Source organism: Saccharopolyspora spinosa NRRL 18395, assembly GCF_000194155.1.
Taxonomy (GTDB): Bacteria; Actinomycetota; Actinomycetes; order Mycobacteriales; family Pseudonocardiaceae; genus Saccharopolyspora; species Saccharopolyspora spinosa.
In genome coordinates this window covers 3,079,375-3,137,045 of sequence record NZ_GL877878.1, presented here as the reverse complement: position 1 = coordinate 3,137,045, position 57,671 = coordinate 3,079,375, and the positions used below count along the sequence as shown (strand labels likewise).

Annotated in this window: 46 protein-coding genes, 9 pseudogenes and 1 riboswitch; of the genes and pseudogenes, 36 read left to right on the top strand and 19 right to left on the bottom strand. The window is 67.3% G+C overall.

Annotated features, from left to right (window positions below; all coding sequences use genetic code 11):
* Window positions 1-8: 8 nt before the first annotated feature.
* The 3 genes from SSPN_RS0115690 to SSPN_RS0115680 are packed head-to-tail and all read left to right on the top strand — an operon-like array spanning window position 9 to window position 2,132.
* Entirely contained in the window at window positions 9-824 is an 816-nt protein-coding gene (locus SSPN_RS0115690) for an electron transfer flavoprotein subunit beta/FixA family protein (protein WP_010696098.1), read from the top strand.
* A gap of 37 nt (window positions 825-861) precedes the next feature.
* A complete protein-coding gene (locus SSPN_RS0115685) occupies window positions 862-1,854 on the top strand; it encodes an electron transfer flavoprotein subunit alpha/FixB family protein (RefSeq protein ID WP_010696097.1) in 993 nt (330 codons plus the stop codon).
* Window positions 1,851-2,132, top strand: coding sequence for a hypothetical protein (locus tag SSPN_RS0115680; protein ID WP_010696096.1), 282 nt, complete (start codon window positions 1,851-1,853; stop codon window positions 2,130-2,132). The genes SSPN_RS0115685 and SSPN_RS0115680 overlap by 4 nt, the downstream gene beginning before the upstream one ends.
* 671 nt (window positions 2,133-2,803) lie before the next feature.
* On the opposite strand, the gene SSPN_RS54760 is transcribed toward SSPN_RS0115680, so the two are convergent.
* Both SSPN_RS54760 and SSPN_RS61600 read right to left on the bottom strand, forming a co-directional pair.
* On the bottom strand, window positions 2,804-3,844 hold the full coding sequence (locus SSPN_RS54760) for a BP39L family lectin (RefSeq protein WP_143539690.1): 1,041 nt from the start codon (window positions 3,842-3,844) through the stop codon (window positions 2,804-2,806).
* A gap of 503 nt (window positions 3,845-4,347) precedes the next feature.
* Window positions 4,348-4,482 (bottom strand): hypothetical protein, encoded by a 135-nt coding sequence (locus tag SSPN_RS61600; RefSeq protein ID WP_272941739.1) that lies wholly within the window; start codon window positions 4,480-4,482, stop codon window positions 4,348-4,350.
* Between the two features lie 213 nt (window positions 4,483-4,695).
* Here SSPN_RS61600 and SSPN_RS51085 point away from each other — a divergent pair.
* Window positions 4,696-4,848: pseudogene (locus SSPN_RS51085) on the top strand (beta-ACP synthase); the annotation flags it as partial.
* 420 nt (window positions 4,849-5,268) lie between these two features.
* Window positions 5,269-5,517: pseudogene (locus SSPN_RS51080) on the top strand (IS256 family transposase); the annotation flags it as partial.
* 6 nt (window positions 5,518-5,523) lie between these two features.
* Here SSPN_RS51080 and SSPN_RS54755 read toward each other — a convergent pair.
* The 7 genes from SSPN_RS54755 to SSPN_RS0115630 are packed head-to-tail and all read right to left on the bottom strand — an operon-like array spanning window position 5,524 to window position 10,241.
* Window positions 5,524-6,015: a hypothetical protein gene (locus SSPN_RS54755; RefSeq protein ID WP_143539689.1), complete on the bottom strand. Its 492-nt coding sequence runs from the start codon at window positions 6,013-6,015 to the stop codon at window positions 5,524-5,526.
* 16 nt (window positions 6,016-6,031) lie between these two features.
* The gene (locus SSPN_RS0115655; protein WP_010696091.1) at window positions 6,032-6,814 is read right to left on the bottom strand and encodes a BAR domain-containing protein; all 783 of its coding nucleotides are present in this window, start codon (window positions 6,812-6,814) and stop codon (window positions 6,032-6,034) included.
* 11 nt (window positions 6,815-6,825) lie between these two features.
* Window positions 6,826-7,152 (bottom strand): type VII secretion target, encoded by a 327-nt coding sequence (locus SSPN_RS0115650; RefSeq protein WP_029535374.1) that lies wholly within the window; start codon window positions 7,150-7,152, stop codon window positions 6,826-6,828.
* Between the two features lie 40 nt (window positions 7,153-7,192).
* Entirely contained in the window at window positions 7,193-7,942 is a 750-nt protein-coding gene (locus SSPN_RS0115645; RefSeq protein WP_010696089.1) for a hypothetical protein, read from the bottom strand.
* 30 nt (window positions 7,943-7,972) lie between these two features.
* Complete coding sequence (locus SSPN_RS51075) at window positions 7,973-9,220, bottom strand: PPE domain-containing protein (RefSeq protein WP_083821731.1); 1,248 nt, start codon at window positions 9,218-9,220, stop codon at window positions 7,973-7,975.
* An 11-nt stretch (window positions 9,221-9,231) separates the two neighbouring features.
* A complete protein-coding gene (locus SSPN_RS51070; protein WP_083821730.1) occupies window positions 9,232-9,819 on the bottom strand; it encodes a DUF3558 domain-containing protein in 588 nt (195 codons plus the stop codon).
* Entirely contained in the window at window positions 9,816-10,241 is a 426-nt protein-coding gene (locus SSPN_RS0115630) for a PE domain-containing protein (RefSeq protein WP_029535373.1), read from the bottom strand. Before SSPN_RS0115630 ends, SSPN_RS51070 begins: the two co-directional genes overlap by 4 nt.
* 196 nt (window positions 10,242-10,437) lie before the next feature.
* Between SSPN_RS0115630 and SSPN_RS53730 the strand changes: the two genes are divergently transcribed.
* Window positions 10,438-10,707, top strand: coding sequence for a hypothetical protein (locus tag SSPN_RS53730; RefSeq protein WP_010696085.1), 270 nt, complete (start codon window positions 10,438-10,440; stop codon window positions 10,705-10,707).
* 39 nt (window positions 10,708-10,746) lie between these two features.
* Here SSPN_RS53730 and SSPN_RS0115620 read toward each other — a convergent pair whose 3' ends face one another.
* The gene (locus SSPN_RS0115620) at window positions 10,747-11,574 is read right to left on the bottom strand and encodes an ESX secretion-associated protein EspG (protein ID WP_158309569.1); all 828 of its coding nucleotides are present in this window, start codon (window positions 11,572-11,574) and stop codon (window positions 10,747-10,749) included.
* A gap of 577 nt (window positions 11,575-12,151) precedes the next feature.
* On the opposite strand from SSPN_RS0115620, the pseudogene SSPN_RS62635 reads away from it, so the two are divergent.
* The 7 genes and pseudogenes from SSPN_RS62635 to SSPN_RS0115590 form a co-directional block, all read left to right on the top strand.
* A pseudogene (locus SSPN_RS62635) lies at window positions 12,152-12,232 on the top strand (hypothetical protein); the annotation flags it as partial.
* Between the two features lie 701 nt (window positions 12,233-12,933).
* Window positions 12,934-14,253 (top strand): annotated as a pseudogene (locus SSPN_RS48895) (condensation domain-containing protein); the annotation flags it as partial.
* A gap of 188 nt (window positions 14,254-14,441) precedes the next feature.
* Window positions 14,442-20,076 (top strand): annotated as a pseudogene (locus SSPN_RS59775) (amino acid adenylation domain-containing protein); the annotation flags it as partial.
* Window positions 20,062-24,270, top strand: coding sequence for a non-ribosomal peptide synthetase (locus tag SSPN_RS48890; RefSeq protein WP_474716994.1), 4,209 nt, complete (start codon window positions 20,062-20,064; stop codon window positions 24,268-24,270). The pseudogene SSPN_RS59775 and the gene SSPN_RS48890, both read left to right, overlap by 15 nt.
* Window positions 24,267-24,470, top strand: a complete 204-nt coding sequence (locus SSPN_RS0115600) for an MbtH family protein (RefSeq protein ID WP_010696079.1) — start codon at window positions 24,267-24,269, stop codon at window positions 24,468-24,470. The genes SSPN_RS48890 and SSPN_RS0115600 overlap by 4 nt, the downstream gene beginning before the upstream one ends.
* A 190-nt stretch (window positions 24,471-24,660) precedes the next feature.
* On the top strand, window positions 24,661-26,520 hold the full coding sequence (locus tag SSPN_RS0115595; protein ID WP_010696078.1) for a class I adenylate-forming enzyme family protein: 1,860 nt from the start codon (window positions 24,661-24,663) through the stop codon (window positions 26,518-26,520).
* A gap of 2 nt (window positions 26,521-26,522) precedes the next feature.
* Window positions 26,523-27,068 (top strand): cupin domain-containing protein, encoded by a 546-nt coding sequence (locus SSPN_RS0115590; RefSeq protein WP_010696077.1) that lies wholly within the window; start codon window positions 26,523-26,525, stop codon window positions 27,066-27,068.
* A 482-nt stretch (window positions 27,069-27,550) separates the two neighbouring features.
* Here SSPN_RS0115590 and SSPN_RS0115580 read toward each other — a convergent pair whose 3' ends face one another.
* Both SSPN_RS0115580 and SSPN_RS0115575 read right to left on the bottom strand, forming a co-directional pair.
* Window positions 27,551-27,754 carry a DUF397 domain-containing protein gene (locus SSPN_RS0115580; RefSeq protein WP_010696075.1) on the bottom strand — a complete coding sequence of 68 codons (204 nt, stop codon included), beginning with the start codon at window positions 27,752-27,754 and terminating at the stop codon, window positions 27,551-27,553.
* Window positions 27,754-28,599 (bottom strand): helix-turn-helix domain-containing protein, encoded by an 846-nt coding sequence (locus SSPN_RS0115575; RefSeq protein ID WP_044574094.1) that lies wholly within the window; start codon window positions 28,597-28,599, stop codon window positions 27,754-27,756. Before SSPN_RS0115575 ends, SSPN_RS0115580 begins: the two co-directional genes overlap by 1 nt.
* 348 nt (window positions 28,600-28,947) lie before the next feature.
* Between SSPN_RS0115575 and SSPN_RS56740 the strand changes: the two genes are divergently transcribed.
* A complete protein-coding gene (locus tag SSPN_RS56740; protein WP_010696068.1) occupies window positions 28,948-29,097 on the top strand; it encodes a hypothetical protein in 150 nt (49 codons plus the stop codon).
* 70 nt (window positions 29,098-29,167) lie between these two features.
* Here the strand turns inward: SSPN_RS56740 and SSPN_RS0115565 are convergent, their stop codons facing one another.
* Entirely contained in the window at window positions 29,168-29,362 is a 195-nt protein-coding gene (locus SSPN_RS0115565; RefSeq protein WP_010696073.1) for a DUF397 domain-containing protein, read from the bottom strand.
* Window positions 29,343-30,155, bottom strand: coding sequence for a helix-turn-helix domain-containing protein (locus SSPN_RS0115560; RefSeq protein WP_044572949.1), 813 nt, complete (start codon window positions 30,153-30,155; stop codon window positions 29,343-29,345). The genes SSPN_RS0115565 and SSPN_RS0115560 overlap by 20 nt, the downstream gene beginning before the upstream one ends.
* Here SSPN_RS0115560 and SSPN_RS43955 point away from each other — a divergent pair.
* The 9 genes from SSPN_RS43955 to amcA all read left to right on the top strand — a co-directional run bounded on the left by SSPN_RS43955 (window position 30,104) and on the right by amcA (window position 36,400).
* Window positions 30,104-30,706, top strand: a complete 603-nt coding sequence (locus SSPN_RS43955) for an MvdC/MvdD family ATP grasp protein (RefSeq protein WP_010696071.1) — start codon at window positions 30,104-30,106, stop codon at window positions 30,704-30,706. The genes SSPN_RS0115560 and SSPN_RS43955 overlap by 52 nt on opposite strands.
* Complete coding sequence (gene tgmC / locus SSPN_RS0115550; protein ID WP_010696070.1) at window positions 30,703-31,872, top strand: ATP-grasp peptide maturase system methyltransferase; 1,170 nt, start codon at window positions 30,703-30,705, stop codon at window positions 31,870-31,872. The genes SSPN_RS43955 and tgmC overlap by 4 nt, the downstream gene beginning before the upstream one ends.
* A 503-nt stretch (window positions 31,873-32,375) precedes the next feature.
* Window positions 32,376-32,525 (top strand): hypothetical protein, encoded by a 150-nt coding sequence (locus SSPN_RS56735; protein WP_010696068.1) that lies wholly within the window; start codon window positions 32,376-32,378, stop codon window positions 32,523-32,525.
* Between the two features lie 180 nt (window positions 32,526-32,705).
* On the top strand, window positions 32,706-33,893 hold the full coding sequence (locus tag SSPN_RS0115535) for a helix-turn-helix domain-containing protein (RefSeq protein WP_010696067.1): 1,188 nt from the start codon (window positions 32,706-32,708) through the stop codon (window positions 33,891-33,893).
* 83 nt (window positions 33,894-33,976) lie between these two features.
* Window positions 33,977-34,198, top strand: coding sequence for a hypothetical protein (locus SSPN_RS0115530; protein WP_010696066.1), 222 nt, complete (start codon window positions 33,977-33,979; stop codon window positions 34,196-34,198).
* Window positions 34,195-34,542: a hypothetical protein gene (locus tag SSPN_RS0115525; protein ID WP_010696065.1), complete on the top strand. Its 348-nt coding sequence runs from the start codon at window positions 34,195-34,197 to the stop codon at window positions 34,540-34,542. The genes SSPN_RS0115530 and SSPN_RS0115525 overlap by 4 nt, the downstream gene beginning before the upstream one ends.
* Before the next feature lie 513 nt (window positions 34,543-35,055).
* The gene (locus SSPN_RS58415; protein ID WP_237710556.1) at window positions 35,056-36,006 is read left to right on the top strand and encodes a radical SAM protein; all 951 of its coding nucleotides are present in this window, start codon (window positions 35,056-35,058) and stop codon (window positions 36,004-36,006) included.
* Entirely contained in the window at window positions 35,993-36,229 is a 237-nt protein-coding gene (locus tag SSPN_RS58410; RefSeq protein ID WP_202798825.1) for a hypothetical protein, read from the top strand. Before SSPN_RS58415 ends, SSPN_RS58410 begins: the two co-directional genes overlap by 14 nt.
* 21 nt (window positions 36,230-36,250) lie before the next feature.
* On the top strand, window positions 36,251-36,400 hold the full coding sequence (amcA, locus tag SSPN_RS62630) for a multiple cyclophane-containing RiPP AmcA (RefSeq protein WP_394378326.1): 150 nt from the start codon (window positions 36,251-36,253) through the stop codon (window positions 36,398-36,400).
* Here amcA and SSPN_RS0115510 read toward each other — a convergent pair.
* Window positions 36,397-37,062 (bottom strand): pentapeptide repeat-containing protein, encoded by a 666-nt coding sequence (locus SSPN_RS0115510; RefSeq protein ID WP_010696063.1) that lies wholly within the window; start codon window positions 37,060-37,062, stop codon window positions 36,397-36,399. The genes amcA and SSPN_RS0115510 overlap by 4 nt on opposite strands.
* Window positions 37,063-37,447: 385 nt before the next feature.
* Here SSPN_RS0115510 and SSPN_RS0115505 point away from each other — a divergent pair, with 385 nt between their 5' ends.
* The 5 genes and pseudogenes from SSPN_RS0115505 to SSPN_RS43940 form a co-directional block, all read left to right on the top strand.
* Window positions 37,448-37,729, top strand: coding sequence for a YhjD/YihY/BrkB family envelope integrity protein (locus SSPN_RS0115505; protein ID WP_170121602.1), 282 nt, complete (start codon window positions 37,448-37,450; stop codon window positions 37,727-37,729).
* An 80-nt stretch (window positions 37,730-37,809) separates the two neighbouring features.
* Complete coding sequence (locus SSPN_RS0115500) at window positions 37,810-39,498, top strand: IS1634 family transposase (RefSeq protein ID WP_010307527.1); 1,689 nt, start codon at window positions 37,810-37,812, stop codon at window positions 39,496-39,498.
* On the top strand, window positions 39,495-40,247 hold the full coding sequence (locus SSPN_RS43945) for a YhjD/YihY/BrkB family envelope integrity protein (protein WP_083821727.1): 753 nt from the start codon (window positions 39,495-39,497) through the stop codon (window positions 40,245-40,247). Before SSPN_RS0115500 ends, SSPN_RS43945 begins: the two co-directional genes overlap by 4 nt.
* A gap of 1,063 nt (window positions 40,248-41,310) precedes the next feature.
* A pseudogene (locus SSPN_RS0115490) lies at window positions 41,311-41,892 on the top strand (transposase); the annotation flags it as partial.
* Between the two features lie 75 nt (window positions 41,893-41,967).
* Window positions 41,968-42,810 (top strand): annotated as a pseudogene (locus SSPN_RS43940) (IS1634 family transposase); the annotation flags it as partial.
* A 66-nt stretch (window positions 42,811-42,876) separates the two neighbouring features.
* Here the strand turns inward: SSPN_RS43940 and SSPN_RS0115480 are convergent.
* On the bottom strand, window positions 42,877-43,716 hold the full coding sequence (locus SSPN_RS0115480; RefSeq protein ID WP_148271967.1) for an ATP-binding protein: 840 nt from the start codon (window positions 43,714-43,716) through the stop codon (window positions 42,877-42,879).
* A 97-nt stretch (window positions 43,717-43,813) separates the two neighbouring features.
* On the opposite strand from SSPN_RS0115480, the gene SSPN_RS59770 reads away from it, so the two are divergent.
* From SSPN_RS59770 to ilvD, 6 genes and pseudogenes are all read left to right on the top strand, one after another.
* Complete coding sequence (locus SSPN_RS59770; RefSeq protein WP_420187959.1) at window positions 43,814-44,635, top strand: IS1634 family transposase; 822 nt, start codon at window positions 43,814-43,816, stop codon at window positions 44,633-44,635.
* A gap of 318 nt (window positions 44,636-44,953) precedes the next feature.
* Window positions 44,954-45,397: pseudogene (locus SSPN_RS0115470) on the top strand (hypothetical protein); the annotation flags it as partial.
* A complete protein-coding gene (locus tag SSPN_RS54745) occupies window positions 45,390-45,788 on the top strand; it encodes a hypothetical protein (RefSeq protein ID WP_237710554.1) in 399 nt (132 codons plus the stop codon). The pseudogene SSPN_RS0115470 and the gene SSPN_RS54745, both read left to right, overlap by 8 nt.
* The gene (locus tag SSPN_RS61595; protein WP_010696054.1) at window positions 45,751-46,263 is read left to right on the top strand and encodes a hypothetical protein; all 513 of its coding nucleotides are present in this window, start codon (window positions 45,751-45,753) and stop codon (window positions 46,261-46,263) included. The genes SSPN_RS54745 and SSPN_RS61595 overlap by 38 nt, the downstream gene beginning before the upstream one ends.
* 560 nt (window positions 46,264-46,823) lie before the next feature.
* Window positions 46,824-48,203 (top strand): annotated as a pseudogene (locus tag SSPN_RS43930) (sodium:solute symporter family protein); the annotation flags it as partial.
* A gap of 622 nt (window positions 48,204-48,825) precedes the next feature.
* A complete protein-coding gene (gene ilvD, locus SSPN_RS0115450; RefSeq protein WP_010696052.1) occupies window positions 48,826-50,526 on the top strand; it encodes a dihydroxy-acid dehydratase in 1,701 nt (566 codons plus the stop codon).
* A gap of 219 nt (window positions 50,527-50,745) precedes the next feature.
* Here ilvD and SSPN_RS0115445 read toward each other — a convergent pair whose 3' ends face one another.
* Together SSPN_RS0115445 and SSPN_RS0115440 are read right to left on the bottom strand one after the other, a co-directional pair.
* A complete protein-coding gene (locus tag SSPN_RS0115445; RefSeq protein WP_010696051.1) occupies window positions 50,746-51,822 on the bottom strand; it encodes a ribonucleotide-diphosphate reductase subunit beta in 1,077 nt (358 codons plus the stop codon).
* 80 nt (window positions 51,823-51,902) lie between these two features.
* Entirely contained in the window at window positions 51,903-54,290 is a 2,388-nt protein-coding gene (locus SSPN_RS0115440; RefSeq protein ID WP_010696050.1) for a ribonucleoside-diphosphate reductase subunit alpha, read from the bottom strand.
* 112 nt (window positions 54,291-54,402) lie between these two features.
* Window positions 54,403-54,616, bottom strand: a riboswitch (cobalamin riboswitch).
* A gap of 214 nt (window positions 54,617-54,830) precedes the next feature.
* Between SSPN_RS0115440 and SSPN_RS59760 the strand changes: the two genes are divergently transcribed.
* On the top strand, window positions 54,831-55,142 hold the full coding sequence (locus SSPN_RS59760) for a hypothetical protein (protein WP_237710663.1): 312 nt from the start codon (window positions 54,831-54,833) through the stop codon (window positions 55,140-55,142).
* A 767-nt stretch (window positions 55,143-55,909) separates the two neighbouring features.
* Here the strand turns inward: SSPN_RS59760 and SSPN_RS0115430 are convergent.
* Window positions 55,910-56,851, bottom strand: coding sequence for an ABC transporter substrate-binding protein (locus tag SSPN_RS0115430; protein ID WP_010696048.1), 942 nt, complete (start codon window positions 56,849-56,851; stop codon window positions 55,910-55,912).
* A 132-nt stretch (window positions 56,852-56,983) separates the two neighbouring features.
* Here SSPN_RS0115430 and SSPN_RS0115425 point away from each other — a divergent pair, with 132 nt between their 5' ends.
* Window positions 56,984-57,631: an alpha-ketoglutarate-dependent dioxygenase AlkB family protein gene (locus SSPN_RS0115425; RefSeq protein WP_010696047.1), complete on the top strand. Its 648-nt coding sequence runs from the start codon at window positions 56,984-56,986 to the stop codon at window positions 57,629-57,631.
* Window positions 57,632-57,671 lie beyond the last annotated feature (40 nt).

The following is a 57,671-nucleotide window of genomic DNA, read 5'->3' as shown; positions in this document are numbered from 1 at the left end:
AAGACGAAATGAACATTGTCGTGTGTGTGAAATACGTGCCGGACGCCGCGGCCGACCAGAAGTTTGAGGACGACAACACCGTAGACCGTATTGGTGTCGACGGGCTGCTGTCGGAGCTCGACGAGTACGCCGTGGAGCAGGCGCTCCAGATCAAGGAGACCGGAGACGACCCTGATAGCACCGTTGTGACGGTGCTATCAATGGGTCCGGAGCAGGCGACCGTCGCGGTGCGCAAAGCGCTGCAGATGGGCGCCGACAAGGGCGTGCACGTCGTGGACGACGCGCTCGCCGGCTCGGACGCGCTGGCGACCTCTCTGGTGCTGGCCGAAGCGATCAAGAAGCTCGGTGCGGGCCCTGGCTGGGACCTGGTTGTCTGTGGGATGGAGTCGACGGACGGCGGCATGGGTGTTATCCCGGCGATGCTGTCGGAGCGGCTCGGTGTGCCGGGTGTGACGCTCGGCTCCGAGATCACAGTGTCGTCGAAGGAGGGCGGCGCGGTCGTGCGGATCCGTCGCAACGGCGACGCCTCGACCGACACCATCGAGGGCACGCTGCCGCTGGTGCTGAGCGTGACCGACCAGTCCTGCGAGGTCCGCTACCCGTCGTTCAAGGGGATCATGGCCGCCAAGAAGAAGCCGGTGGAGACGTGGTCGCTGGGCGACCTGGGGGTCGGCCCAGGCCAGGTCGGTTCAGGCGCTGCGTGGTCGGTGGTGGAGTCGGCCATTCCCCGTCCGGCGCGCACCGCAGGCGAGATCGTGACCGACGGAGACGGCTCTGGCGCGAAGGCGCTGGTCGACTTTCTCGCGTCGAAGAAGTTCATCTGACCCGCGGCTGACAGTGCCGACTGAGAGGTAATCAGACATGCCCGAGGTACTCGTACTCATTGAACGCGTCGAGGTCGATGGTGTGCGGGAGGTGACCAAGCCGTCGCTGGAACTGCTCACCATCGCCCGTCGGCTCGGTGATCCGTCGGCCGTTGTGATCGGCTCTCCTGACGCCGATGTCGCCGGGACGCTGAAAAAGTACGGCGCCGCGAAGATCTACTCGGTGTCCACTGGTGAGGGAGCCGAAGACGCGGGCGTTTCCGGCTACCTGGTGGCTCCCGAAGCAGAGGTGCTCGCCCAGCTAATCGAGAAGACCTCGCCCGCCGCCGTGCTGGTCGTCTCGACCGGGAGGGGCAAAGAGATCGCAGGCAGGCTCGCGGTCAAGACCGAATCCGGCCTGATCACCGACGCCGTGGACGTCACTGCTGCTGACGGGACACCGACCACGAAGCAGTCGGTGTTCGCCGGAAGTTTCGTCGTGCAGGCCAGGGTCACCAAGGGCACGCCGATCATTACCGTGAAGCCGAATTCGGTGACACCGGAGGAGGTCGACGGCGCCGGTTCTGATGTCGCCGAGGAGGCGTTCGCGGTGACGATCTCCGACGCCGCAAAGGGCGCAAAGGTGACCGGGGCGGAGCCGCGCAAGGCGTCGGGGCGTCCGGAACTGACCGAGGCCGCGATCGTGGTCTCCGGTGGTCGTGGCACGGGCGGCGACTTCGAGCCGATCCAGGCGTTCGCGGACTCGCTCGGTGCCGCGGTCGGCGCCTCGCGTGCGGCGGTGGACTCGGGCTGGTACCCGCATTCGTTCCAGGTGGGTCAGACCGGCAAGACGGTCTCGCCGCAGCTGTACGTCGCCAACGGCATCTCTGGGGCGATCCAGCACCGCGCCGGAATGCAGACGTCGAAGACGATCGTCGCGGTGAACACGGACGAGGAGGCGCCGATCTTCGAGCTCGTCGACTTCGGCGTCGTAGGCGACCTGCACACCGTGCTCCCGGCCGCCACAGATGCCATCAACCGAGGACGATGACATGCCGTCACCGCTGCTTCCGAATCCCGGTCGACGGCCAGGCGGTCTGGGCCCAGCGGCGTGACCTCAGCCTCTCGACTATGGCGGTCACCGACGAACTGCTCGCCCGCCACGGCGACCGAGTGACTGTCGTGGTCCACACCGAGCGTTTCGCGGCGACCGACAAGGGAAAACTGGTCAACAACGAGCACACGCTGCACTGCAAGCGCTCGGGTAAGACCGTGCACGTCCCAGCCGAGAAGTCGTTCCTGGCCGCGCTGCGCGACTCCGGCATTTAACATCGAGAGCAACTGTGCCACGGGACTCTGCGGCACGTGTGAGGTCGGTGTGCTCGAAGGCGTTCCCGAGCACACCGACGACATCCTCTCGGGCCCGGCACGACAACGCACCGACGTCATGTAGGTGTGCGTTTCGCGTGCTAGCAACGAGGATTTGGTTCTCGACGTCTAGTCCGGCCTGTCGCGTACGGCTATGCGCATCACGGAAGGCAGCAATAAGTACCGCCGAAGCAGCATTCGCCACGGACCTGGCCCAGCAAACCGCGGCCGACCGCTACGCGCCGATCGACCGTACCCGCATGCGCGCGCTCATCGGATACCCGGAGGGCCGCGCGCTGACCAAGAAGGCCGGCCAGTTGGGCGAGCTCGAGATCCGCTTCATCGCCCACTCCCCGTTCATGACCCACCTATGATCGCGAGGGCCGCACCGACTGTTCCCCTCGCGGCGACGCCCCCGGATTCGTCAAGATACTGGACCCCAACACGTGAGTCTGCGGAAGAGTCATGACGGGTCCGGGAAAGCGCCTTCGAGCCTCAGATCGTGAAGAAACGCCAGCGCCGATTGTCCGATGTGGACGAGTGCATGGCTGCTGGCAGGCCGACGCCCTTCCCCAGGCGGGTGGCACCGGCCGCCCGCTTCCTGGTCAGCTGGCGGCCGGTGCCATTCCAGATTAGATGCGTTTTGGCCCCTGCCAGGGTCCGTTGTTCGTCTCCCAGGCCACGTACAGATGGCCGTCCTTGCCCATCGCCATCGCGGTGAGTTGTTTCTCGTTTTGCCAAGCCAGTCCTATGCCGGATCCGGGTTCAAAAAGGGCGCCTCCCAAAGCTACTGGCCCCTGCCAGGGATCGTCGCCGACTTGCCATGCGTAATACATTTTCCCGTCGTTCCCGATAGCCACGGCTGTGAGCTGCTGGGGGCTCTGATTTTCCGCAGCGACTCCCGCGTTTGTGGGAAACTGTTTCTCGTGTCCGAAGGCTACGACTGGTTTCTGCCAGGTCTTGTTATCGGTTTCCCATGTGTAGTACATGCGCCCGTCTTGTCCTACCGCGAGGGCCGTCAATTTTTTGTCGTTCCGTTCTTTAACCGCTACGCCTGACCCCACGGCCAGGGTGTTGTTATCTCCGAACGCATATGGCCCGTCCCAGGACGAGGACCCTTTGGCGGGTTCCAATGCGAACCACATGCGTCCGTCTTCTCCTACGGCCAGAGCTGTCGCCTGGTTTGTCCAGCTCTGCCTGGCGATTCCGACTGGCGAACCTTCGCTGAAGACTGCGTCACCAAAGGGGACCGGGCCTTGCCAGCCGTCCTCGGTCTCCCAGGCCACACACATGCGTTTGTCATGGCCGATGGCCACTGCCGCCACTTGCCCGTCGCGCAGTTTGCCGAGGGCGACCGGTGCCCCATTAGGTGGCAGCACACCTGCGGTACCTTGTGGATCAGGCCCATGCCACGTACCGTTCTTTTCCACCCAGGCTACGTAAAGCTGACCGTTCTTGCCTCCAGCTGCGGCCGTAAGTTGATCGTCATTCTGTCTATCCATTGCTATGTCGGGAGGGGCGGAGAATACAGGATCTCCGAAGGGGTAATCCGGCTGCCAGTTGCCGTCGTCGACCTCCCAGGTCACATGGATGCGTTTGTCATCTTCGATAATAACTGCCGTGAGCTGATTGGGATCCTGTTTGGCCAATGCTACGCCGGGCTTACGTGTCATGACAATCCTCCCCTAACATTAGGAGTCGTTAACCGTGCAAGGATGCCGACGCCGGGTGCAAGTGCCCGGCTATCGTGTCGACCCGCTAAATGATTCACCAATCAAGGAACTACCGCTCCTGGGTCGGCTCTTGAATACGTGCACACCCCTCAGATCCGGTTGTCTGCTTTCGTGTTCGTGGTCGGATGACGCGCGAGGTAATGGATGGTTTAGGTTTTTCCGCGTTGTTTGGGGCGCCCCCAATCATGGGTTGGAGATCCCTATCGTACCGGTCGTCCCCTTTCTTCCCGCTGCGTGGCAACGGCGGCTCCATTGCTCTTGCGGCAGGCGGAAAATCCTATAACCCCTAAGGGTTAGACCCCGCGCTTCCGGGTACAAACCGACGGTCTCATGGACTGGCAGGCTCTCGTATTCGCCGACCATCTCATAGACCCTCCTTAACGAGCAACCTGGCGGGCTACGTCTCTCTATGCTCGGATGACTCAGGCGATAGGTAAATAGATCTAGTGGTTTAGAAGGTGTTCAGCGAGCAGCATTAGCCAACATCCACCCGCCGGTCGGTCCTCCCCGCTCCAGCACATCTCGTCGGTCTGGTGCACCGCGACTTCGCGGGCCAGCTCGGCCGTCGGATCAGTCATTCAGATCAACGCCGCTCGGTGAGGCGGTCGAGTGGGCTTCGCCGGTCAGCGCCTAGCTCATGGCGACCGCTGGGTTGGCGCGTTCTCGGTTCCGACGAGGATCTGGCCTGCTTGAGTTCAGATGACGCTGACTTCCCAAGCTCCGACCCGATGCTGCCGAACAAAAGTGGGCGCCCACTCGTACGGTAGGGGCATCGCCGACGTCACGCCAGCTCGACCCCGCAGAACGACGCCGCGGAGACGGCCACCTTCATGAGCGTCTTCGGCGACCGCGCGCGGGAGATCCCGTTGATTTCACAGAAGAACGTCGTCGGCCACGTGCTGGGCGCCTCGAACCTGCTGGAGGTCCCGGCCCGGTCGGGGTGATCGAACAGGGCCTGCTGCCACCGGCGGCCGGGACCACGGCCGAGACCCTGGGGTTGCCGGTGAAACTGGTACCGGACCGCCCACTCGCCTACCGGCCACGGTACGTACTCAAGACCAGCAGCGGTTTCGGTGGCCTGCACAGGGCGTGCGTGTTGAAGGTGCCGGCATGAGGGCCCCGGCCGAGGAGTTCGACGTCGTCGCCTCCACCAGGCTGCTGCCCGCTGAACCACAGTGGACCAAGGTGCCCGCGTGGTTGTGTTGGCGGATGGCTTGTCACTGCAGAGCGGCGGTGAACTGGGATGAGAGCCCGATCCAGTCGAGGCTCGTTTTGGTTTTGGGTGTGGGGAACACAGGTGTCATATTGTCCACATTGGACAATTTCTCCCGGGCGTACCGCCCCGGCCGTCGAGGTGGACGTCGTTCCACGGCTACCCCGCCCAGTACTGGGTACACCTGTGCACCACAAACCCATCGAATCGACCTTCGCTACCGTGCGGCACCGCAGCAAGGTCACCAAAGGGCCAGGCTCCCGCGCGGCCGGACTTGTTATGGCATTTAAAACTCATCGAGTCAGCCCAGACCCGCTGGCGCGCGGTCAACGCAGCCCAACTCGTCGCACTCGTCCGCGCGGATGCTCGCAATCACGCAACTGGCAAGCTCCTGAGTAGATATGCCTTATCGCGTTTTCGGGGCTCGCTTTGCGACCGCGAAGTAGGCAGTCCACGAGGCGAGTATCGACATGATTCCCGCCGGTATCGCAATGATCCAGATGGAGATCTTTGGTTCGCTCTCCATCAGTGGTGGAGCAATCAAACTTGCAATCATGCCAATGAGGCCAATGGTCGACAGTGTCACGGCTACTGTGCGCGCTCTGACCGCAGCCTTTCGGGCTCCGATCGCATCAATGTGATTATTTATGATCGTCTTGCGCGCCGACAGAACCACAGACGAAGAGAAACCAAGTCCGAGGCCGAAAACTACCCCGAGTCCGGCCAGTATGATTCCGGAACTGTCCTCGTTGGCTGCCAACAACATGCCGATACCCAGGAGTGCGAGTGAGATGAGAGGCGCTAGCAGGACATAGCCTATACCCGTTATCGCGTACAGGTTTCTCACCGCATCGCCCTGTTGATGCGGAAGTGGGTAGTAATTCGGTGCGTTTCTCACGGTTCTCCCGGTTTCGTCACTGGACTTGCCAGTCGGTGTCATCGCCGTCTGTCACGCTGGCGTCAGAAATATCGGTTGTCGAGCGCGGCCACTTTCCACCTGGGAAAGCGTCATTGTTGGCAAGCTGCTGGCGCATGCTCGCTTGCTGTGTCTTGATCGTGTTCAGGTAAGTGGCCAGGGCAGTGGCGAACGCGGCTACGGCGGCGATGACAACACCGGTTGCCGTCACAGCGGCTGCCACGCCCGGCAGAGCACCGACGGCGGTTGCGCACGCCAGGGCTGCTGCGATCATGGCTGAGACATAAGTTGCGAGTGCCGCTCCGAGTGCTACCCAGAACGCGATGATCGCTCCCGCTAACTCATTCAGCGAGGAGTCCAAGGCATCGGTTGCGGACTTGATCGCCTTGAGGGAATCCTGCTGGCTCGCGATGCTGTCTTTGTAGGCGGTGGCGGCGGTCCCGTCCCATTCATTGTCGGTTCGCAGTTGGTCGATCTTCAAGGAGGCAGATAGCTCACTCGTCTTCGCTCCGACCTGCTCGGTCCACGCCTTCGCGGCGTCCCACAACGCCCCGGGTGATCCCGGTTGGGTGAAGAAATCGGTGAGCTCCTTGAACAGTCGATCGATCAGCCGTGAAACTTCCTGGATGCCATCCTTGACTTTGCGCCAGACGAAGTCCGGCAGCCAGTCGGCGATGCTGTTGACATTGCTGACCATCTTCTCGAACTCGTCCTGAACGCGGTTCAGTAGTTCGTTTGACTTCCCGAATGCTGACTCGAACTGGGCCGCAGGTGCCGTCAAAGTCCCCCTCCTCAGTAAACGTTGTTCAACGCGTGTACGCCCGCCTCGTCCTCGCGCTGATAGGTGTCAGCGCACGCCCTGAGTGCGTCCGCAATGCTTGTGAAATTTTGCTCGGCTTCCGCCAGTAGTCCAGCGATCTTCTCCTGGATTTCGCGGTAGCCATCGGTGACTCCGATTTTGTCCGCGATGTAGGAGAATTGAGCGGAGTCGAGTTTCAGGTTCTCTGCGGCGCTTTTAGGATCTGAAACTGTCCCCGCGGCGTTGGCCCACACAGTCGCGTCAGAGCGAAGGGCTTCGAGCGCTACCTTGATTTCCGATTGAGACGGCGGTGAACTCATGTTCCAGCCTTCCGGTTCGATCCAGCATTCATGGAACCCGTCATTCTCGGATTAGCCCGAGCCTTCGCATGAGAAGGTTCGGATTGCTCGTGAGCTGGTGGAGGCGTCCGATGGAACGACCAAACGTCTCGGGGGACACCTGTGCGTCGCGAGACGCCGTCTGGGCTGCCTCGAGCGCGCTTAGCACCTCCGTGTTGATCTCAGCTGGCCGTGCTCCCGCGACCCAGTTGGCGTTGACCTCAACACCGGTTGGCTGGGCGTTTGCCATGCTCACGGTTACATTTCCCCCTGCGCTGTGCCCGGACACCGGCCGAGCAGCCGCTTTGCGCAACTGTTGCTCGTAGTCCGCCAGGTCGCGGTTGAAGTCCTCCAACAGCCCCAGGATCTCGGCAATCGTGTCTGCGGCGGCTTGGTGGGAAGAGGGCTCGGAAACTTCGGTGCCTGCTCCCTCCGTCGCTGACGGGTGCTGCTTGTGCGCGCTACTCGGCCCGCCGACCTGGGCACAGCTGGTCGCGCGTTGAACCAGTGCAGCGTTCCATGCCTGCAGCACCGCGTCATCGAAACTTCGAGGATCGATCGCACGACGCCACGAGCTGTCAACGTCGACCGCACGAACCAGCCCAGAGCCGTCCACGGTAATCCCGATCAAGCCCGTTTCATCGTGGCCCGTGTAGCAGGCATCGGAGTCGGCTTGCTGCCACTGCTGGCTAAGCTCGGCTACCGACGTCTGAAGGCCCGCGAACCCCGCCAGTTCGTGCGTGGCTTCGCCTTGTTCTTGGTAATCCGTCATTGGGTGTGTCCTCCCCAACGCCACTGCGGGCTAGTGCTCGTCTTGCTGCGGGGAGTTGGATCCGTCAATCACTCGCGGTGCGATGACCTGGCCGGTGTCAGGATCGACCTCGGGGTCGAACTCGAAGTGTTCGTCAGTGTCCTTGATGTACTTGCGCTCGTGTTCTTCGTCCTCGGCGTTTTGCCGGCGTTGCCGTTCCCCGGCAATGCCGCCGCCTGCGGCGCCACCACGCGTATTAGCAGAACCAGACACTCCTGCTCCGCCAGAGCCGCCAACGCCCGATGAACCCCCCGGCCCGAGAACTCCGCGACCGCCGGCGCCGGGACCGCGGCGACCGACCAAACTGCTGCCACCGCGGTTGTCGGCGCCAAAGCCCCCGACACCACGTCCCGTTCCAGTACCAGGTGATCCGCTTACCCCAGGGACGATTCCGATGCCGACACCAGGGCCACTCCCCACCGGCCCACCGCTAACGCCGCTACCTGCTGGAGGGGCGATGGGGGCCGGGTTGTTCGGGCTCACCCAGGCCGATCCTGATTCGGCAGGCGTACTGGTCTCATCCGACCGCGACCAACCGCCTTGGCTGCCTGGCGTGGTACCGCCGCTCCCGTCGTAGACGGGTGTCCGGGCGGAGTTTGACGCTGTGGAGCCGACACTCGAGTAGCCAGTGCTCGGGGCGACCGATTTCGGACGCCGCGTGTCGGCAACACCAACATCAGCCACGGACGCAGGCACGGGCGGATACGGCTGCAGGGACTGCACTGTGCTGTTGGACGAGGTCCGATATTCCGCGTAGTCCTCGCGCGCCTTCTGTTCGGCCTCGTTGTGCTTGTTCTCGTGGATTTGCTGGCCCGCGAGTTTCGCCCCGAGGTTGGTTGGTGCGAGGTCACTGAAGCCGAGATCAAGTGGCGGCACGTTGTGCGGTGCAGGCATTGAGTTCTTGGTGCGGCTGAAGTGCTCTCCCTGGCGCTCCACATCCTTGGCCAACGCCGCCGACAGCTCTTCCGACTGCTGCACCACATGCCGAAACGGCGAAGACTCCTGCGTCATCGCCTCGGACGCGCTTCCGCTCCACGACTGGTGACAGCGGCTGATTGCCCCTTGAACAAGCTCATCAACACGACGCAGTCGAGCGGTGAACGGACCAGCGAGGTTGCCCGCGGCGATCGACAACGACGACACTCCCATGCCGCCATTGAGCTCCCGGTGGATCTTCGGGTGATCGAACGCGGCCTGCGCTTGGCCTTCGATCTTCGTTGGTTGGCTGAACGGCCACACAGCGCTACCCCTCAGTTCTTGGCCGGAAGATTTGACAGCACCATGCTCGCCACCTGTTTCGCCACCGCACAGGTGTCCTGATGTTCCGGTCGATCGCTGTCACCTCGGTCCACGTTCAGCGAGAACACATCTTCTGACGTCGTAGACACGTAAATCCCGCAGCTATAAGTCAGAGGCTGGCTTGTCACCATCGGATAGCCGTCGATGACTTCATCCGGCGCTGTCTTGTGCACGGTTCGCAGCACACTCGTCAACCCCCGGTTCAGGGTTGTGGAAGGTGCCAGATTCACCCGGAGGCCGTCAGTTTTGGCACCCCAAGTGCAGGTGTCCTCGCCCCAGGCTGATGGACGATGAGTGGGCTTTCCACCAGTGCCAAGCTGGGCAAGCTGATCGGCTGTCAGGAGCTGGCAGGGGTCGCTCACCGCTTCGAGGTTCTTCGGGTTGGCGACCTGCGGCATGCCTGGATCGTTCGATGCCGCCTGTGAAATTGGCGCCGTGGTCTCGATCGGTGTGCCGTCGGTTTGCTGGGTGCAGCCAACAACTCCGAGGGCAACAACGGCGACGGCGGCGAAAGCGGGGGAGGTGCGCGCGTGGCTCATAGCTTCCCGATCTGGTTCTTGTCGTCGATGCGCTCGTACTCGCGCTGGGCAGCCTCGATCTTGTCGCGGAAATCCTTCACCCAGCGCCGCATTTCGTCGATCGTCTGAACGGCGGAGCCAGGCCCAGCGGTCAGGTGTTCGATGATCTTGTTGGTGGTGTCGACGCTCACCTCATCCTTGCCGGGCGGCGGGATGCTCCGGAATTGCTGAGCATCGTCAGATGCGAGCTGGAGTTCGTCGAGCGCCGCGTCGAGATCTGCCTTGACTGCATTGAGATCTTCCGGGGCGACTTCAAAGCTGCTTGCTGCCGCCTCGGCGCTGGAGACCATGATCAAAGGAATCTGGAACATCCCTGTCACAGGATTGAGGGCAACGGGCCGGGCGATACGTGCTTGCGTCGTCGGATCGTTCGGTGCGGTCATGACTCCCTCCATAAGGTTGGTGTTGTCCGGGGCTGGATGTCCCGGATGCCCAGGACGGCGGGTGTGGCTATGACTCCTTGCCGTTGGGTGGCTTCTTGGGCGTGGCCGCCTCGCCGTTCTGGACGCCCTGGCCGCTGATTGAAATCCGTGCGCGTGGTCGCTGTTTATCGAGCTGCAGGCGGGGTCGTCCACGGGGTTGAGCTGGGATGACGGGAGGACGGGCCCGGAGAAGGTCCGCAAGATCGTCTGGGCAGGGATCGATGTCGGCAAGCACACCCACCATGTGTTCGGAGTGCGGTCGTATCTGGCCGGACACCAGGCCCATACCCGCATCATTCCGTCCATTGTGGATAAGTCGTTGGCCCTGATCGCGCTCGCACGCCGCCTGGTTGACGTCATCCGGGCACTGCTGCGCGACGGCCGCACATTCCAGATCACACCGCCAAACCAGGCTCAAGCGGCTTGACACGATCATTGGCTCGCCGAAGTTCAGCGGCTCGTACCGTCATTGGGCACTCGCATCACTGCTGAGCTTCCCGGCGCGCTCGGAAAGTGTGCGGGCCACCAATCCTGGGTCGGCTGGGGCGGTCACCAGGAACTCACCGTGCAGGTATTGGAGGTACGAACCCTGGGTGGTCCCGGTGAGCAGCACGACGCTGTCAGGGGTTCGCAGCTTGCCGCGACTGTCTCGAACCGCAACCGAGAATTCCCCGTCGTGGACGCGTTCACCAGAGACCATGCGGGCGTAGTCGCGAGCATCGTCGCTGCGGACCTTGCGGACTCGTAGTTCACGGATCGTTGCGTTTACCTGCGCATCTTTCTGATGCGCCGCAGCCGATTTGCTTGCGCTCCTGGCGTCTTCGAGTCGAATGCTCACCGCCGAGCCACGCACGGGAGTGATCTCAGGCCACAGGCCCACCAGCGCGCTGTAGGCGGAGGTCGGCCACACGGGATCGATGCGGACCTCGCGCCCCTCAACCCGGGTCCGAACCGCCTGCTCACCAGAGATCGACACCAACCCACGGACATGCTGGCCATGCTGTGACGCGAACCGCGTATCGGCCTCAGCCGACGCGTAGGCCAGCAGCCTCATGGTGTCGGCAACCCACGGAATCGCCTGGCCGGCGCGGTCGATCCATCCTCGTGCTCGTGCCTTGTCCTGGGCACTTTCCCATTCGCCTAACGGATCGTCGGGCTCTCCGAGATCGGGAAAGTACTGGAGCAGTCGAGGCGGAGGGACCAGCCATTCGTCGCCGCTTACCTGGCGCGCGAGGCCTGCGCCGTACCAGAGCGGGCCGAACAGGCTGGCGTCGAACTCCAGCGCCTCAGACACGAGCTCCCCCAAGTGGTTATGCCGTGATCTTCGGTTGTGTCGTGATCTTGGACGGCCGAGCATATCCAGCAGGGTTCGCGTTATTGGGCGAGTCGGATGCGGAGCCCCGATCCGAGCGTGTGATCTCACTCGGATGGTTGAACCATCTTCTCTCGTCCGGCGCTCGGGTTCACCGTTCTGGATGCGCCAAATGCGAGCGCTGGGTTGTCCGGCTCAGCACTGGGCAGGCAGATCCAAGGCAGGCCGAGGAAGGCGTTTGAAAAGCTGCAGGGTGTGATTGTGAGAACCGGGCTTTGACGAGGCCATGAAACGTCACCGCGGCTTGCCACTGCGAGGGCTAAGCGAGAGCGGCAAGCTGCCCGCTGGCGAGCGACAACATCCCGGCCGCTACCGGTCACGCCGTCGGGCTTCTGGTCGTCTTCTACGTCGGCACTCCGCGTCTCCTGAAGCCCAAGCTGGGCGCAGAGGTTAGCGGAGTGGATCGGCCAAGTGGGTGTGGCTGGCGAATTGGGCCGTGCCGCAGGTGGTCTTCGGCCAGGGTCCGCCGGGAGTCAGCGGGACGGGATGAAAGGGTGTCATGGTCGTCGCACGCCAGACCGTGCTTCAGGAGCTGCTCGAAGGCTCCAAGCAGTATCAGGTTCCGCTCTATCAGCGGACGTACTCGTGGAGCAGGCGACACCTTGAGCGGCTTTGGGAAGATCTGGTCAAGCGCAATCACACCCGGATAACCACCGACCCTGGCGTGCCCGAACCGCGCGCCCTGCATCTTCTTGCCATACACCTGGCGCAGCAGCGAATCAATGTCCACAAAGGTCAGCTGATCCGCGTTGGCCTCGTCGGCCAGCACGCGGGCGACCCGGCCGGCGATCGAGGGCAGGCGTTCGCGTTCCCGGTGGAGCTGATCGGTCGGAGCTGATCGGTCGTGAACCGCTGCATGCGCTGGCCGATTAGGCGGCTGGATGGTGCCCGCTCTCAGGGGCGTGACCGGGAACATCGCCCGCGAAGTCCAAATTGCGCTATTTGAGTGTTTTGAGTCGACTCGCGTGTGAGCGTGTGTCAGAGTCGGGACGTGCTTGAGGGAGATCACCGCCCGCGAGGCGGTAGGTGCGACGCGCGAGAACACGCCTTGCGCAGGACCAGGGTTCGTGGCCTGGCCGACGGGGTATCCGTCGGCCGCGGCGTGCTCCCGCCGAAGATCCGCTGATGCCGGTGAAGTGACACCAGGCCCGGGCGCAGCGCGCCACCGCGAACTCTGCTCGTGATCCGACGAAATCCACCGCGCCCGGTCGCGCCGCGCGGCGACCGGTGCTGATCGACGCTGTCAGGCGCGGGCCACCCCCTTGCCGGTGAGGATTGCCGATGACCTCGCACGACCAGGCCACCGAACTCCCCGTCTCCGAAGCCCAGCTCGGGATCTGGCTGGCCGAGCAGGCCGGTTCCGCGAGCTCCTCGCCGTACCTGTGGGGCGAGTACGCCGAGATCACCGGGCCGCTGGAGGTCGGCTTGCTGTGCACGGCGGTGCGGCTGGCCGCGCGGGAGGCCGAGGCGGTGAACACCACCTTCACCGAAGCGTCCGACGGTCGCCCGCGCCAGCACCTGCGCCAGCTCGAGCCCGCGGTGGCGGTGCACGACCTGAGCGGTGCGGACGATCCGCACGGCGCGGCACTGAGCTGGATGCGCGCCGAGCTGGACCGGCCGCTGGAGCTGCGGGACGGCCCGGTCCACGGCGCGGTGGTGCTGCGCCTGGCCGCGCAGCGGCACCTGCTTTTCCAATGGGCGCACCACATTGCCCTCGACGGTGTCGGCATGACGATGCTGACCACGCGGATCGCCGTGATCTACGACCACCTGCACCGCGGGCTCCCCGTCCCGGCCGGTCAGTGGGGCGGCCTGGCTGGGTTGCTGGCCGAAGAGGACGGCTATCGGAGTTCGGCGGAGTTCGACGCGGACCGGAGGTGGTGGCACGAGCACCTCGCCGATGGTCCCGGTTTCCTGAGCATGGCGGCCCGGCCGGCCGCTGCCGCGGCGAGTTCGCTGCGGCTGACCACCACGTTCGGCGAGGCGAAGTTCGCCGAGCTGCGCGCGGCGGCCGACCGGTTCGGCAGGCGCTGGTCGCGGCTGGTGATCGCGGCGACCGCCCTGCACACCCAGGCGATGTCGGGCAGCCGGGAGGTGGTGCTGAGCCTGCCGGTGCCGGGCCGGTTCAGCGGGTTCAGCTGGACCGTGCCGTCGATGTCGGCGAACGTGCTGCCGCTGCGGTTGCGTCTGGACCCGGCGGACACGGTCGCCGAGCTGCTCGGGCAGGTCTGCGACCGGGTGCGGTCGGTGCTGGCCCACCAGCGGTACCGAGGAGAGCGGCTGAGGCGGGAGGCCGGGTATTCCGAGGACGGCCGCAGGTTCTTCGGGCCGGTGGTCAACGTGCAGAAGTTCGCCTACGGGCTGAGCTTCGGCGATGGCACCGCGACCGTGCACAACGTGGCGGCGCCGCCGTCGGAGGACTTCTCCGTGGTCGCTTACGACCGCGGTGATGGGCTGCTGCGCTTCGACTTTGACGCGAACCCGGCCAACCACGACCGCGCAGTGCTCGCGGCCGCCCGTGACCGGTTTCTGCACCTGCTGGAGCAGTTGGTGCGGGCCGACCCGGGCACCCGGATCGCGCGACTCGAGACGACCACCCCCGCCGAACGGGCCCCGGTGCGGTCCGCGGGCACCGGGGCGGCGGGCTCCGCTCCCGCGCAAGACCTGGTGTCGCGGTTCGCCGAGCGGGTCGCCGCCGCGCCTGAGGCGTTCGCGGTGCGCGCACCCGCCACCGGTGAGCGGCTGACCTACCGCGAGCTCGACGCCCGCGCCGAGGCGCTGGCCGGCTCGTGGCGGCCGGGGCAGGTGCGGAGTCTCCGGTCGGGCTGCTCGTCGAGCGCTCGGTGGGCTTGGTGGTCGCGGTGCTGGCGGTGGTGCGGGCCGGGGCGGCGTACATGCCGCTGCACCGGGCCGACGGGGCGCACCGGTTGCGCTCCATCGCGGACGGGGCGGATCTCGCGCTGCTGATCACCGATGAGGCCACCGCGCAGGACGAGTTCACCGGCTGGTTCCGCAACACCGGGACGGTCGTGGACGTGGCAGCGGGCGGCGGCACGGCCCCGGTGACCGCTGCGGCGATCACGCCGGGCCGGTTGGCCTGCGTCATGTTCACCTCGGGTTCCACCGGCACGCCGAAAGGCGTCGCGATCACGCACGAGAACGTGGTGCGCTTGACCGAGGACCGGTGGTGGGCCGAGGGCGCCGCCGAGCGGGTGCTGCTGCACTCCCCGCACGCCTTCGACGCGTTGACCTTGGAGCTGTGGGTCCCGCTGCTGACCGGTGGTGAGGTCGTGCTCGCCCCGCCGGGCGAAGCGGATCTGCAGGTGCTGGGTGAGGTGGTCGCCGGGTGCGGGGTGACCGGGTTGTGGTTGACGGCGGGATTGTTCGACGCGGTCAGCCAGGAGGCCCCGGGGTGGCTGCGCGGTGTCCGGCAGGTCTGGACGGGCGGCGACGTGGTCCCGGCGGCGGCGGTGCGCCGGGTCCGGGCGGTCGTCCCGGAGCTCGTGGTGGTCAACGGCTACGGCCCGACCGAGACGACCGTGTTCGCCACTCGCCACGTCGTCGACTCCGAGGACGCCACCGCGGTGCCCATCGGCGCGCCGATCGACGGCAAGCGGGTGCACCTGCTCGACGCCGCGCTGCGGCCGGTGCCGCTGGGCGCGGTCGGGGAGCTCTATCTGGCCGGGTTCGGACTGGCTCGCGGTTACCTGGCCGATCCGGCCGCGACGGTGCAGCGGTTCGTGGCCTGCCCGTACGGGGCGCCGGGCGAGCGGATGTACCGAACTGGTGATCTGGCGCGGTGGAACCCGGACGGCACGCTGCACTTCGCCGGCCGCGGCGACGGCCAGGTCAAGTTGCGCGGTCACCGCATCGAGACGGGGGAGGTCGACGCCGCGCTGGGGCGGGCCGAGGGCGTGCGGCAGGCGGCGACGGTGCTGCGTGAGGGGGAAACCGGGCGGCGGCTGGTGTCCTACGTCGTGGCCGAGCAGGCGGATCCGGCCGCGTTGCGGCAGCACGTGGCCGCGCTGCTGCCGCCGTTCATGGTGCCCTCGCAATTCGTGGTGGTGGCGGAGTTGCCGTTGAACCGCAACGGGAAGCTGGACCGCGCCGCCCTGCCCGATCCGGCCGAAGACTCCGCGCCGCAGGAAGCGCCCACCGAATCCCCGGTCCCGGCGTCGGCGGCCGAGGAGCTGCTGGCCGGGTTGTTCCGCGAGGTGCTCGGCTTGGCCGAGGTGCCGCCGGACCGGGACTTCTTCGCCCTGGGCGGTGACAGCATCAAGGCGATCCAGCTCGCCAGCCGGGCCCGGCGCGGTGGCCTCGAACTCGGCACCTCCGACGTGTTCCGCCACCCGACCGTTGCCGCGCTGGCCAAGCGGGTGGGTGCGGCCGCACCGGCGCTGCCGGGGCCGGGTGCTGCGGTCGGTCCGCTGCCGTTGACGCCGATCATGCACTGGCTGCGGGAACGCGGCGGTGCGTTGGCCGGGTTCGCCCAGTGCGCGACGCTGCGGGTGCCCGCCGTGGGGGAGCAGGGGCTGCGGTCGGTGCTCTCGTCGCTGGTGCGACGGCACGACGCGCTGCGGTTGAAGCTCACGGCCGCCGGTGGGCTGTGGAACCTGCAGGTCGCGGCGCAGGCCGGGTACGACTTCGCGCGGGTGGACGTGCGTGAGCTCGCCGAGCAGCGCAGGCGGGAGCTGGCGGGGCAGTGGGCGCGACGCGCGCAGGCGCGGCTGGACATCGAGACCGGCCCGGCGGTGAGCGCGGTGTGGCTGGATGCCGGTGGCGAGCCGGGCACGCTCGTGCTCGCGGTGCACCACTTGGCCGTGGACGGGGTGTCGTGGCGGATCCTGCTCGACGACCTGCGCGAGGCGGGGCAGGTCGTGCTCGGTGGGAGGTCCCCGAGAGCGGAGGTCGCGGGGACCTCGTTCGCGCAGTGGGCGCGGGCGCTGCCCGAGCACGCGCGGGAACCGGGAACGCAGGCGGAGTTCCCGTGGTGGCGTCAGGTCGCCGAGGTCAGCGGGCCGTCGGCGCAGCCGGGCGCGGAGTCCGACCGCGGCCACCTGTCGTTGCAGCTGCCCGAAGAGATCACCGCCGGTTTGCTGGAGCAGGCAACCGCCGTTTTCGGCTGCTCCGCCGACACGTTGCTGCTGAGCGCGTTCGCTCTCGCGGTGGCCGACGGGCCCGCAGTGCTGGTGGACGTGGAGCGGCACGGGCGCGAGGAGTTCGGCGGGTTCGACCTCTCGCGCACCGTCGGTTGGTTCACCACGCAGTTCCCGGTGCAGCTGCAACCGGGGGCGGCTCAGCAGGACCGCCGCCTGCTCGGCGAGGTGGTCGAGAACGTGCGGGCCGCGCTGGGTGCGGTGCCGCGCAACGGTTTCGGCTACGGCCTGCTGCGCTACCTGAACCCGCAGAGCGCCCCGGTCCTTGCGGGCGGGCCGCGACCGCGGTTCGGGTTCAACTACCTCGGCAGGTTCGACGCGGGCAGCGACGCGGACTGGTGCCCGCGCCCGTTGGCGCCGGTGCTTGGCTCGTCGATGCCGCAGGACATGCGGATGGTGCACCTGGTCGAGCTGGATTGCGCGGTCACCGACGAGCCCGCCGGGCCGCGGCTGACCGCGAACTGGTCCTGGGACGGGCAACTGCTTGGCGAGCGCGAGGCCGCGGTCCTGGGCGAGCGCTGGTTCGCGGTGCTCGGCGCGATGGCCGAGCACGCGCGGGAGGGTGCCGGGCAGCGGGCGGACACGGTGCTGCCGCTGCCGCCGCTGGCGCAGGGGCTGCTCTTCCACTCGATGTACGACGCGCAGGCCGCCGATCCCTACCTGGTGCGGTTCGTCTTCGAGCTCACCGGAGAGCTCGACGAGCAGCGGCTGCGCGAGGCGGTGCACGCGTTGCTGCGCAGGCACCCGCAGCTGTCGGCGGCGTTCCGCCATGACGCTGAAGGAGTGCCGGTGCAGGTCTGGCCGGCGAGCTTCAACATCGAGTGGACGCGGCGGGAGGACGCCACGGCGCAGGAGGTCTCGCGGTTCCTCGACGCCGACCGGGCGCGGCGCTTCGACCTGGCCGAGGCCCCGGTGTGGCGGGCGGCGCTGCTGGGCGCGGGCGCGGACCGGCACGTGCTGGTGCTCAGCACCCACCACATCGTGATCGACGGGTGGTCCACGCCGATCCTGATCAACGACCTTTTCGCGCTCTATGCCGGGGCGGCGCTGCCCGCACCCGCCGACTACCGGCGGTTCCTGGACTGGACGCGGGAGCGCGACGGCGCCGCGCACGAGGAGGTCTGGCGCACGATCTTGTCCGATGTGGATGGTCCGACGCTGGTGGCCCCGGCGGCGGGCCGTGGCGCCGAGGACCGAGGCCGGGTGTTAGACCGGCTCGACGCGGTCGGCACCGACGCGGTGCGGCGCACCGCGCAGCGGCTGGGTTCGACGGTGAGCACCGTGGTGCAGCTGGCGTGGGCGATGCTGCTGGGCGCGCTGACCGGTCGCGATGACGTGGTCTTCGGTGCCACGGTCGCCGGCCGCCCGCCGGAGCTGCCGGGGGTGGAGGACGTCGTCGGGCTGCTGATCAACACCGTTCCGGTGCGGGTGCGGCTCGATCCGCGACGCACCGTGGCCGAAGCGCTGGCGGCACTGCGGGACCAGCAGCTCGCGGTGCTCGAGCACCAGCATGCGGACCTGACGCGGCTGCAGGCCATCGCCGGGTACGGAGAGCTGTTCGACACCGCGGTGGTCTTCGAGAACTACCCGTCGGATGACCCCGACGCCCACCCCGTGCCGGGGCTGCGGGTTACCGGCGTCGAAGTGCTCGACGGCACGCATTACCCGCTGTCGCTGATCGTGGTGCCCGGTGATCAGCTCGGGTTCCGGCTCGACCACCGCCTCGACGTGCTCGGCGAGGCCGCGGCGCGGCGGCTGCTTCGGCGGCTGGCCGCGGTGCTGGCCCGGATCGGCGCGACACCGCACTCCCGCCTCGGCGAGATCACGCTGCTGCTGCCCGGCGAAGACCTTGACACCGCAGCGATCTCGCCGCCCGGACTGCAGCACGCCGCGCTGCCGGAGCTGTTCGAGGTGCACGCCGTGGCTCACCCCGAGGCCGTCGCGGTCTCGTTCGGGGCGGAACGGCTCACATACGGCGAGCTCAACGAACGGGCGAACCGGCTGGCGCGGCTGCTGATCGCGCGCGGCGCCGGGCCGGAACGGCTGGTGGCGCTGGCGTTGCCGCGTTCGCTGGACCTGGTGGTGGCTTTGCTGGCGGCGCTGAAATCCGGGGCGGGGTACCTGCCGCTGGACCCGGAACACCCGTCGCACCGCCGACGCCGAGCCGGTGGTGATCGTCTCGGTGCGCGCGCTGCGGCCGGTGCTGCCGGCGCATCCCGGCGCGCTGCTGCTCGACGATCCCCGAACCAGAGCCGAACTGGCCGCCGCCGGGGCCGAGGCCCTGCGGGTGCCCGTCCACCCGGACCACGCGGCCTACGTGATCTACACGTCCGGTTCGACCGGTGAACCCAAGGGCGTGGTGGTCTCGCACCGCAACGTCCTGCGGCTGCTGGAGGTCACCGACGGCCTCTTCGGGTTTGGGCCCGATGACGTGCACGCGCTGTTTCACTCCTGCGCGTTCGACGTGTCGGTGTGGGAACTGTGGAGCGCGCTGGGCCGGGGCGGGCGGCTGGTGGTGGTGCCGGGCGAGGTCACCCGCGCGCCTCGGGCGCTGCGGGATCTGCTGGACGCCGAAGGGGTCACAGCGCTGTCCCAGACGCCGTCGGCGTTTTACCAGCTCGCGCAGGAAGAACCCGGCGGCGGACTGCCCGCGCTGCGCCACGTGGTCTTCGCCGGGGAAGCGCTGGACCCGGCCCGGCTGCGTGGCTGGCACGGCCAGCAGCGGCCGAGGCTGGTCAACATGTACGGCATCACCGAGACCACGGTGCACGCCACCTGGGCGCTGCTGTCCGACCCGGCCGAGACGCGCAGCGTGATCGGGACGGCGCTGGCGGACCTGCGGCTGCACCTGCTCGACCACGCGCTGCGCCCGGTGCCGCCGGGATGTCCAGGGGAGATCTACCTGGGCGGGCCCGGGGTGGCGCGCGGATACCTGGGGCGGGCGGGGCTGACCGCCGCCCGGTTCGTCGCTGACCCGTTCGGGCCCGCCGGTGCGCGGTTGTACCGCTCCGGCGACCTGGCGCGGGCGCTGCCGGACGGGTCCTTGGAGTACCTGGGGCGCGTCGACCTGCAGGTGAAGGTGCGCGGTTTCCGCATCGAACCCGCCGAGGTGGAGCACGTCCTCGAACTGCACCCGTCGGTGGCCCGCGCGGTGGTGCTCGCCCAGCACGACGACACCGGCGGCGGCCGGCTGGTCGCCTACGTCGTGCCCACCACCGAGGTCGATCCCGCTCAGTTGCGGGAGCACGCCGCGATGCTGCTGCCCGCGCACATGGTTCCCGCATTCGTCGTCGCCGTCGCCGAGATCCCGCTGACCGCCAACGGAAAGCTGGACCGCGCCGCGTTGCCGGAGCCCGGGAGCGGGCGTGGGCGCGCTGCGGGCCGGGCACCCGGGGGGCCGCTGGAGCGGTTCCTGTGCGAGGCGTTCGCCGCGACGCTGGGCATACCGGAGATCGGGGTGCAGGAGAGCTTCTTCGACAGCGGCGGGCACTCGCTGCTGGCCACCCGGCTGATCAACCGGGTGCGCTCCGGGCTCGGCGTGGAACTCGACATCCGCACCCTGTTCGACGCGCCGACCGTGGCCGAACTCGCTGGCCACGTCGCCCGGGCCCGCACCCGCGACCGGCCCTCGCTGCGCCCGGACCGGCGGCCACAGCACGTACCGCTCTCACCCGCGCAGCGGCGGCTGTGGTTCATCAGCGGCTTCGACGAGTTCGCGACCACCTACAACATGCGCTTCGCGGTGCGCCTGGACGGGCCGCTGTCGGCCACCGCGCTGCGCGCGGCGCTGGGCGACGTCGTGGCCAGGCACGAGAGCCTGCGCACGGTGGTCGCCGAATCCGACGACGGACCGTGGCAGCAGGTGCGCAGCCCCGAGCAGTTGCGGTTCGAGCACGTCCAGGTCACCGAGGCCGATCTAGCTGCGCGGCTGGCGGCGGACTCGGCGCACCGATTCGACCTCGCGGCCGAGCTGCCGATCCGCGCGACCCTCTACGAGCACGGTCCCGGCCAGCACGTGCTGCTGGTGCTGCTGCACCACATCGCGGTGGACGGCTGGTCGCTGGCCCCGCTGGCCCGCGACCTGTCCACCGCCTACCGGGCCAGGTCCACCGGTCGAAGCCCGCATTGGCCCACCAGCCCGGTGCAGTACGCCGACTTCACCGTCTGGCAGCAGGCGATCGACGCCGAGCCGCAGCTGCGGCACTGGACGAAGGTGCTCGCCGGTGCCCCCGAACTGCTCCCGCTGCCCACCGACCACCCCCGCCCGCCGGTCTCGGCGCACCGCGGCGAGACGATCGAGGTGGCCCTGGATGCGAAGCTGCACGCGGCGGTGCTGCGGCTGGCCCAGGACCACGACGTCAGCCCGTTCATGGTGCTGCACGCCGCGTTCGCCGCCCTGCTGTGCAGGCTCGGCGCCGGTGAGGACATCCCGATCGGCACCCCGGTGGCCGGGCGCAACGACGCCGCGCTGCACGACGCGGTGGGCTGCTTCGTCAACACCGTCGTGCTGCGTACCGACCTGTCCGGGCGGCCCAGCTTCAGCGAACTGCTGCGGCGGGTCCGGGCGGCCGACCTCGACGCCTTCGACCACCAGGAGGTGCCCATCGAGCGGCTGGTGGAACTGCTCAACCCGGCCCGATCGCTGGGCCACCACCCGCTGTTCCAGGTGATGCTGGCCTTCCAGGACACCCCGTCGCAGGAATTCGACCTGCCCGGCATCAGCACCGAGCAGGTGGCGCTGCACGGCGAGTCCTCCCGGCTGGACCTGCTGCTGAGCCTGCGCCAGAACCACACCCCGACCGGAATGCCCGAGGGCATCACCGGGGTGCTGGAGTACGACACCGAACTGTTCGCCCCGGACACCGCGCGGAAGCTGATCAGCCGCTTCGAGCTCCTGCTGCGCGCCGCGGCCGACGCGCCCGGCACACCGATCGCCGAGCTGCCCGTGGTTTCCGAGCAGGAGCACCACTGGCTGGTCCACGGCTGCAACGACACCGCCCGCCAGGCCCCGCCGACCCCGTTGCACGAGCTGTTCGCCGCGCAGGTCGCCCGAACCCCGCACGCCGAGGCGGTGCTGCACGACCACGCAGCGCTGACGTTCCGGGAACTCGACCAGCGGGTGCGGGAGATCGCCGCGCAGCTCACCGAGCACGGCATCGGCCCGGGAGCGCTGGTGGCCTCGGCCCTGCCCCGCACACCCGACCTGCTCGCCACGATGCTGGCCGTAATGCGCACCGGCGCCGCCTGCCTGCCCTGCGAACCGGACTGGCCCGCCGCGCGCACCGACGCCGTGCTGGACGACGCCCGGCCCGCGCTCGTCGTCGGCACCGACGCGCGCGGCGAGCTGAGCTTCACCCGCCCCGGCCGATCACCCGCACCAATCGCGACCGGTACCGCTTACGTCATCTACACCTCCGGCTCCACCGGCCGCCCCAAGGGCGTGGTCGTGGCCCACCGCGCGGTGGTGAACCTGCTGGCCGCGCTGGCCGAGCTCCTGGAAGTCGGCGCGCGGGACCGGGTGCTGGCCACCGCCCCGGCGGGATTCGACATGTCCGTGCCGGAGTTCTACCTCGGCGCGCTCACCGGCGCGGCCGTGGTCCTAGCCGACCGCGACACCACCCGTGATCCCGATGCGCTGCTGGAGCTGGTCGAACGGCAGCGGGTGACGGTAATGCATGCGACACCGTCGCTGTGGCGCACCCTGGCCGCCGGCCGGCCGCGGGCGCTGCGCGGCATCCGCGGGGTGATCGGCGGCGAGGCCGTGCCCGGCCCGCTGGCTGAGCGGCTGCGCGGACTCGGGGTGCGGCTGCTGGCCTGCTACGGCCCCACCGAGACGACGGTCTGGTCCAGCGCCTGCCCGGTCGAAGGCCGGCAGCGGGAGGTTGTGCCACTGGGCCGTCCGTTATGGAACACCGCCTGCCACGTGCTCGACGAGCGGCTGCGCCCGGCACCGCCGGGCGCCGTCGGCGAGCTCTACATCTCCGGACTCGGCGTGGCCACCGGCTACCTGCACCGGGCGGCGCTGAGCGCACAGCGGTTCGTCGCCGACCCGTTCGGCCCGCCCGGCACCCGCATGTACCGCACCGGCGACCTCGCCTCCCGCGCACCGGACGGATCGCTGCGCTTCCACGGCCGCGCGGACGAGCAGGTCAAGATCCGCGGCCACCGCGTCGAACCGAGCGAGGTCGAGGCCGCGCTGCTCGGGCACCCGCAGGTGCGCGCCGCCGCGGTGACCGTGCACGCGCACGACGCCCACGACCGCAGGCTCGTCGCGCACCTGGTCGCACCCGGCGTGGATCTCGCCTCGGTGCGCGAGCACCTCAGGGCGAGGCTGCCCGGATACATGATCCCGTCGCGGCTGCTGACCTGCGACGAACTGCCCCTCTCGGCGAACGGGAAGCTGCTGCGCGACCGGCTGCCCACCCCGGCCGAGGACACCGCAGCAGAGCAGTCCGCAGCCGGGGAACCGGACGTGGCGGCGCCGGTGCGGGTGTTGTGCGAGATCTTCGCCGAGGTGCTGGGGACCGCCCGCGTGGGGCCGGAGGAGAACTTCTTCGAACTCGGCGGGCATTCGCTGATCACTGCCCCCCTGATCGCCCGGATCCGCTCGCGGCTCGGCCTGCGCGCGAAGGTCCGCGACGTGTTCGAGGCGGGCACCCCGGCGGCGCTGCACCGCGCGCTGACCGGCCCGTCCGCAGCAGGACGGCACCTGCTGCCGCTGCGCTCCGGTGGTCAGGCCGCGCCGCTGTACTGCGTGCACCCGCTCAGCGGCCTGGGCTGGTCGTACGCCGGGCTGCTGGCCCACCTCGATCACGACCAGCCCGTCTACGCGCTGCAAGGTGACGCAGGCGCGCGGCCACCGGGCAGCATCGAGGAGATGGCCGAGCGCTACCTGCAGGAGATCCGCTCGGCGCATCCGCGCGGACCGCTGCACCTGCTCGGCTGGTCCTTCGGCGGCCTCGTCGCCCACCACATGGCGATCAAGGCGCGCGAGCGGGACCTGCAGGTCGGCTTGCTGTGCCTGATCGACCCACCGCTGGGTGCCGAGCCCGCACCGATCGACGCGCAGCGGGTGTATCGCATCCTGCTCACCGCCATCGGCCACGACGACCAACCCGAGGGGGATCTGGCGTTCGAGGCGGTCTCGCAGCTGCTGCGCCGAGACGACGGCGCGTTCGCCGCGTTCACCGAAGCCGGCATCGCCCGCACCGTAGCCACCGCCCGGCACAACGCCGAACTGCTGCGCGGCCACCGGCCGGGCCACTACCCCGGCGACGCCGTGCACATCGCGGCCGAAGCCGGTCCAGGAGCCCGGGCGTGGCGCGCGCACGTCGGCGGCGAGCTGGCCACCTATCGGATCGACCTGCCGCACGACCGGCTCATGCAACCCGAGCACGTCGGCGAGATAGCCCGCATCGTGCGCGACCACCTCACCGAGCAGAAGGGCCACGGCATCCCATGACCAACCCGTTCGACGACGAGGACGGCACGTTCCTGGTGCTGCGCAACGAGCAGGCGCAGCACTCCCTGTGGCCGGCGTTCGCCGCGGTGCCCGCGGGCTGGGAGGTGGTGTGTGAAGAGACCAGCCGTGCGGAGGCGCTCAGGTACGTCGAGCTCAACTGGACCGACCTGCGCCCGGCGAACCTGCGCGAGACGCCCTGAGCTGTTCTCGCCCGCGCTCCGCGAGATCGCCTGGCCGAGCGCGGCGTCGCAGCTGCCCTCGCCAGCGGACCGCGAACCCGCGGAGCTGCCGGTGGGCGTCGCGGGCCACCCGCGCCGATCGGAACGACGACACGACAACCCCGTGCACCGCACAGGTATGCACACCGTCAACGACCAGGAGTAATCACCGGTGGATCACCGCAGCGAACTGGCCGACCTTCCCGCCGGGGCACGGGTGGTCATCCGCCTTCCCAGCGGCCCCGGGCTCGCTTCGGCGCTTCTGGAGTGCTTCGAACGCGAACTGGTCGCCGTGCCTATGGCACCGCGGGCTGGGGATGCGCAGCTCGACGGCATCGTGGACCGAGTCTCGGCCAGCGCGGTCGTCGACGGCCGGGGCTCGACGAGCTCGCTGCGCCGGACCGGGCTGCCCGCCGGGCACCCCGACGCCGCAGGACTGGCGCTGATCATGTTCACCTCGGGCTCGACCGGCACCCCCAAGGGCGTCATGCTCAGCCGCCGCGCCGTGGTGGGCAACGCGACCAAGACCGCCGCGCTGCACGGCATCCGACCCGGCCGCCCGCACGGGACGTGCCTGCCGCTGCACCACTGCAACGCGCTGGTCATGTCGCTGCTGGGCACCCATCTGACCGGGGCGCGGCTGGTGCTGCACCCGCCCGCGGACCCGACGGGTTACTTCGCCGCGCTCGAGCAGGCCGGGGCCCGCACCGCCTCGATCGTGCCCGCCCTGTTGCCGGACCTGCTGGAAGCCGCGCCGCCGTGGCCCGACAAGCTCGACTACCTGATCACCGCCGCCGCCCCGCTGACCGGCGACCTCGCCCGCCGGTTCCACCGCACCTACGGGCCGCGGCTGCGCCAGGGCTACGGGCTGACCGAAGCGGTCAACTTCAGCGCCACCATGCCCGCACCTGACGAGGCCGGGTTCACCGAGCACTACCTCGACCGGTTCCCGCCGGTCGGGCTGGCGCTGCCGGACACGCGCCTGCGCCTGGAGGGCGGCGAGGTCTGGATCAGCACGCCGGATCTGATGGACGGCTACTGGCAAAACCCCGCCGCCACCGCCGAGGCCATCACCGCCGACGGCTGGCTGCGCACCGGCGATCTCGGCGAATTCCGTGGCGATCTGCTGGTGCTCAAGGGCCGCACCAAGGAACGCATCGACCGCGGCGGCGAGAAGCACTACCCGCTCGACGTCGAACGCTGCTGGCGCGAAGACGGCCTGACCGGCCGGTTCGCCGCCGTCGGCGTCACCGAGGCCACGCTCGGCCAGGAGATCGGCCTAGTCGCCACCGACCAGCCCGTCGACCGGCTGCAGCAGTTGTGCGAGCGCACCGAGCTGCGCCCGGCGGTGCTGCGCATCGGCGACTTCCGCGCCACCGCCACCGGGAAACCGCAGCGTTCGCTGATGGGCGCCACGCTCGCCGCCCGCCGCGAAAGCCCCTCCCGCTACGAGCGCCTGCTGCGCTACGCCGCAGCCACCGCGCACGAACTGCTGCGCGGCACCCCGCACCCTGACGTGCCGCTGCAGAAGGTGCTCGCCCTGGCCGAGCGCGTCCCGGAACCCGACTCGCTGGAGCCGACCGGCGAACCGGTCTACGAGGCGTTCGACTCGCTACGCCTCGGCTGCGACGCGGATCCCGAGCGGCGCGCGGCCGACCGGGCGGTGCTGCGGGCCAAGCTCACCGCATCGTGGCCCCTGTCGTCGTACACCGAACTGGCCGCCGCCGTGGCCGAGGTGCAGGGCGCGCCCGGGGGCGCGGTGCCCTTCGGCGTGGAGACCACCCTCGACGACGGGCGACTGGTGCTGCTGCCGCACGCACCAGCGGCCACCGCAGGCGGCCTGCCGTGGGCGTTGGACCTGTTGTGGACCTATCTCAACGACGGAAGAACCGGCCACTGCGCCGACCGATGGGCCCGGCTGCGCCGGTTGCGGCACGACGGCTTCGCCATTGCGGGTTTCTCCGCGTTACGGGCCGGGCGCCATGACCTCGGCGGAGTCATCTGGGCAGTCCGCCCCACCGAGGAGGAGTAACCATGCCGCACGACGACCTGCACATCGCGACCTGGGCGAAGAGCTCGATCGGCCCCGACCACACCGAACTGCGCGTGGACCACGGGGAGCTGGCGGTGCCCATGCACGGCACCGCCGCGGCCAGCGGTCAGCAGCTTGCCACCAACGGCGAGATCGGCGCCGACCTGATCCGGCTGCCGGCCGGGCAGGGTTTCGTGCCGCACACCCATCCGGGCCACCACGTGCTGACCGTGGTGGCCGGGACGGGGACCATCACCTACGGCGGGCGGATCCACGAGACCCATGCCGGGCAGACCTTCATCATCGAAGGACAGGTGCCGCACGCGGTGGGCGCGATCACCGATCATCTGATCGTCGCGGTCGGCGCCCCGCACAAACGCATCGACTCCACCGACCGCATGACGCCGGTGCCCTATGAGGAGGTCACCGCCGACGGTGGTGAGCTGACCTGCATGATCTGCGACAAGACCGCCGGGGCTCCGCGCTACCTGCACTCGGTGGACTGCCAGCACTGCCCGTGCCGGGAGTGTGCCGGGATGCCGGGCTGATCCGGCCAGCCACCGGACATTCGCCAACCACACCGAGTCGTGTCCGGTCACCAGTCGAACCGCCAGCCGACCTCAGCACAGGCGCGCATGGTCGCCGCGAAGACGGCCTCGTCCCAGCCATCAGTTCGCGGTTGGTCGCTCGGGCGGCATCGAGCTCGCGGCTCCAACGTCGAGTGGATGGATGACTGCCTGGTGTTGGAAACGGACCGCGCGCCACGGCGTGGGAACTGGTCGTCGGCAAGCCGTGGGTGCCGCACCCAGAGGCACCCACCGGGCAGCGGTTGGGGCGTGCCTCATGAGCTGCATCAGGATCATGGCTGGCAGCTCGGAGGAAGCCGACGCGGTCCAGGCCGCGATAGTGACCGTGCTGGAAGTGGGCGCCCGAGTCGATCGGCCGGAACTGGAAAGCTAAGCAGGCTCCCAGGAAATGAAAGCGCCCGCCCGGTACCAGGAACACCGGGCGGGCGCTTCTTTGTTGTGGGTCAGGCGTCGAACTTGCCGCCCTTGAACGCGGCGACGAACGCCGACCACTGCTCGCGGTTGGCGGTGAAGTATCCGGTGGCTCGGTTCTTGGTGTCGCGGACTGCGGCGCCGTCGCCGATGCTGCCAACCTCGACGCAGTTGTCCGTGTTTGTGCTGCGGCTCGACTTACGCCAGCCGCTGGGGGTGGTGTGAGATACGCTCATTATGTCGTCTCCGTTCCGATGACATCAGCGATGAGCCTGGAAGAGGAGTCCGGGCTCATCGCAACTTCCTTCACCCTATCGAGGGCTGTCTCGTAGGCACTCACCTCTTCAGGCTCGTGCAGGAATAGTGCGGAGATTCGGTTTTCCAGGTGTACCACCGATGTTCGGTTTTGATCACCGAACTCCGCCAGCGAGAAGGGGCCTTCGAGCCCTGGATGCCAGCCAGACCGGGTCGGGATGATCCGAAGCTCGACGTTGTCCAGCTGCCCGTACTTCGACAGTGTTTCCAGCTGATCAGCCATGATCTCCGAGCTGCCGATCAGTTGATAGAGCACCGATTCGCCGATGAAGGCGCGTAGCTTTGCTGGGTCCTTGCGGGTGATCGCGTCGCGTCGGCCGAGACGAACGGCCACTCGAGTGTCGATTTCGGAGGCTGGCACGCCGCCTGTCGTCATGATCTCCCGCGCATACTCGGCGGTCTGCAACAGGCCAGGGATCAGTAGTGGCGACACGGTCGTGATGCACGTCGCTTCGCGCTCGATCTCCAGCAGTGCAGCGAGCTGTCGTTGCTGCTCAGGCATGCCCACCGAAAGCCAGTGCGGCCCGTCTGGGTCCCTCGCGAGCTCGACGAGCTGCTCTCGCTGTTCGGCGGACGCGCCAACCTTCGCCAGGTATGCGGCCACGTATTCCGGCTTGGGCGAGCGCGCGCCTGTCTCCCAGCGGGACACCGTCGCGTGCGACGTCTCGAGCTGATCGGCTAACTGCCGCAGTCCAATGCCGGCCGCTTCACGCGCTGCTCGCAGCTCAGCGCCAAGCGCACGCGCTTTCGGTGTGGTACCAGCCATGCACCACAGCATAAACAGATACGTCCAAATCGGTGTGGATGTTGGAGAATCCGCAGCCTTATCTGCTCCTGGGCGATCTGCTTGGTCACAAGCGTGTTTCCATGAGCATGATCTCTGTCATGCCGAGGTCGGTCAGGATTGCTGGTGCGGCTCCAGCGTCGAGTGGATCGATGACTGCCTGGTGTTGGAAACGGACCGCGTGCCACGGCGTGGGAACCGGTCGTCGGCAAGCTGTGGGTGCCGCGCCGTGAGGCACCCACCGGGCAGTGGTTGGGGCGTGCCTCATGAGCTGCGTCAGGATCATGGCTGACAGCTCGGAGGAAAGCCGACGCGGTCCAGGTCGCGATAGTGACCGTGCTGGAAGTGGCTGGCGGCGATCGGGACTACCCGATGCGCAACGGGTTCGGTGTGCGCCGCTACCTCGAAGTGCAATTGCCGCAAGCGAGAACAGTGCAGGCGAGAGCAACCCGAGTCGATCGGCCGGAACTGGAAAGCTAAGCAGGCTCCCAGGAAATGAAAGCGCCCGCCCGGTACCAGGAACACCGGGCGGGCGCTTCTTTGTTGTGGGTCAGGCGTCGAACTTGCCGCCCTTGAACGCGGCGACGAACGCCGACCACTGCTCGCGGTTGGCGGTGAAGTATCCGGTGGCTCGGTTCTTGGTGTCGCGGACTGCGGCACCGTCGCCGATGCTGCCAACCTCGACGCATGCGGATTGCTGGCCGGAGTAGCTTGCCTTGCGCCAGTTAGTCGGGTGTACCGTCACTCTGTTCCTCCATCAACTCGGCACTACGGGCGATGAGTTTCAGTGAGTCGGCTGGGCTCATCGCCGCTTGCCGGAGGCTATCCCCCGCTTGGGCGTAGTCGTAGATGTCCCCGTCGTCGTACAGGAACACAGATGACCGGAAGTGTTCGAGGTTAACGATCGGTGACGCTTTCGGGAACTCGAAGAGGATGAACGCACCTTCGAGCGCGAGGTGCCAGGTCTGCGTGCTGCTGGGGACGATCTGTATGAAAACGTTTGGCAGCTCGGCCATCTTGGCGATGTGCCGCAGTTGGTCGGCCATGACACTGGGGCCGCCGATCTGTTGGTACAGCACGTGTTCGGCGATTATGGCATCGAACTGGGCCGGGTTACGGCGCGTCAGCACGTCTCGCCGACCGACTCGCATCGTCACCCAGGTATCGAGCTCGTGGGCAGGCAGACCGGACATGATGGTGCGAGCGTAATCGGAAGTTTGTAGCAGACCCGGGATCAGCATCGGAGCCACTTCGAGGATCCGAGTCGCGGTCCGTTCGAACTCGATCAGGGCGGTGAGCTCTGTACGGGTGCCGCTCGCACCGGCGAGTAGCCAGTTGGGCTCTGCGGCGTTGCGAGCCATCTCGACCAGCCGGTCACGCACGGCGGCACCGGCGCCCACCGCAGTGAGGATGCTCGCCACATCTTCGGGGCTGGGTACCCGATCCCCGGTCTCGTAGCGTGATAGCGACGCGTTCGAGACCTGCGGTGCACGCCGCCGAGCACAAGCCCTACCAGCTCGCCCAGGCCGCCGAGGCAGGCCTATCCGTCCCGGACACGCTGATCACCAACGACCCGGAGAAGGCTGCGGAGTTCGCCGAGTGCGTGCACCCGGTGCTCTACAAGCCGTTCCGGGGAAACCCGGTCGAGATCGACGGCGAGCCGCGGCTGTTCTACGCCACCGAGGTCACCGCAGAGCAGTGCCGCGCCAAGTCTGTGCGGGTGGCCCCGATCCTGCTGCAGCACCGCATCAACAAGGCATTCGACGCGCGCGTTACGCGGGTTGACGGGCAGATGTTCGCAGTCGCCCCGCACACCGAAACGGGTGCGGTGCCGCTGGACTGGCGGGTCGATCACGCGGCGAACACCTGGCAGCACATCGAGATACCGGCCGAGGTGCGGGCCCGCCTGGTGGTGCTGCTCGATCGCCTCGACCTGCGGTTCGCAGCGTGTGACTTCTCCATCGACCACACTGGACGGTGGTGGTTCCTTGAGGCGAATCCGGCAGGTCAATGGGCCTGGAACCACCCGTTACGTGATCAGATCACCACCGCGATCGCCGACGTCCTCACCCAGGAGACCATACCGTGACCACCACGACCGAAACCGAAGCCCTGCGGGCCCAACTCGTCACCCAGCTCACCGACGACGGCTACCTACGCGCCCCGGCATGGATTGCCGCGTTCAGCGACACGCCCCGTGGGCTGTTCGTCCCGTACTACTTCGAACCGCGCAGCGACCGGCCCGGATGGCGACTGCTGGAGCGCACCGACGACTGGCGCGACGGGGTCTACCGCAACGCCGCACACGTCACCCAGATCGACAACAACCCGGACGCGCTGAATGCGGCGCGGCGCGGCGAAACCATAACCGGGCAACCAACCTCGTCCAGCTCGGCGCCGTCGCTGATGGCGCTGATGCTCGAAGCCCTCGACGTGCACGACGGACACCGAGTGTTGGAGATCGGCACCGGCAGCGGCTACAACGCCGCCCTGCTCTGCCACCGATTGGGCAGCGAGCACGTCGCCACCGTCGACGTCGACCCCGTGTTGGTCGACTTTGCCCGCGACCGCCTAGCCAAGCTCGGCCACGCCCCGCACCTGGCAGCCGCCGACGGCCGCGACGGCTGCCCCCAGCATGCACCGTTCGACCGGATCATCGCCACCGTCGGCGTGCAACGCATCCCGGCGGCGTGGATCGACCAGACCCGCCCCGGCGGGATCATCCTGGCCCCGCTGACCGTTGGAGGGCTGCTGGCCCTGCTCACCGTCGACCACGACGGCAGGGCCGAGGGCACATTCCTACCGGACGCGGGCATGTTCATGCCCACCCGCGACACGCAGATACCCGCCGCCACCATCCCGCACCAGGACGCTGCCGCCACCGAACCCGCACCCACCAGCCTGGCCGTGGACGTCGCCACAGGGCGAGAGTTCGAGTTCTTCGCCGCCCTGAACACCGGCCCCTACAGCCGGATCGGGTTCACCTCCACCGACGGCTCGACGTCGGAAACTTGGCTCATCCGCCCCGACGGATCCTGGGCCTGCCACACCACCCCAGAGTCCGGCCGACACCTCGTTCGCCAAGGCGGCCCCGCCCGGCTGTGGGACACCATCGAGCACGCTCACCAGCAATGGCAAGCGCTTGGCAGCCCGGCCCGCGAACGCTTCGGCCTCACCGTCGATGCCGGGAAACACCGAGTGTGGCTCGACGAATCCTCGAGCGTAGTCATCGACCTGCCTGTGATATCCGGCTGAACCGCAAACAGGGAGGAAACGACAAACGCGCCCCCCGCACCCGACCGGCGAACCGGAAGGATGCGGGGGCGCGTTCTCATCCACGCGGGCGCGTGGGGTTCGCTGTCATATCGCCAGCGTCACCAGCCGTCAGGTCCAGGCGTTCCTGCACGGCGTGGCGGACGGCAGCTTCTACCTTCTCCGCGTGTGGGTTTCCATCGAGACTCACCTGGCGGCCGAGTACGGCCAGCAGGCCGCCGCAGTTTGGAGTTGAGCGCACCAGCCGCCGGGCGTGCGAAACGTGGCAGGCTGCGGCGAGCCAGCTTGCGCGCACCGACGTCGGCCGACGGATCGCCGGTGTTGGAAACGGCCCGCGTGCCACGGCGTGGGAACCGGTCGTCGGCAAGCTGTGGGTGCCGCGCCGTGAGGCACCCACCGGGCAGTGGTTGGGGCGTGCCTCATGAGCTGCGTCAGGATCATGGCTGACAGCTCGGAGGAAAGCCGACGCGGTCCAGGTCGCGATAGTGACCGTGCTGGAAGTGGCTGGCGGCGATCGGGACTACCCGATGCGCAACGGGTTCGGTGTGCGCCGCTACCTCGAAGTGCAATTGCCGCAAGCGAGAACAGTGCAGGCGAGAGCAACCCGAGTCGATCGGCCGGAACTGGAAAGCTAGGCAGGCTCCCAGGAAATGAAAGCGCCCGTCCGGCACCAGGAACACCTTGGGCGCCTTGCTTGATCAGATCTGTGATCGCGTGGTGACCCTGCGCTACCCTCGCGGACACCTCCCCGCCGGAGGAAGGCTCCCTGGGACGCCTGGGGGCTATCGGCGGGGAACCCGGCGGGAAGGCAACACATGTCCGATACCTTCGGGGAGGCCCTGCGCCGCCACCGGCGCGCGGCCGGTCTCTCTCAGGCCGACCTAGCCGCGCGACTGCATCTATCGCAGTCCGACATCAGCCGCTACGAGCGTAGCCAGCAACAACCCACCTCCACCACCGCTCAGGCTCTGGACGAGACACTGAGCACCCGTGGGCAACTGCGTGCGTTGGCCACGACCAACCAGCAGTCACGGGCCGTCTCGCTTCTCGGCGATGAGTTGGAGGCGCTGGAGTTGGCCCGCAGGGTAGCGGCTTCCGACGTCGCCACGGAAACCCTCGACCGACTTGACGTCGCCTTTGATGAGTTGGCGACCGCGTACGCGTCGGCGTCTCCGCACGACCTGCTGCCGCGGATCCGGGAGCACCTGGCCTACGTCGGCCAGCTTCTTGACGCCCCCCGCCTAAGCCTCAAAGCGCACCGGCGCCTGGTCGTGCTCGGCGGTTGGTATTCCCTTCTGGCCGCTACCGTGCACATCGATCTGAACGAGCACGGCCCGGCCACCGCGACGTTGCGCACCGCCGTGAGCCTGGCCGAGCATGCCGGGGCCGATGAAATTCATGCCTGGTGCTACGAAACCGAGGCGTGGCGAACCCTCACCGCCGGGGACTACCACCGGGCCGTCAAGCTCTCCCAACACGCCCAGCACCTAGCGCCAGCCGGTAGCAGCGCCGAGGTGCAGGCCACCGCTCAAGAAGGCCGCGCGTGGGCGCGTATTGGGAACGCTGCGGCTACCCACGGCATCGTCACCCGTGTTCACGATCTCGCAGCTCACAGGACCACACCTGACCTTGCTGAGCACCACTTTCGGTACGACCCGGACAAGGCGCATGCCTACACCGCCACGACCCTGGCGTGGGTCGGAGACTCCGAGGGTGAGCGGTTCGCCCGTGACGTGATCGAGCGGTTCCGGCCGACCGGCGACGGCCAGCGGTGGCCCCGCCGCTACGCCTCAGCGCACCTGGACCTGGCGTTGTGCGCGGTGCGCTCCGGCCAGCTGGACGAGGCCGCCGACGCGGCCCGCACCGCCATCGATTCCGGCGTTGTCGTCCCCTCGAACTGGTGGCGCGCACGTGAGGTCGTGCAGCAGGTCACCGCGCAGCGCCTCCCAGCCGCTCGCGAGCTGCAGGCGTCCTACCAGGCCATGACCAACGGCCAGCCGTAGCGACTATGCGTATGGCGCGCATGCACATGCGCATAACCTGGCAACCCATATACCGGCGGTAATCGGGCGACGACGGTAGGGGTATGCCGCAACCGCTGACCGCGCCGGATTACCACCAGCTCGCGCAGATGACGCGCGGCGTGATCGTGTCGCTGAGCCTCGGCGTCGGCGACTTGGAGGCAGGCCACTACGACGCCGCCGACCGCGAGCGCCTGGCGGGTTATCTCGACAAGCTAGCCGCGGCGCTGCGCGGCTCCAGCGAGCCCGTGGTTATCATCCTCGATGCCGAAATGCCAGAGCGATGATCATCTTGCTGATCGCGGCCGTGACGGCTGCCGTGGTGCTCGCCGGACGGTGGGCTGTGCGCCACTTCCGCGAATTCGGCAAGCACGCCGGATCCGGCGGGGGCGCGTTAACCGTGGCGCAGCTGCTCGACCAGGCCGACGCCGAGGACGTGTCCGGCGGACGGCATCGACTGCGCGAGCGGCGCTACATACGGATGAGCGGGGACCTGAGCGAGGAACTCGCATTGGTTGAAACGCGGCTGCTGCCGCCCGCCGAAACCGGGTTGCCGCTCGATGACATGGATGTGATGGCGCGGTACCCGTGGACACTGCGCCACGTCTACAACGCGCTGCAACGTCTTTAGGACCTCGGCGGGGGCATCGCGGCTGACTTCCCCTCCCAGGCCGGTGCCCCCACCGACACCACGTGCCCAACCGCTACCGACCCCGCAGCGGTGGCCGGGCACGCCGAATGGCCGGGCGGCGGAAGCCCCCGACGTCGCCCGGCCATTCCCCCGAATCCTCGGCGCGGCACGGCCGATCCGCCCCCGACACGGCGGCTGTGACGGGGTCGACGAGCGGCAGTGCGCCGCAACCGACCCGATCGCGCCGGGGGGCGCTCCCCGAGGAAATCGCCCCGGTGCCGACCCCCCGCACGGCACCGGGGCACCGGTCCGCCTAGTGCGTCGCCCATCGGCGCACCAGGCGAGTCGATCGATCACTGTGGACAGCTAGGAGATGGTTTATGGCCGACACCCCAGATGCGAACGCCAACGCCGAGCAAGAACAGGACAACGAGCCGGTCTACGACTCGAACGGCGTGCCGCACTGGCCAGGAGTCGGGCCACAGCTGTGACTCGCTGGCCGGGCAGTGCCGAGTGACATTCCAGCTGTCAGGCCAGCGTTCCTACCCGCCAGATCCGACCGGATTGCTGCGAGGGAAAGGACCCGCCGTGCCCCAACAGGTTCGAGATTCCGAACCCGTCCCCGTCGCCACGCCCAGTAGTGTGATCTTGCAGCCGACGACACTGTGCAACCTCGATTGCCGGCACTGCTATCTCCTGCACCGCAAGGAAAACCAGTCGATGTCGCCAGCCGTAGCGCGGGCGGTCGCCGAGTCCGTGCGCAGCTGGTCGCAGGGACGGCCGGTCGACATCGTGTGGCACGGCGGCGAACCGTTGGCGACCGGGCGTGAACGGCTCGGCGTGCTGTTCGACCAGTTCGCCGGGCTCGACGTCGTCCACAGCGTGCAGACCAACGCCGTGCTGATCGACGATGCGTGGTCGGCCTGGCTTGCCGAACGTGGCGTGCGGGTCGGCGTGACCGTGGACGGCGCCGAGCAGGACAACGCGGCGCGCGTCGACCGCGGTGGGCGCCCAGCATTCCCGCGCATCGAGCGGGGAATCCGTCGCCTGGTCGCCGACGGACACGACGTGTCGATGATCGCTGTCGTGTCAGACCCGACGCCCGAGCGTGCGCGGTGGCTGTACGAGTCGGTCGCCGAGCTCGGCGCCCGCTGGCTCGGGGTGAACATCGAGGAACGCGAGGGCGTCAACGAACGTCGCATCGCCCACGAATTCGGGCAGGTGCGGGCGTTCTGGTCGGCGCTGATCGAGCCGTGGTCGAGTGACTCCCGGGTCGAGCTGCGCGACCTCGAACGCGTGCTGTCCTACGTCGGCGGCGTTCTCGACGGCTGCGCTACCGATGGGCCGCCGGGCATCGACCCGCTGCCGACGGTCGCGTGGAACGGTGCCGTGACCTTGATTTCGCCGGAACTCGCCGCGTTATCGGTTCGGCGGGTTCGAATGCGGCAACGTGTTGGCGCATGATCTCGATTCGCTCATCGAACGCGGCATGCGTTCCGAATGGGTCACCGAGTTTCGAGACGGTGTCGATCGGTGCCGGGAAACCTGTTCGTTCTTCGAATTCTGCGGAGGTAATCAACCGGCGAACAAATATTTCGAGCACGGCCGACTCGATGGAACTGAAACCGACTACTGCCGTCATGGAAAGATGGCGTTAATCGAGGGGTTCTCGATGCAGTCCAACTAAACGATCAAACTATCGGATAGTGTGCGTGGCGCTGAATCTGGATTGCGGGCGCTGTTAGCTCTGCGCCCGCAACCGGCACCGGTCGGTGCGTGGGACAACCGCGATTCATGGGACAACGTCGGGGGCGGTTTCGACAACCGCCCCGCGTGGGACAACTGGAATAAGCGTTAATCGGTCACGGTGAGGCCAGCCTCGGTAGCGATCAGGATTGCTGCCGAGGCTGCTTGCTCCGCGGTGATCCGAGCGCCCCGCAGGCCGAGCAGTCCGCGCGCGACCTCGTCGACCCGCGAGGTTGTCAAATCGCAGTTCATGGCCTTGTTGGCCTCGAATTCGACCCCGCCGAGGTCGCAGTCCCGGAACACCACGTTGGACAGGTCGCCGGTGATGGTGGCCTCGCGGAACAGGCACTCGTTGAACACCAATGCGCCCTTGACGCCCTCGATGTGAATCGTGGCGTAGTCCCACCTGCACCCATCGATGTAGACGTCCTGCGCGGAAGCCAGCGAAATCCGGAACCCCATTGCGCGGCTCCGCACGATCTCCGCTCTGTGCAGCTTCACGCCTTGCCACGATGCGCTGGACAGGTCGACGTATTCGAAACGCACGTCGGACAACTTTAGCGGCGACAAATGGGAGCGCGAGAGGTCGGTCGAACGCACGAGCGAGCCCGTAAGCTTGCCCTCGCCTTTCACGTCGGCGAATTCGCTGGAATCGATGAGCAGTTCGTCACCGTCGAATTCGCCGTGGAACGTGAAATCATCGGCCGTGAGGTCGTCGATTTCGATCGATGGACGCTGTATGGATCGACGGTTGCCCAGGTCGCGGAAGTCCATGCCGAGACCATACCGGAGTCGGCCGGAATGTAGAGCCGGGGGACGCACGGTAAATGGAAAAGCGCCCGCACCGACTCCGTAACGGTTCTTGGTCGACCAGTAGGGGGCCAGCCGTTGCGGGTGGGGCGCTGGACCGAGTCCGGGCGCGTTGTCGATCCCGCCGCTGGGTATTCGATGCGCAGGCCGACCCACGGCATGCACTGCCGGTTCGGCGCTCGGAGCCGGCTCCCCTCGGAGGCGGCGACCGAGTGTGAAGAGCGGCGTAGTCGTCGCGGGTTGAAACACCACATATGGGTGCGGATCGGAGCCCTCCATGAATGAGCACACCCGCGACCGCGCGTCCGGCACTCGTGGCCGGAGAGCGCTGAAGATCCCGGTGCAACGGGTGGACGGCTTCCAGCAGCGCCACCGATCGTTGGGCGTGACGGTGGCCGTGTTCCGCAAGTTCGGCGAGGATCGGTCCGCGAACTTGGCGAGCATGCTCGCTTTTTGGGCGTTCTTCTCGATCTTTCCCCTGCTTTTGGTGCTGGTCACGCTGCTTGGCTTCCTGCTGCCGGTCAGCATGAAAGACCGGGTGCTCAGCAATGTGGCGACGATGTTGCCGCTGCTGGACCCCGCAAACGTGCAGGGTCTCAGCGGTGCCTGGTGGGCGCTGATCCTAGCCTGAGTTTCCCCGCTACGTGATTCATCGGCGTGTCTTGCGTTGTGGTGCTTGGGTTTCATACCGGGTTGATGTATTACCTAGATATGCCTTCGATCGTGGGGAAACGCCAGGGTGGGAAGACCTACTACTACCTGGTGGAGTCCGCCAGGGTGGACGGCAAACCACGGATCGTGTCCCAGCAGTACCTGGGCAGCGCCGAGGAAGTGATGGCCAAACTGACCGGGGCATCGGCGGGTGAACCGGTCCGGACCCAGCACAAACGGTTCGGGGACCTTGCCGGGGTCTGGTCGATGCTGGAGCGCCTGGATGTGGCCGGGGTGGTTGATGAGGTCGTGTCGCGCCGCTCGGACGCCACCGCCACGGTCGGGACCTATCTGGCGTTGGCCACGGCGAACCGGATCATGGCTCCGTGTTCCAAGGCCGCGTTCGCTGACTGGTGGGCCACTACGGCCGGTTCACGCTGGGTGAAGATCCCGCACGCGGCGCTGGACCATCGCCGGTTCTGGAAGGCCATGGACAGACTTGGCGAGGACGACCTGCGCCGGATCGAGACCGAACTCGGGCGGCGGATGGTCACCGAGTTCGAGCTGGATGTGTCCGGTCTGGTGCTGGACATGACCAACTTCGCCACGTTCATCGACACCGGCAACGACCGGGCGCCGATCGCGCAGCGCGGCAAGGCCAAGCAGAAACGCACTGACCTGCGCCTGGTCGGGCTGGGCCTGGTGGTGACCCGCGACGCCGGGATCCCGGTGGTGTCCCACGCCTACGGCGGGGACCGCCCGGATGTCACCCAGTTCAGCACCGTCATCGACGAACTGGTGGCCCGCTACCAGGACCTGACCGCACAGGTCGAGTCGCTGACCGTGGTCTACGACGCCGGGCAGAATTCAGCGGCCAACCACGCGCTGGTCGAGGACGCCGGGATCGGGTTCGTCGGGTCGCTGCCGCCCAGCGACCATCCGGGACTGCTCGCGATCCCCAAGACCCGCTACACCCCGGTCGACGAGGACCGGTATCCCGGTGTGCGGTGTGTGGACACCGAAGTCACCGCACTGGGCGTGACCCGGCGTGCCGTGGTGACGTACTCACCGACCCTGCACGCCAAGCAGTCCCGCGGGTTCGACCAGACTCTCGCCAAGGCCCGCCGCCGCCTGGCTGAGTTGCAAGCGAGGCTTGCACGCGGCAGGACCCGCCGGGACCGCACGGCCGTGGAAGACGAGATCGCCGCGATCTGCCGGCCTCGCTGGGTCGGCGAGGTCCTCACCATCTCCCTGACCGGCCACACCCCGGCCGAGTTCCGCTTGGCGTGGCGCACCGACCAGAAAGCCCGCAAACGTCTGGAGAACCGGTTCTTCGGCAAGCGGGTCCTGTTCACCAACCGTACTGAGTGGACCGTCGCAGAGGTGGTCGCCGCCTACCGGTCGCAATCTGAGGTCGAGTCGGGGTTCCGGCAGATGAAAGACCCGCACGTGGTGTCGTTTTCCCCGATGCACCACTGGACCGACTCCAAGATCCGGGTACATGTCTTCTACTGTGTGCTGGCCCTCGCTGTCGCGCATCTGATGCGTCGCCAAGCAGAACACGCGGGCCTGCACCTGTCCGTGCGGGAACTGCTCGACGAACTCGGCGGCATCCAGGAAACCGTCCTGCTCTACCACGACGGCGGCAAAGGCCGCCCCCGCGCACAGCGCATGCTCACCGAGACAACCCCTACCCAGAAACAACTCGCCGAACTGTTCGACATCCACCGCTACGCGCCCACCCGCTGACCAGGCCACCAGCCGGATTAGGTAATACGTCCACCTCACCCGAAAACCCATCCTGGCCAGCACAAACACCACTCAAGAACGGACTAGCGGGGAAACTCCGGCTAGGTGTGGTCACTGCGCTGTGGAGCGGTCTGAGGGTGGTTCGCGTCGCCCAAGCCGCGCTCAACTCGGTCTGGGGATTGCCGTTCACTCGGCATCCCACGATCGTCCAGCAGACGGTGCGCGGTTTGGCCGTGTTGGCCACCATCGGCGTGGGCCTGGTGGTGAGCACCCTGGTCAACGGATACGTCTCCGGCGTTGCGGCGGGGATCGATCTGGGCTGGTTTGGTCGCGTGCTCGGCTATTTGATTGCGGTCATTCTGGACCTGGGGCTGTTCGTGGCTGCGTTTCGGCTTCTCACCCACCGGCAGGTCACGACCCGCGATGTCCTGCCCGGCGCGGCGCTGTGCGGGGTGCTGTTCTTTGTGCTGCAAACCGCATCGTCGTTGATCATCAGCCGGTTCTTGCACACTGCTCAAAGCACCTATGGCCCGTTTGCCACCGTGATCACCATGCTGTGGTGGTTCTACCTGCAAAGCGTCATCACCCTGCTGGGCGCACAGCTCAATGTGGTGCTCAAGGAACGTCTGCACCCTCGCGCACTGGTCGACGCCCCGCGGACCGACGCCGACCGCCGTGCCTACAGCGCCTATGCCCAGGTACGCACCTACCACCACAACGACGAGGGCCTTCGCTCCGACTTCCCGTAGTCGGATCCGCCTTGGATCGGGTCACCTCGGTGGCGCAGTACGCCTTCTGCGGATCGATCGCGATCGATCCTTGATTTTCATTCTCCGGTACCTGCCGGTGACGGACCTGCCGTCGGTGCACTTTATGTGTACGAAACGGAGTCAAAGGACCGCAACCGACTAGCCTTGTCGGGTGTTTGTGTACGCGATTCGTGCTGGGCATGTCGATACTCGGCAAGGCTCGGCAGGCGACGGCAAAGACGGACCGTGAATCCGAAGGGTTACTGGTTCGAGTCCAGCTGAGGAGCAAAAGGCCAGTTCAAACGGCCTGAGCTTCTTCTTTTTGTGCCTGACTTGTCCCCCGAGGGTGCAGAAAAGGAGCAGAATCGCAGCACCTCGTCCCCGCGGGCACAAGCCGAGTGGCGGCGAATCGCTGGGCGATGTGCACATCAGGACTGTGTACACCCGGCAAGACCCTTCGAACCCTGTTTTCGCCAAGCCTGCACCCATCTGGACACCGACTACGGGGCCACCGCGCCACCCGCCGGGCCGCCTCGGCCTGGGACATCCCGCCATCGACGGCCGCGACCACCCCGCGCCGCAGATCCTGCTGCGCATCAGGCGATAACCTCCGCGCGTCCCGCACACCAGCGATCACACCAGACCAACGAAGATCACACCCTTGAGTTCCCGCTCAATAGCAACCGCGATGCCTTGCCCCGGTCGGGTATTCCGAAAAATGCACGTGATGGTCGGTTGGCGGTTTGCCGGGCGATGGGAGTGGGTCTTCGGGCGGTGGCGTTGCGGGTGTTGATTTGTTTCGGGTTAGGGTGACGGCCGTGTGAGGGTGTTGAGTGGCGTGTCTGTCGTCGCGGACTTTGGGGCAGTGGTTTTCGGTTTTCGGGGCAGTCGTGGCTGGTGGTGATGTTCGGGCCTCTTGTTGTGCCGTCATGATGCTGGAATTGTGGCCTCGGTCGGACGGCGGGATGGGCGGTTGATCATCTTGGGGCGGAGGAATGACCGGGTCATCTCAAGGCTGTTCGTGGGCCATCCTGGTGGGCGTGGCGTCGCATCCAGGCTTTGCGTGTTCAGCACCGTCATCGACGAACTGGTGGCCCGCTACCAGGACCTGACCGCACAGGTCGAGTCGCTGACCGTGGTCTACGACGCCGGGCAGAATTCAGCGGCCAACCACGCGCTGGTCGAGGACGCCGGGATCGGGTTCGTCGGGTCGCTGCCGCCCAGCGACCATCCGGGACTGCTCGCGATCCCCAAGACCCGCTACACCCCGGTCGACGAGGACCGGTATCCCGGTGTGCGGTGTGTGGACACCGAAGTCACCGCACTGGGCGTGACCCGGCGTGCCGTGGTGACGTACTCACCGACCCTGCACGCCAAGCAGTCCCGCGGGTTCGACCAGACTCTCGCCAAGGCCCGCCGCCGCCTGGCTGAGTTGCAAGCGAGGCTTGCACGCGGCAGGACCCGCCGGGACCGCACGGCCGTGGAAGACGAGATCGCCGCGATCTGCCGGCCTCGCTGGGTCGGCGAGGTCCTCACCATCTCCCTGACCGGCCACACCCCGGCCGAGTTCCGCTTGGCGTGGCGCACCGACCAGAAAGCCCGCAAACGTCTGGAGAACCGGTTCTTCGGCACTAGCCTGAGTTTCCCCGCTACGTGATTCATCGGCGTGTCTTGCGTTGTGGTGCTTGGGTTTCATACCGGGTTGATGTATTACCTAGATATGCCTTCGATCGTGGGGAAACGCCAGGGTGGGAAGACCTACTACTACCTGGTGGAGTCCGCCAGGGTGGACGGCAAACCACGGATCGTGTCCCAGCAGTACCTGGGCAGCGCCGAGGAAGTGATGGCCAAACTGACCGGGGCATCGGCGGGTGAACCGGTCCGGACCCAGCACAAACGGTTCGGGGACCTTGCCGGGGTCTGGTCGATGCTGGAGCGCCTGGATGTGGCCGGGGTGGTTGATGAGGTCGTGTCGCGCCGCTCGGACGCCACCGCCACGGTCGGGACCTATCTGGCGTTGGCCACGGCGAACCGGATCATGGCTCCGTGTTCCAAGGCCGCGTTCGCTGACTGGTGGGCCACTACGGCCGGTTCACGCTGGGTGAAGATCCCGCACGCGGCGCTGGACCATCGCCGGTTCTGGAAGGCCATGGACAGACTTGGCGAGGACGACCTGCGCCGGATCGAGACCGAACTCGGGCGGCGGATGGTCACCGAGTTCGAGCTGGATGTGTCCGGTCTGGTGCTGGACATGACCAACTTCGCCACGTTCATCGACACCGGCAACGACCGGGCGCCGATCGCGCAGCGCGGCAAGGCCAAGCAGAAACGCACTGACCTGCGCCTGGTCGGGCTGGGCCTGGTGGTGACCCGCGACGCCGGGATCCCGGTGGTGTCCCACGCCTACGGCGGGGACCGCCCGGATGTCACCCAGTTCAGCACCGTCATCGACGAACTGGTGGCCCGCTACCAGGACCTGACCGCACAGGTCGAGTCGCTGACCGTGGTCTACGACGCCGGGCAGAATTCAGCGGCCAACCACGCGCTGGTCGAGGACCCAGGCCACCAGCCGGATTAGGTAATACGTCCACCTCACCCGAAAACCCATCCTGGCCAGCACAAACACCACTCAAGAACGGACTAGCGGGGAAACTCCGGCTAGGTAATAGTCCCGGTGCCGACGCCGCAGCAGCGCCTCCTCGCCACGAACCGCCAACTGCTCCCGCCCGTACTGCCGGATGGTCTCCAGCATCCGATACCACATCGTGGTACCGCGCTGCACCGGCGACACCACTGACTTTTCCACCAGCCCGGACACCGCGTCGAGAATGTCCTCCTCCGCCAGGCCGGCACCGGCACACACCTGCTCGGCCGCCTCGAGATCGAACTCACCCGCGAACACCGACAACCGAGCCCACAACACCTGCTCGGCCGGCGAGCACAGGCCGAAACTCCATTCCACCGCTGCCCGCAACGTCTGATGCCGCGCGAGCGCACCCCGATGTTTGGTGGTGAGCAAACGGAACCGGTCCTCGATCCGCTGCAAGATCTGCTCCAGCGACAGCATCCGCAGTCGCACCGCGGCTAATTCGATCGCCAACGGCAGCCCATCCAACCGCCGGCACAACCGCGCCACCGCCTCCTCGTTATCCCGGTCCACCCGGAACCCCGGCAGCACCGCCACCGCCCGCTCCTCCAGCAGCGTCACCGCCTCATACTCAGCGACGCCGTGGTCCAGCGCCCGACCATCCTCTGACGAATCCACTCCGGGCACCGCCAACGGCGGCACCGGAAACGCCTGCTCCCCCGTGACACGCAACCATTCACGACTCGTGGCCAGCACCCGCACCCCCCGCGCCGACCCCAACAGGGCACTCACAACAGAACCGGCAGCCCCCAGCACGTGCTCACAGTTGTCCAGCACGATCAACAACCGCTTGTCCGCCAGGAACTCCACCAACGCGGTCAACGGCTCACCCGCCGACAGATCCGGCACCTCCAGCGCCGCCGGGCGGGGGGAGTTGACTGAGGAGCAGGAGGCGGAGCTGGCGGCGCTCCGCCCGAAGGTGGAGCAGCGGAGGCAGCAAAAGAAGGCAAATAACGCGAAGCGGTATCAGGCGAGAAGGGCTGCTGCCGATCGGGTTGCGGAGTTGGAGAAGTTGAAGGGGCACGCAGCCGCTGCTGCTGGGGCTGTTTCCGGGAGTCCGGGCGAGCAGGGGCCGTTGACTGAGGAGCAGGCGGCCGAGCTGGCGGCGCTCCAGCCGAAGGCACAGCGGAGGCAGGAAAGGAAGGCAAAGAACGCGAAGTATCACCAGGCGAGAAAGGCCGAAGCCGATCGTGTTGTGGAGTTGGAGGAGTTGGCGGGGCGGGGGCCGTTGACTGCCATCTCCCTGACCGGCCACACCCCGGCCGAGTTCCGCTTGGCGTGGCGCACCGACCAGAAAGCCCGCAAACGTCTGGAGAACCGGTTCTTCGGCAAGCGGGTCCTGTTCACCAACCGTACTGAGTGGACCGTCGCAGAGGTGGTCGCCGCCTACCGGTCGCAATCTGAGGTCGAGTCGGGGTTCCGGCAGATGAAAGACCCGCACGTGGTGTCGTTTTCCCCGATGCACCACTGGACCGACTCCAAGATCCGGGTACATGTCTTCTACTGTGTGCTGGCCCTCGCTGTCGCGCATCTGATGCGTCGCCAAGCAGAACACGCGGGCCTGCACCTGTCCGTGCGGGAACTGCTCGACGAACTCGGCGGCATCCAGGAAACCGTCCTGCTCTACCACGACGGCGGCAAAGGCCGCCCCCGCGCACAGCGCATGCTCACCGAGACAACCCCTACCCAGAAACAACTCGCCGAACTGTTCGACATCCACCGCTACGCGCCCACCCGCTGACCAGGCCACCAGCCGGATTAGGTAATACGTCCACCTCACCCGAAAACCCATCCTGGCCAGCACAAACACCACTCAAGAACGGACTAGCGGGGAAACTCCGGCTAGACAGAAGGAAGAGAACGCGAAGCGGCACCAGGAGGTAAAGACTGCTGCCGCCCGGGTTGTGGAGTTGGAGGGAGTTGAAGGGGCGGGGCCGCTGACTGACGAGCAGGAGACGGAGCTGGCGGAGCTCCGACCGAAGGCGAAATGGCTGCAAAAGAGGGAAGGGGACGCGAATCAGGCGATAAGGACTGCTGCCGCCCGGGTTGTGGAGTTGGGCAGTTGTTCTCGTTCTTCAACGCGCCGTTGTTCGCGACGTTCATCCTGGGGATGTTCTGGAAGCGGATGACCCCGCATGCGGGGTGGGCGGGGCTGGTGCTGGGCACGGTGTCGGCGGTGGCGGTGTTCGGGCTGTCGGAGTCGGGGGTGCTGGACCTGCCGGGGCAGGGTGCGAGTTTCGTGGGTGCGGGTGTGGCGTTCGTGGTGGACATCGTGGTCAGCGTGGTGGTGTCGGTGGCGACGCGTCCGAAGCCGGAGGCGGAGTTGGCGGGGTTGGTGTACTCGTTGACGCCGCGGGCCAGCCGGCAGGCCGCGACCAGCGGGGAGGACGCGGGCTGGTACCGGCGGCCGGGGGTGCTGGGCGGCGCGGACCCTGGCGCGAAAGGTTGCTGCCGATCGGGTTGTGGTGTTGGAGGAGTTGGCGGGGCGGGGGGAGTTGACTGACGAGCAGGCGGTGGAGCTGGCGGAGCTCCGGTCGAAGGTAGCGAAGTGGAAGCAGCAAAGGAAGGCAAAGAACGCGAAGTATTACCAGGGGAGAAAGGCTGCCGCCGCCCGTGTTGAGGAGTTGGAGAAGTTGAAGGAGCGGGGGCCGCTGACTGAGGAGCAGGCGGCCGAGCTGGCGGCACTCCAGCCGAAGGCGGCGCAGCGGAAGCAGCAAACGAAGGAAAATAGCGCGAAGTATCACCAGGGGTTAAGGGTTGCTGCCGATCGTGTTGTGGTGTTGGAGAAGTTGAAGGAGCGGGGGCCGTTGACTGAGGAGCAGGCGGCCGAGTTGGCGGCACTCCAGCTGCCGGGTTGTGGAGTTGGAGGCGAAGGGGCTGGGGCAGCTGACTGAGGAGGAGAAGAAGGAGCTGGCGGAGCTCCAGCCGAGGGTGGCGGCGCGGAAGCAGCAAAAGAAGGAAGAGAACGCGAGGTATCGAAGGGTGGGAAGGGAGGATGCTGCCCGTGTTGTGGAGTTGGAGGAGTTGGCGGGGCGGGGGCCGTTGACTGTGGACCAGGCGGTGGAGTTGGCAGAGCTTCAGCCGAGGGTGGCGCAGCGGAAGCAGAAGAAGAATCATGACGCGGTGCCTTTCCGGGCGGGAAAGGTTGCTGTTGATCGTGTTGTGGAGTTGGAGGAGTTGGCGGGGCGGGGGCCGCTGACTGTGGAGCAGGAGGCGGAGTTGGCGGAGCTTCGGCTGAAGGCGCAGCAGCGGCAGAAACAGAAGGAAGACAACGCCGAATGGCGCCGGGGGAGAAAGGCTGCTGCCAATCGGGTTGCGGCGTTGGAGGAGTTGGCGGGGCGGGGGCCGCTGACACCCTGCTGGACATGATGTGGTCGTGTTGTGGGATCCGCAGCGGGGTGAGGAAGCCGAGAAAGCCGATGTTTCTGCGGTGACCGGGATGTGGGTGATCCCGGTGCCAGAAGCGGAACCGGAGCCGGACCAGGGGATGGTGGTCTTGCCGCGCAGTGGTTTCGGGTTGCGTAGCCAGGGCTGGGGATCTGGGCTGCCCACCGAGGTGGCGGGTCCGAAGCGTCAGCCCGGGGAGTCCGGGCCGGAGGCGGGGAAAACCGGCGCGGGCGCGAAAAGGACACGGGGCGAGACCTATGAGGGTTCGCGGGGGAAGGCTGGCGAGAGTTTGCGGGGGGTCAAGCGGCGGAAGGTGACAGCAGCCGCAGGAGTCCGGGCAACGGCGAGAGTGGGGTGCTCACCCCGAACGATCAGGCAACACAACAGGAAGAGAGGATGGCGGAGAGGAAACAGCAAGGCAGGGCAAAGAGCGCGAAGTATCGCCAGGGGTACGCGCCCCACTGTGCGGTATTGTCCGGCTGCTGTCGCAAACGTGGTGGTTGTCGTTCGAGTTTGTTGGGTCTGGAGGTGGCGTGACGGTGGTGCTAGCCCGGGGTCAGCTGCTTGATGCCAACGCGGTGGATTTTGCGTTGTTGGCGTTGTACTTCGTTTTTGTGCTGGGTATTGGGTATTTGGCGCGGCGTGCGGTTTCCACCAGTCTGGACTTTTTCCTGTCGGGGCGGGCGTTGCCGGCGTGGGTGACGGGTTTGGCGTTCATCTCGGCGAATCTGGGTGCGATCGAGATCATCGGTATGTCGGCGAATGGTGCCGAGTACGGGATGCCGACGATGCATTATTTCTGGATCGGTGCGGTGCCGGCCATGCTGTTCTTGGGCGTGGTGATGATGCCGTTCTACTACGGCTCGAAGGTGCGCAGTGTTCCGGAGTTCATGTTGCGGCGGTTCGGGAAGGCGGCGCATCTGGTCAACGGGATCAGTTTCGCGGTGGCGCAGATCCTGATCGCGGGTGTGAACCTGTATTTGCTGGCCAGCATCGTGAATGCGTTGCTGGGTTGGCCGTTGTGGTTGTCGGTGTTGCTGGCGGCGGCGATCGTGTTGTCGTACACGGCGTTGGGTGGGTTGTCGGCGGCGATCTACAACGAGGTGTTGCAGTTCTTCGTGATCGTGGCGGCGTTGTTGCCGTTGACGATCGTGGGGTTGGTGAAGGTCGGCGGTGTGCAGGGTCTGGTGGCGAAGGTGTCGGCGGGTCCGGGGGGTGCGGGGCAGCTGTCGGCGTGGCCGGGCAATGAGTTGACCGGGTTCGAAAACAGTGTGCTGAGCGTGCTGGGTCTGGTGTTCGGGTTGGGGTTCGTGCTCAGCTTCGGGTACTGGACGACGAACTTCGTCGAGGTGCAGCGGGCGATGGCGTCCAAGAGCATGTCGGCGGCGCAGCGGACGCCGATCATCGGGTCGTTCCCGAAGATGTTCATCCCGTTCATCGTGGTCATTCCGGGGATGATCGCGGCGGTGCTGATCCCGGAGCTCGCGGCGTACAAGCAGTCCGGTGGCACCGGTGGCGGGGGTGTGGATTACAACGATGCGATCTTGTTGCTGATGCGGGATTTGCTGCCGAACGGGATTCTGGGGATCGCCCTGGCCGGGTTGCTGGCGTCGTTCATGGCGGGGATGGCGGCGAACTTGTCGTCGTTCAACACGGTGTTCACCTATGACATCTGGCAGTCGTACGTGGTGCGGGACCGGGCGGATGGTTATTACCTGCGGATGGGTCGCCGGGTGACGGTGGGGGCGACGCTGGCGGCGGTGGGTACGGCGTTCATCGCGGCGGGTTATTCGAACTTGATGGATTACCTGCAGCAGTTGTTCTCGTTCTTCAACGCGCCGTTGTTCGCGACGTTCATCCTGGGGATGTTCTGGAAGCGGATGACCCCGCATGCGGGGTGGGCGGGGCTGGTACTGGGCACGGTTGGGTGATTCCGGTGCCAGAACCGGAACCGGACCAGGGAATGGTGGTGTTGCCGCCCAGTGGTTCTGGTTTGCGTAGCCAGGGCTGGGGATCCGGGCTGCCCACCGAGGTGGCGGGTTCGAAGCGTCAGCCCGGCGAGTCCGGGCCGGAGGCCGGGAAAACCGGCGCGGGTGCGAAAAGGACACGGGGGGAGGCCGGTGGGAGTTCGCCGGGGGAGGCAGGCGAGAGTTCGCGGGTTGTCAAGCGGCGGAAGGTGGCAGCAGCCGCGGCTGGGATTGACCCCGGCAGTCCGGGCAATGGCGAAAGTGGGGTGCTCACCCCGACGGATCAGGCAACACAACAGGACGAGCGGGCGGCGGAGAGGAAAAAACAGCAAGGCAGGGCATGGAGCGCGAAGTATCGCCAGGGGAGAAAGGCTGCTGCCGATCGGGTTGCGGAGTTGGAGGAGTTGGCGGGGCGGGGTCCGCTGACTGAGGAGCAGGAGGTGGAACGGGAGAGTAAGACACCGCCGACACACTATTTGAAGGGGCCCCTTCTTCCATTCCGGAAGAAGGGGCCCCTTCTCATTTCCAAGGCGGTTCGGAGCAGCGCTGGTGGTGTGACGCGAACTACAGTCGGAGCGTGGACGATGTCAAGCTCAGCAACGACCAGCGCACGCTGAAGCCTCGCAGCAGCGAGGTCACCGAAGGCATGGAACGGGCCGCGGCGCGCGGCATGCTGCGCGCCGTCGGCATGCAGGACGCCGACTTCGCGAAGCCGCAGATCGGGGTCGCGTCATCCTGGAACGAGATCACCCCGTGCAACCTCTCGCTGCAGCGCCTGGCCCAGGCGGCGAAGGAAGGCGTGCACGCGGCCGGCGGCTATCCGATGGAGTTCGGCACCATCTCGGTCTCCGACGGCATCTCGATGGGGCATGTCGGCATGCACTACTCCCTGGTGTCGCGGGAGATCATCGCCGACTCCGTCGAGACCGTGATTGAGGCCGAACGGCTGGATGGCTCGGTGCTGCTCGCCGGCTGCGACAAGAGCCTGCCGGGCATGTTGATGGCCGCGGCCCGACTCGACCTGGCCTCGGTGTTCGTCTACGCCGGTTCGATCCTGCCTGGGCGCGTCGACGACCGCGAGGTCACCATCATCGATGCTTTCGAAGCGGTCGGTGCGTGTGCGCGCGGCCTGATCACGCGCGAGGAGGTCGACCGCATCGAGCGCGCGATCTGTCCTGGTGAGGGCGCTTGCGGCGGGATGTACACCGCTAACAGCATGGCCTGCGCGGCCGAAGCGCTCGGCATGTCGGTCCCGGGTTCGGCCAGCCCGCCAGCGGTGGATCGGCGTCGCGACGCGAGCGCCCGCGAAGCCGGCCGCGTGGTGGTCGGCATGCTGGCCCGGCAGCTGACCGCTCGGCAGATCCTTACCAAGGAGGCGTTCGAGAACGCGATCGCCGTGATCATGGCCTTCGGCGGGTCGACCAATGCCGTGTTGCACCTGCTCGCCATCGCGCGGGAAGCCGAGGTCGATCTGCAGTTGGACGACTTCAACCGGATCGGCGACCGGGTGCCGCACTTGGCCGACGTCAAGCCGTTCGGCCGGTACGTGATGCCCGCGGTGGATCGGATCGGCGGAGTGCCGGTGGTCATGAAGGCCCTGCTGGACGCGGGCCTGTTGCACGGCGACTGCATGACGGTGACCGGCCGCACCGTCGCGGAGAACCTCGCTGAGCTCGACCCGCCGGAGCTGGACGGCGAGGTGCTGCACCAGCTGTCGAACCCGATCCACCCCACCGGCGGTCTCACCATCCTGCGCGGATCGTTGGCGCCCGACGGCGCGGTGGTCAAGAGCGCGGGTTTCGATTCGACGAGTTTCGAAGGTACGGCAAGGGTTTTCGACGGCGAGCAGGGTGCTATGGACGCCGTGGAGGACGGCTCGCTGAAGCCCGGTGACGTCGTCATCATCCGCTACGAGGGGCCGCGCGGCGGGCCGGGGATGCGGGAGATGCTCGCCGTGACCGGCGCGATCAAGGGCGCCGGCCTCGGCAAGGACGTCCTGCTGGTCACCGATGGCCGATTCTCCGGCGGCACCACCGGGCTGTGCATCGGGCACGTCGCGCCGGAAGCGACGGATGGCGGACCTATCGCGCTGGTGCAGGACGGCGACCCGATCCGCCTCGACCTCACCAACCGCACCCTGGACCTGCTCGTCGCCGAAGAGGAACTCGTGCGGCGCCGCGAGCACTGGTCCTCACCGGCGCCGCGTCTCCGCAATGGCGTGCTCGGCAAGTACGCGAAGCTGGTCGGCTCCGCGTCGGAAGGAGCGGTTTGCTCGTGATCAGGACCGCAGGCCCCTGCTGAGGTTGTGGCTGGGCCGGGGCCTGGAGCTGTTCTGCCTCTTCCTTGCTGATCGGAGACGTCGTGCCGCACCAGGTGCAGGTCAGCGCGTACCGGGTGCTGGTCGGGGACAGCGGGATGAAGCCGTTGAAGCGAACGGCCTGTTCACTCCGCCTATTGGCGCGAACAGGCCGTTCGCTTCAACAGATCGGGCCGGGAGTCAGTCCCACTGGAGGGAGCCGCCGGACTGGTATTCGATGACCCGGGTTTCGAAGAAGTTCTTCTCCTTCTTCAGGTCCATCGCCTCCGACATCCACGGGAAGGGGTTGTCGGCTTCCTGGAAGACCGGTTCCAGGCCGAGTTGGGCGCAGCGCCGGTTGGTAATGAAGTGCATGTACTGGGCGCAGAGGTCGGCGTTGATGCCGAGGATGCCGCGGGGCATGGTGTCGCGACCGTAGGCGATTTCCAGCTCACAGGCGTCGGTGAGCATCTGCCGGATCTCGGCCTGGAATTCCTCGGTCCAAAGGTGCGGGTTTTCCAGCTTGATCTGGTTGATGCAGTCGATGCCGAAGTTCAGGTGGATCGATTCGTCGCGCAGGATGTACTGGTACTGCTCGGCGATGCCGACCATCTTGTTCCGCCGGCCAAGCGCGAGGATCTGCGCGAACCCGGTGTAGAACCACATTCCTTCGAAGATCACGTAGAAGGCGACGAGGTCGCGGAGGAAGGCCTGGTCGGCTTCGGTGCTGCCGGTGGTGAAGTCCGGGTCTTCCAGGCTGCGCGTGTACTGCAGCGCCCAGGCGTCCTTGTCGGCGATCGACGGAATCTCCCGGTACATGTTGAACAGCTCGCCCTCGTCGAGGCCGAGGCTTTCGCAGATGTACTGGAAGGTGTGGGTGTGCACGGCCTCCTCGAAGGCCTGCCGCAGCAGGTACTGGCGGCATTCGGGGTTGGTGATGTGCCGGTAGACGGCGAGGACGATGTTGTTTGCCACCAGGGATTCGGCGGTGGCGAAGAAGCCGAGGTTGCGCTTGAGCAGCAGGCGTTCGTCGTCGCTGAGGCCGTCGGTGGACTTCCACATTGCGATGTCGGCCTGCATCGAGATCTCGGTGGGCATCCAGTGGTTGTTGCAGCCCGCGAGGTACTTCTCCCAGGCCCACCCGTACTTGAGGGGGAGCAGCTGGTTGACGTCGGCACGGGCGTTGATCATCGCCTTGTCTCCGACGTCGACGCGCCCACCGGCGCGGTCGATCTCGCCGAGCCCGGCGGCCGAGGATGGGGTCTGCAGGGAGGTCATGCTGTGTTGCTCCAAGGGAAATTGCGCAGTTCGGGACCGCGCGTCGTACCGGACTAGGCGTCGGACCCAGGTGAGGGGTGTTACTGGCAGGCTTCGCAGTCGGGGTCTTCGACCGAGCAAGCAGTGCCGGTCGGCGCCGTCGGGACGGCGTTGAGCTTGCCATCGGTGCCGCGAAGGGTGCTCTTCTCCACGTGGGTCGCGCTCGTGGAGCGCAGGTAGTACGTGGTCTTGAGGCCCTTCCGCCAGGCGAGGCGGTAGAGCTCGTCGAGCGTTCGGCCGTTGGGCCGGGAGACGTAGAGGTTCAGCGACTGTGCCTGGTCGATCCACTTCTGCCGCCGCGCCGCCGCCTCCACCAGCCAGCGCGGCTCGATCTCGAACGCGGTGGCGTAGAGCTCCTTGAGCTGCTGCGGGATCCGCTCGATCGGCAGCAGGCTGCCGTCGTGGAACTTGAGGTCGGCGATCATCGCCTCGTCCCACAGCCCGGCCTGCTTGAGGTCGGCGACCAGGTGCGGGTTGACCACGGTGAAGTCGCCGGACATGTTCGCCTTGACGTACAGGTTGCGGTAGACCGGCTCGATCGACTGGTTCACGCCGCAGATGTTGGAGATCGTGGCGGTCGGGGCGATGGCCATCACGTTGGAGTTGCGCATCCCGACGGTGCGCACCCGCTCACGCAGCGCCTCCCAGTCCAGGGTGGACGAGCGGTCCAGGTCGACGTCGCCGCCGCGGGCGTCGGCGAGCAGGTCGAGCGAGTCGATGGGCAGGACTCCCTGGTTCCACAGCGATCCGTCGAAGGACTCGTACCGACCCCGCTCGGCCGCGAGCTCGCTGGACGCGGCGATCGCGTGGTAGCTGATCTGCTCCATGCTGCGGTCGGCGAACTCGACGGCGGCCTCCGACGAAACCGGGATGCGCTGCGTGAACAGCGCGTCCGCGAAGCCCATGAGGCCCAGCCCGATCGGCCGGTGCCGCAGGTTGGACCGGCGTGCCTCGGGGATCGTGTAGAAGTTGATGTCGATGACGTTGTCCAGCATCCGCACGGCGGTGCGCGTGGTGCGCTCCAGCTTCGCGGCGTCGATGCCGTCGGCGTCGACGTGCCGGGCCAGGTTGATCGACCCGAGGTTGCACACGGCCACCTCGTCGCTGCTGGTGTTCAGGGTGATCTCGGTGCACAGGTTGGAGGAGTGCACGACCCCGCTGTGCTGCTGCGGCGACCGCAGGTTGCACGGGTCTTTGAAGGTGATCCAGGGGTGGCCGGTCTCGAAGAGCATCGTCAGCATCCGCCGCCACAGCTCCACCGCGCGCACCCGGCGGAACACGCGGATCTCGCCGCGGTCGGCGGCCTGCTCGTAGGCGCGGTAGCGCTCGGCGAACGCCTTGCCGTAGAGGTCGTGCAGGTCAGGCGTCTCGTCCGGGGAGAACAGCGTCCACTGCTCATCGGCCTCGACGCGGCGCAGGAATTCGTCGGGCACCCAGTTCGCGGTATTCATGTCGTGGGTGCGGCGGCGGTCGTCGCCGGTGTTCTTGCGCAGGTCGAGGAACTCCTCGACATCGATGTGCCAGGTCTCCAGGTATGCGCACACCGCGCCCTTGCGCCGGCCGCCCTGGTTGACCGCGACGGCGGTGTCGTTGGCGATCTTCAGGAACGGCACCACACCCTGGGACTTGCCGTTGGTGCCGTTGATGTGGGCGCCGATGCCGCGCACCGGCGTCCAGTCGTTGCCCAGTCCGCCCGCGTACTTCGACAACCGCGCGTTGTTGCTGATGGAGTGGAAGATCCCGGACAGGTCGTCGTCCACAGTGGTCAGGAAGCACGAGGACAGCTGCGGCCGGGTGGTGCCAGCGTTGAACAGGGTCGGCGTGGAGCACATGAAGTCGAACGTCGACAGCAGGTGGTAGAACTCGATCGCCCGCGCCTCACGGTCGTCCTCGCGCAGCGCCAAGCCCATCGCGACCCGCATGAAGAACGCCTGCGGCAGCTCGAACCGGGTGCCGTCTTCGTGCAGGAAGTAGCGGTCGTAGAGGGTCTGCAGGCCGAGGAAACCGAAGGTCAGGTCGCGTTCGGGCACCAGGGCGCGGCCCAGCCGGTCGAGGTTGAAGAAGCCCAGTTCCGGGTCGAGCCTCTCCAGTTCGACACCGCGGCGCACGTAGTCGGCGAAGTACGCCGGGTAGTGGTCGCGCATCTGCTCCTGGTCGGCCTCCTGCGGCTCCCCCAGGAAGCTCAGCGCCTCGCGGCGCATCCGGTCCAGCAGGAGGCGGGCCGTGACCTGCGAATAGTTCGGCTCGGTCTCGATGAGCGTGCGTGCCGCCATGACCTGGGCCAGCGAGAGCTCGTCGTCGCTGATACCGGCGTAGCCGGTGCGCCGCACCTCTTCGAGCACGGCATCGCCCGACACGCCGGGCAGTCCGGCGCAGGCTTGGTGGACCACAGTGGACACGCGGGTCCAGTCGTTGAGTGTCGCCGTCACGGGCTCTCTCCCTCGCGAGCTCGGCGGACCACGACGGCGCGCGAGGAGACACGGCGGCAGGAGCCGCTGGTCGTCCGCGCGGACCCGCCCTCGAAGTCCCGGACAGCACGCTTCGCAGCGTGCACCGGCGGCAGGTCTTCGGACTCACGGGCGGCCTACTGATCGTGGCTTCCCAGGCTGCTCGCCCAGTGCTCTACCCGCTGCCGTCAGGCAGCCGGGTCACGACGTTCGTTCCCGTTCACCGCTGCGGGGCAGTCCCGGATTCGCACCGGGTTCCCTCTTGCCTCACCGGACGCCTCCGGTGAACCACCAGCGAGCGACACACTACATGTTGGGTTCGGGGAGTGATCGGATGGGCAGATAACGGCGTGGCGTGGTCCCGGTCGACAGTGCGGGCGAGGTGGCCGAAACTTGGCGGCCGGAGGCTGGCGAGCGGAATAGCGGTGGACGAGGCGAAGCTCCTGTCGTTGGTTTCGGAGTTGACAGCGGCGGAGAAGGCGCGGTTGCTCCACCGGTGCCGACTTCTGGACCCTGCACCCGATGCCGAAGATCGGGCTGCGGTCGTTGGTGCTCTCCGACGGGCCGAACGGGGTGCGCGGCACGGCATGGGACGAGCGCGACCCGTCGCTGCTGTTCCCGGTGGCGTCCGCCGGGGTGTGCACGTGGTGCTGGCGCCGACGATCAACGTGCACCGAAGTCCTTTCGGGGGCAGGCATTCAGCTACGACGCGGTGGTCGACGAGCAGGCGCTGCGCGAGATCTACCTCAAGCCGTTCGAGCGGATCGTGGCGAAGGCTTCGCCGTGGGCGATGACGGCCGCCTACAACTCGGTGAACGGGCGCACGATGACTGAGAATTCCGCTCTGGTTAACGATGTTCTCAAGGGCGAGTGGGCGTGGGGCGGGATGCCGTATCGGACTGGTCTGCCACCCGCTCGCTGGAGTCGGCGGCGCTCGGCGTTCTCGACCTGGCCATGCCCGGACCGAAAAGCCCGTGGAGCGACGGGAAACTCACGGAGGCCGTGGCGCGGGGCAAGGTCCCGGAAGAAGTTCTCGACGACAAGGTCCTGCGGGTGTTGCGGTTGGCCGATCGGGTAGGTGCTTTCGAGGACTCCGAATCCGGCGGCTGGCCTTGGCCGACGTGCCGCTGGGCCGGGCAGAACCCGGCGGCAGGCTGCCGACCACCTTCCCGGCCGGACTGGCCGGCGTCCCGGTGCCGCTACCGGGCGTGCAGCCGGTGGACGGCGAACTGCACTACACCGAGAGACCCTGGTCGGCTACCGCGCTTACGAGGACCGGGGCGTCGATCCGGCGTTCCACTTCGGACACGGGCTCGGGTGCACGACCTGGGAGTGCCTGGAGGCCGTCGCCGAAGACGAGGCCGTGCGGGTGAAGCTGCGCAACACCGGCGACCGAGCGGGACGCGAGGTCGTGCAGGTGTATGCGGTGAAGCCGTTGCGGCTGGCGGGGTTCGCCATCGCCGAGGCCGAGCCGGGAGCCGAGGTGTCGGTGGTGGTGGACATCGAGCCGGGCGGCGAGTTCGCGGCGCGGCGCCGGGGACCTGTGGATTCGCGCAGCGAAGAGCCCGTGAGTCCGCCGGACTCACGGGCTCTTCACTCGGTCATTGCTGCGGGAAGGCCTTCTGCAGGTCGTCCAGCACCAGGTTGGCGGCGATCGGACCGAGGCCGAGGAACCAGGTGTCGTCGTGCACCTCGACGGCCTTGCCGTTATTCACGACGCCGAGCGTCGTCCATTGCACGGAGTTGACCACGTCGGTCAGCTGCTGCTTGGCGGTTTCGCCATAGGCGGCGTAGAACAGCTGGTCACTGTCGGCCTGGGAAATCTGCTCGCGGCTGATCTTGGTGAAGGTCTGGTCGGTCTGCTGGTTGTCGGGGCGGCCGAAGCCCGCGTCGGCCAGAATCGTGCCGATGAAGGAGCCCTTGCCGTACAGACGGATGTCGCCGGGGATGAACCGCAGCATGCTGATCTTGCGGGCGGCGGGGTCGCCGGCCTGCTTGCCGATGTCGGCGGCGCGCTGCTGGTAGGCGTCGAGGATCTGCTGCGCCTCGGCCTTCTTGCCCAGCGCCTCGGCGTCGAGCAGGAAGTTCTGCTTCCAGGTCTTGCCGACGCTCTCGGCGAACACCGTCGGCGCGATCTTGCTCAGCGCGTCGTAGTTCTGGTCGTCGCGCACCTTGCTGGAGAGAATCAGGTCGGGCTTGAGCGCGGCGATCTTCTCCAGGTTGGGCGAGCCGATGGTGCCGACGATCTCGATGCTGCCGGCCTTCTCGGCCAGGTACGGCTGCAGGGTCTTGTTGGCGTCCGGCAGCACGGTGCCAACCGGCTTGATCCCCAGCGCCAGAACCGCGTCGAGCTCCCCGGTGTCGAGAACGACGACGCGCTGCGGGTTGCCGACGATCTTGGTCTGCCCCTTGGCGTGCGTGACGATTCGCTCGTCGCCCTGGGGTGCGGTGGGCTGCTCGGGAGTCGACGAGCCGCACGCGGCGACGGTGCCGAGCGCGAGCACTGCGGCGACGGCCGCGAGCAGTCGACGGGGACGGAACATGATGCTCCCTGCTTTTTGGTTGGCTCCAAAAGTTTGGCAAGCCTAACCTGGCCGGGGGATGGAAACCAGCTTTGAGAGGGTTGTCACGGGTGAGCCGCCATGAAGGTGATCATGACGTGGTAAGGGGCGGACATGGAGTCGTTGATCCCACGGGAGCGGGCCGAGATAGCCCCGGGTGCGGTGCACCTGCCCGACTGGCTCGACCTCGACCAGCAGCGCGAACTGGTCGTCGCGTGCCGGGAGTGGGCGCGCTCCCCGGCGGGCATGCGCTCCGCTCGGTTGCCGAGCGGGGGAGTGATGTCGGTGCGCACCGTGTGCCTCGGCTGGCACTGGTACCCCTACCGGTACTCGCGAACCGTCGACGACGGAGACGGCTCAGCGGTGACGCCGTTCCCGGACTGGCTCGGCGACTTGGGGCGCAGGGCGCTGGCCGACGCCTACGGCCACTCCGCTCACGGCTACCGCCCGGACGTCGCGCTGGTCAACTTCTACGACGACACGGCGCGGATGGGAATGCACCAGGATCGCGACGAGCAGAGCCAGGAGCCGGTGGTGTCGCTGAGCCTCGGCGACACGTGCGTCTTCAGGTTCGGCAACACGGAGAACCGGAACCGGCCGTGGACGGACGTGGAACTGTGCTCGGGAGACGTGTTCGTCTTCGGCGGCGAATCCCGCCTGGCCTACCACGGAGTCCCGAAGACGTACCGGGGAACGGGACCGGACGTGGGCATGACGGCAGGCCGCCTGAACATAACCCTCCGAGTGTCCGGAATGGACTGAAGTTCCAGCCGGTCAACGCCCCTGCGTGCTTTGAGCCGCT

Coding starts and splice junctions, on each gene's coding strand:
- SSPN_RS0115645 (WP_010696089.1), bottom strand. CDS start 7,942: ATGACGGATTACCAAGAACAAGGCGAAGCCACGCACGAACTGGCGGGG.
- SSPN_RS0115535 (WP_010696067.1), top strand. CDS start 32,706: ATGTCCGATACCTTCGGGGAGGCCCTGCGCCGCCACCGGCGCGCGGCC.
- SSPN_RS0115680 (WP_010696096.1), top strand. CDS start 1,851: ATGACATGCCGTCACCGCTGCTTCCGAATCCCGGTCGACGGCCAGGCG.
- SSPN_RS0115510 (WP_010696063.1), bottom strand. CDS start 37,062: ATGGACTTCCGCGACCTGGGCAACCGTCGATCCATACAGCGTCCATCG.
- SSPN_RS0115445 (WP_010696051.1), bottom strand. CDS start 51,822: ATGACCTCCCTGCAGACCCCATCCTCGGCCGCCGGGCTCGGCGAGATC.
- SSPN_RS0115425 (WP_010696047.1), top strand. CDS start 56,984: ATGGAGTCGTTGATCCCACGGGAGCGGGCCGAGATAGCCCCGGGTGCG.
- SSPN_RS0115525 (WP_010696065.1), top strand. CDS start 34,195: ATGATCATCTTGCTGATCGCGGCCGTGACGGCTGCCGTGGTGCTCGCC.
- SSPN_RS0115500 (WP_010307527.1), top strand. CDS start 37,810: ATGCCTTCGATCGTGGGGAAACGCCAGGGTGGGAAGACCTACTACTAC.
- SSPN_RS0115590 (WP_010696077.1), top strand. CDS start 26,523: ATGCCGCACGACGACCTGCACATCGCGACCTGGGCGAAGAGCTCGATC.
- SSPN_RS0115580 (WP_010696075.1), bottom strand. CDS start 27,754: ATGAGCGTATCTCACACCACCCCCAGCGGCTGGCGTAAGTCGAGCCGC.
- SSPN_RS0115530 (WP_010696066.1), top strand. CDS start 33,977: ATGCCGCAACCGCTGACCGCGCCGGATTACCACCAGCTCGCGCAGATG.
- SSPN_RS51070 (WP_083821730.1), bottom strand. CDS start 9,819: ATGAGCCACGCGCGCACCTCCCCCGCTTTCGCCGCCGTCGCCGTTGTT.
- SSPN_RS0115685 (WP_010696097.1), top strand. CDS start 862: ATGCCCGAGGTACTCGTACTCATTGAACGCGTCGAGGTCGATGGTGTG.
- SSPN_RS0115690 (WP_010696098.1), top strand. CDS start 9: ATGAACATTGTCGTGTGTGTGAAATACGTGCCGGACGCCGCGGCCGAC.
- SSPN_RS59760 (WP_237710663.1), top strand. CDS start 54,831: ATGCCGAAGATCGGGCTGCGGTCGTTGGTGCTCTCCGACGGGCCGAAC.
- SSPN_RS0115600 (WP_010696079.1), top strand. CDS start 24,267: ATGACCAACCCGTTCGACGACGAGGACGGCACGTTCCTGGTGCTGCGC.
- SSPN_RS61600 (WP_272941739.1), bottom strand. CDS start 4,482: ATGACTGATCCGACGGCCGAGCTGGCCCGCGAAGTCGCGGTGCACCAG.
- SSPN_RS0115630 (WP_029535373.1), bottom strand. CDS start 10,241: ATGACCGCACCGAACGATCCGACGACGCAAGCACGTATCGCCCGGCCC.
- SSPN_RS0115575 (WP_044574094.1), bottom strand. CDS start 28,599: ATGGCTGGTACCACACCGAAAGCGCGTGCGCTTGGCGCTGAGCTGCGA.
- SSPN_RS54760 (WP_143539690.1), bottom strand. CDS start 3,844: ATGACACGTAAGCCCGGCGTAGCATTGGCCAAACAGGATCCCAATCAG.
- SSPN_RS0115430 (WP_010696048.1), bottom strand. CDS start 56,851: ATGTTCCGTCCCCGTCGACTGCTCGCGGCCGTCGCCGCAGTGCTCGCG.
- SSPN_RS48890 (WP_474716994.1), top strand. CDS start 20,062: ATGCTGCTGCCCGCGCACATGGTTCCCGCATTCGTCGTCGCCGTCGCC.
- SSPN_RS0115650 (WP_029535374.1), bottom strand. CDS start 7,152: ATGAGTTCACCGCCGTCTCAATCGGAAATCAAGGTAGCGCTCGAAGCC.